Annotated in this window: 22 protein-coding genes (1 of these 22 running past the window's edge); all 22 read right to left on the bottom strand. The window is 50.6% G+C overall.

What is annotated here, in order from left to right; all coding sequences use genetic code 11:
* Positions 1-2,288, bottom strand: partial view of an RAP domain-containing protein gene (locus J7438_RS16360; RefSeq protein ID WP_209277401.1) — the 5' portion only. 727 nt of this gene lie to the left of the window's left edge; 2,288 of the gene's 3,015 nt are visible here — the first part of the coding sequence; the start codon lies at positions 2,286-2,288; the stop codon falls past the left edge of the window.
* A 144-nt stretch (positions 2,289-2,432) separates the two neighbouring features.
* The gene (locus J7438_RS16355; RefSeq protein WP_209277400.1) at positions 2,433-4,079 is read right to left on the bottom strand and encodes an RAP domain-containing protein; all 1,647 of its coding nucleotides are present in this window, start codon (positions 4,077-4,079) and stop codon (positions 2,433-2,435) included.
* A 76-nt stretch (positions 4,080-4,155) separates the two neighbouring features.
* On the bottom strand, positions 4,156-7,218 hold the full coding sequence (locus J7438_RS16350; RefSeq protein WP_209277399.1) for an RAP domain-containing protein: 3,063 nt from the start codon (positions 7,216-7,218) through the stop codon (positions 4,156-4,158).
* Between the two features lie 59 nt (positions 7,219-7,277).
* Entirely contained in the window at positions 7,278-7,907 is a 630-nt protein-coding gene (locus J7438_RS16345; RefSeq protein WP_209277398.1) for an RAP domain-containing protein, read from the bottom strand.
* Positions 7,908-7,913: 6 nt separating this feature from the next.
* Positions 7,914-9,524, bottom strand: coding sequence for a DUF1601 domain-containing protein (locus J7438_RS16340; RefSeq protein ID WP_209277397.1), 1,611 nt, complete (start codon positions 9,522-9,524; stop codon positions 7,914-7,916).
* A gap of 237 nt (positions 9,525-9,761) precedes the next feature.
* Positions 9,762-13,427, bottom strand: a complete 3,666-nt coding sequence (locus tag J7438_RS16335; RefSeq protein ID WP_209277396.1) for an RAP domain-containing protein — start codon at positions 13,425-13,427, stop codon at positions 9,762-9,764.
* Between the two features lie 237 nt (positions 13,428-13,664).
* Positions 13,665-16,415, bottom strand: a complete 2,751-nt coding sequence (locus J7438_RS16330) for an RAP domain-containing protein (RefSeq protein ID WP_209277395.1) — start codon at positions 16,413-16,415, stop codon at positions 13,665-13,667.
* 149 nt (positions 16,416-16,564) lie between these two features.
* Positions 16,565-19,576 (bottom strand): RAP domain-containing protein, encoded by a 3,012-nt coding sequence (locus J7438_RS16325; RefSeq protein ID WP_209277394.1) that lies wholly within the window; start codon positions 19,574-19,576, stop codon positions 16,565-16,567.
* Positions 19,577-19,681: 105 nt separating this feature from the next.
* Complete coding sequence (locus tag J7438_RS16320; RefSeq protein WP_209277393.1) at positions 19,682-22,390, bottom strand: DUF1601 domain-containing protein; 2,709 nt, start codon at positions 22,388-22,390, stop codon at positions 19,682-19,684.
* Positions 22,391-22,495: 105 nt separating this feature from the next.
* Positions 22,496-25,336, bottom strand: a complete 2,841-nt coding sequence (locus J7438_RS16315; protein ID WP_209277392.1) for an RAP domain-containing protein — start codon at positions 25,334-25,336, stop codon at positions 22,496-22,498.
* Positions 25,337-25,441: 105 nt separating this feature from the next.
* On the bottom strand, positions 25,442-28,285 hold the full coding sequence (locus J7438_RS16310; RefSeq protein WP_209277391.1) for a DUF1601 domain-containing protein: 2,844 nt from the start codon (positions 28,283-28,285) through the stop codon (positions 25,442-25,444).
* Between the two features lie 105 nt (positions 28,286-28,390).
* Complete coding sequence (locus J7438_RS16305) at positions 28,391-31,237, bottom strand: RAP domain-containing protein (RefSeq protein WP_209277390.1); 2,847 nt, start codon at positions 31,235-31,237, stop codon at positions 28,391-28,393.
* 147 nt (positions 31,238-31,384) lie between these two features.
* Positions 31,385-33,019, bottom strand: coding sequence for a DUF1601 domain-containing protein (locus J7438_RS16300; protein ID WP_209277389.1), 1,635 nt, complete (start codon positions 33,017-33,019; stop codon positions 31,385-31,387).
* Positions 33,020-33,082: 63 nt separating this feature from the next.
* Positions 33,083-33,520, bottom strand: coding sequence for a hypothetical protein (locus tag J7438_RS16295; protein WP_209277388.1), 438 nt, complete (start codon positions 33,518-33,520; stop codon positions 33,083-33,085).
* A gap of 105 nt (positions 33,521-33,625) precedes the next feature.
* Complete coding sequence (locus J7438_RS16290) at positions 33,626-37,129, bottom strand: RAP domain-containing protein (protein WP_209277387.1); 3,504 nt, start codon at positions 37,127-37,129, stop codon at positions 33,626-33,628.
* A 105-nt stretch (positions 37,130-37,234) separates the two neighbouring features.
* On the bottom strand, positions 37,235-40,603 hold the full coding sequence (locus J7438_RS16285; RefSeq protein WP_209277386.1) for an RAP domain-containing protein: 3,369 nt from the start codon (positions 40,601-40,603) through the stop codon (positions 37,235-37,237).
* Between the two features lie 105 nt (positions 40,604-40,708).
* Positions 40,709-43,951 carry an RAP domain-containing protein gene (locus tag J7438_RS16280; RefSeq protein WP_209277385.1) on the bottom strand — a complete coding sequence of 1,081 codons (3,243 nt, stop codon included), beginning with the start codon at positions 43,949-43,951 and terminating at the stop codon, positions 40,709-40,711.
* A 105-nt stretch (positions 43,952-44,056) separates the two neighbouring features.
* Complete coding sequence (locus J7438_RS16275; RefSeq protein ID WP_209277384.1) at positions 44,057-47,449, bottom strand: RAP domain-containing protein; 3,393 nt, start codon at positions 47,447-47,449, stop codon at positions 44,057-44,059.
* Between the two features lie 59 nt (positions 47,450-47,508).
* A complete protein-coding gene (locus J7438_RS16270) occupies positions 47,509-50,673 on the bottom strand; it encodes an RAP domain-containing protein (protein ID WP_209277383.1) in 3,165 nt (1,054 codons plus the stop codon).
* A 105-nt stretch (positions 50,674-50,778) separates the two neighbouring features.
* A complete protein-coding gene (locus J7438_RS16265; protein ID WP_209277382.1) occupies positions 50,779-54,153 on the bottom strand; it encodes a DUF1601 domain-containing protein in 3,375 nt (1,124 codons plus the stop codon).
* Positions 54,154-54,212: 59 nt separating this feature from the next.
* Positions 54,213-56,060 carry an RAP domain-containing protein gene (locus J7438_RS16260; protein WP_209277381.1) on the bottom strand — a complete coding sequence of 616 codons (1,848 nt, stop codon included), beginning with the start codon at positions 56,058-56,060 and terminating at the stop codon, positions 54,213-54,215.
* Between the two features lie 105 nt (positions 56,061-56,165).
* Positions 56,166-57,671, bottom strand: a 1,506-nt coding sequence (locus J7438_RS16255; RefSeq protein ID WP_209277380.1) for an RAP domain-containing protein, incomplete at its 5' end; no start/stop codon positions are given.

Genomic DNA, 57,671 nt, shown 5'->3' with positions numbered 1-57,671 from the left:
CGGTAAACAAGCGATTCGAACATAGAGGTCACCTGGTTCAGCTCAACGAACTCACCCAGTTTCGCCGTGGCCCACAGCAGATTGGCGATTTCCTTTGGCTTAAAGTCAGCTTTCTGTGTGTTCACTTGGCGCAACAGCGCGGTCACGGCCCCGTTAAAGTCTGGTGTTCGCTCCTGCCCGTTGTCCACCAGTTTCGCCATGGCCCACAGCAGGTTGGCGATTCCCTGTGGTTTAAAGTCAGCTTTCTCTGTGTTCACGTGAGGCAACAGCGCGGTCACGGCCTCGTTAAACTCTGGTGTTCGCTCCTGCCCGTTGTCCACCAGTTTGGCCATGGCCCACAGCAGGTTGACGATTCCCTGTGGTTTAAAGTTAGCTTTCGCTGCGTTCACGTAAGGCAACAGCGCAGCGACGGCCTCGTTAAACTCTGATGTCCGCTCCTGCCCGCTATCCACCAGTTTCGCCATGGCCCACAGCAGGTTGGCGATACCCTGTGGTTTAAAGTTATCTTTCTGTGCGTTCACGTGTGGTAACAGCGAGTGCACAGCCTCTTTAAGCTCTGGTGTCCTATCCTCACCGTTGTCCACCAGTTTCGCCATGGCCCATAGCAGGTTGGCGATTTCTTGTCGGTTAAAGTTAGCTTTCGCTGCATTCACGTGAGGCAACAGCACGGCCACGGCCTCGTTGAGTTGTGGTGTCCGATCCAGGCCGTTGCCCACCAGTTTCGCCGTGGCCCATAGCAGGTTGGCAATTTCTTGTGGATTAAAGTTAGCTTTCGCTTTGTTGACGAGTGGCAACAGCGCGGTCACGGACTCTTTGAGCAGCGGTGTCCGCTCCAGCCCGTTGTCCACCAGTTTCGCCATGGCCCATAGCAGGTTGGCGATTTCTTGTGGGTTAAAGTTAGCTTTTGCTGTGTTCACGAGTGGCAGCAGCGCGGCCGTGGCCTCTTTGAGCGGCGGTGTCCGCTCCTGCCCGTTGTCCACCAGTTTCGCCATGGCCCACAGCAGGTTGGTGATACCCTGGGCATTAAATTGGTCTTTCTGTGCGTTTACGCGGGTTAACAGCGCGGCCACGGCCTTGTTCAGTTCTGGTGTCCGCTCCTGCCCATTGTCCACCAGTTTCGCCATGGCCCACAGCAGGTTGGTGACACCCTGGGCATTAAATTGGTTTTTTTGTGCGTTCACGTGGGGCAACAGCGCCGCCACAGCCTCTTTGAGCACTGGTGTCTGCTCTTGCCCGTTGTCCACCAGTTTCGCCATGGCCCACAGCAGGTTGGTGATATGCTGCGGAATAAATTGGCCTTTCTGTATGTTCACATGGGGTAAAAGCGTGGCCAGGGCTTCCTTGAAGCCTCGCGCCTGCTCCTGTCCGTTGTCTACCAGCTTCGCCATGGCCCACAGCAGGTTGGCGATTCCCTGGGCGGTAAAGTTAGCTTTCTGCACATTTACGTGGGGCAATAGCGCGGCCACGGCTCCGTTGAATTCTGGTGTCCGCTCCTGTCCGTAGTCCGCCAGTTTCGCCATGGCCCACAGCAGGTTGACGATATGCTGAGGAATAAATTGTTTTTTCTGTGGGTTCACGTGGGGCAATAGCGCGGCCACGGCCCCGTTGAACTCTGGTGTCTGCTCCTGCCCGTTGTCCACCAGTTTCGCCAAGGCCCACAGCAGGTTGGCAACACCCTGGGCAGCAATATCCCTGGCGTGAGATGCTTGGTTGCACTTGAATATTATTGTATCAAGTAGCGTTGACAATAAGGCAGCCTGAGTACGCTTGACACGCCCATCCATGGGGTTATGAGGGGTAAAAACACCCGCTGAAGTAAATGAATGCAGTGTGGTCGCCAGACTTAGCCAATTCCAGCTTCGTGTTGCTTTAAAATTTTGCAGCAAACGTATCAGCTGGCTTTGTTCAGCTCGATTTAACGGTCTTTTAGCAGCTGATGTGTATTTTTTAATTGAACTGGCATATCGCCCGTGATGTCTCCCATCATAGCGTTGACCGATCCGATCAGATTGATTCACCAGATCATCCATTATTTCCTGTTTGATGAGGTTATTAAAATCCTGAGCGTGGTTTACTGAACGGCGTTGTAGATGTTGAAAAGAGCATGCGGCAGAAGAATAGTACAATTCATTACGCCCCGGGGCTGTGCAGGGGGGAGTATTCCATTGTCTGACTGTGGCATGCCTGTATCGGCCACGCCTTGAAGATGCCGCATGGTCATTCGGTTGGTGGTAAGCATTATCTGATCTTGCGTATTGACCACTGACACCAGCAGAGCTTCTATCCATAATTATATTTCATTAATTCATGAAAATATGAAAAGAAGACTGCTGTGTGGTTCAGAAGTTCATTTTGCTGAGATGTTTATGCAGTGCCCTACTTCTCATCTGCCTGCTTTTAAGTGGTAACTGCTCAAAATTTGGTGGGAAATTTTACACAGACACCTCTGCAGCCCAGTAAAATCGATAAAATTTTTCCAGAAAATGCATTTTTACCACCAAATTTTGAGCAGTTACTTTAAGTGATACAGAGGCATGGCCCTTTGGTGGGATGTCCACCCTGGTCTTTATTTGATCAATACGTCGTTTCGTTGAATCCTCGCGCCTGAGCTGGTTAATCGGGATTTCAATGACCTCAAATCCTGCTTTTTGCAGCAGTGCGATTTTCAGCAGAGTCGAACCATTCCTGGTGTTGAAATCACCACGCACGTAATGAGAGGGGCCCTGAACTTCAATAATAATATTGCGATCTGGCAGTAGCAGGTCAACCGGAGGTAAAAAGTTCAGACTCTTTTCTTCTTCAATCTGCAAAGATGGCATGCATAATTGGAGTTGCTCGCGAAAGAAGGTTTGAGGTTTTGAAATAATGGTCTGGTAACGGGGGATGAACGGGCACGGTCTACCAAGCCAGCTTGCGGCCATGGCAATGATGGATTGTTCTTCTTCATTGTCCGGGAAGGTCGTTTTCAGCCGGGTAAACAGGGCGTCGATATGCTTTTCAAGCTTATTATTTTTATTGGAGACCAAAGTCAGCCTGGCACAGCATACCATTACTCCCCAGAGAGACATCGATATCGCTTGCATAGAGACCTGAGGGTTGCCACTGATTCGGTAGACTAGCGATTTGAACGTCGATGTCACCATGTTCAGCTCAGCGAGCTCACCCAGTTTCGCCATGGCCCACAGCAGGTTGGCGATATGCTGAGAAGTAAATTGGTCTTTCATCGCGTTCACGTGGGGTAACAGCGCGGCTACGGCCTCTTTGAGTTCTGGTGTCTGCTCCTGGCCGTTCTCCGCCAGTTTTGCCATGGCCCAGAGCAGGTTGGCGATATGCTGAGGTATAAATTGGTCTTTCTGTGCATTCATGTGAGGCAGCAGAGCAGCCACGGCCTCCTGGAACTCTGGTGTGCGCTTCTGGCCGATGTCCACAAGTTTCGCGATGGCCCACAGCAGGCTGGCGACTCCCCGGGCATCAATATCCCATGCTTCAGCTTTGCGGTTGCACTTGAATATTATTGCATCCAGTAGCGTTGACAATAAGGCAGCTTGTGTACGCTTAACACGCTGATCCATGGGGTTATGGGGGGTAAAAGCACCCGCTGAAGTCAATGAATGAAGTGTTGTCGTCAGGCTTCGCCAATTCCAGCTCCGTGTTACTGTGAAATTTTGCAGAAAACGCATCAGCTGGCGTTGTTCCACTCGATTTAACGGTCTTTTAGCAGCCGTCGTGTATTTTTTAATTGAACTGGCATATTGACTGTGATTTCTCCCATCATAGCGATGACCGAAATGATCCGATTTACTTACCAGGTCATCCATTACTTCCTGTTTGATGAAGGCATTAAAATCTTGAGCGGGGTTCACTGAACGAGGCAGTAGATATTGAGAAGAGTGTGTGCCGGAAGAATGGTAAAATTCATCACGCCCCGGGGCAGCCGTGTGGGGGGGATTATCCCATTGTCTGACGGTGGCATGTCTATATCGCCCACGCCTTGAACGAGCGGCCTGGTTACCCGGTTGGTTGTAACCATTATCTGATCTTGCACATTGACCACTGATCCCGGCAGAGTTTTTATTCATAATTATATTTCATAAATTCATGAAAATATAAAAAGAAGACTGCTGTGCGATTCAGAAGTTCATTTTACTGAGATGTTTATATAGAAACAGTGTCGTATTTCTCATCTGCCCAGCCACTTTTAACTGATATAGAGCTGTGACCCTGTGGTGGGAGGTCTACCCTGGACTTTATTTGATCAATAAAGAGTTTCATTGAATCCTGGCTCCTGAGCAGGTTAATCGGGATTTCAATGACCTCAAATCCTGCTTTTCGTAGCAGGGCAATTTTAAGCAGAGTCGAACCATCCCTGGTGTTGAAATCACCACTCACGTAATGAGAGGGACCCTGAACTTCAATCACCATGTTGTGATCTGGCAGTAGCAGGTCAACCGGAGGCAGTGAGTTCAGACTCTTTTCTTCTTCAATCTGTAAAAATGGAATGCATGATTTGAGTTGATTGCGGAAGTCGGCGTGAGGTTTTGAAATAGTTGACCGGTAATGGGGGGCGACCGGACACGTTCTGCCAAGCCAAAAGGCGGCCATGGCAATAACGGATTGATCCTCTATATTATCGGGATATGTATTTTTCAGGCGGGTGAACAGTTTATCTATGTGCTTTTCAAGTACATTATTTTTATTGGCATGGGATTCCAGAGACAACCTGGCACAGCATACCATCACTCCCCAGAGAGACATCGATAGCTCTTGCTGAGAGAACTGAGGGTTGCCACTGATTCGGCAGACCAACGATTCAAACGTAGCGGTCACCACGTTCAGCTCAACGAACTCACCCAGTTTCGCCATGGCCCACAGCAGGTTGGCGGTAGCCTGTGGCTTAAAGTTGGCTTTCTGTGCGTTCACCTGGGCCAAAAGCGTGGCCACAGCCCCGTTGAGCTCTGGTGTTTGCACCAGTCCGTTGTTCATCAGTTTCGCCATGGCCCACAGCAAGTTGGCGATTTGCTGCGGAATAAAAGGGCCTTTCTGTGCGTTCACGTGAGGCAACAGCACGGCCACGGCCTCGTTAATGAGCCCTGGTGTCTGCTCCTGCCCGTTGTCCACCAGTTTTGCCATGGCCCACAGCAGGTTGGTGATTCCCCGGGCTTTAAATTGGTCTTTCTGTGCCTTCACCCGGGGCAACAGCTCAGCCATGGCTTCGTTGAGCCCTGGTATCTGCTCCTGCCCGCTGTCCACCAGTTTCGCCAAGGCCCAAAGCAGGCTGGCGATCTCCTGGGCATGAAATTGGTCTTTCTGTGCTTTCACCCGGTGCAACAGCGTGGCTAAGGCCTCGCGGAACTCTGGTGTTCGCTTGTACCCGTTGTCCACCAGTTTCGCCATGGCCCACAGCATGCTGTTGATTTCCTGTGGTTTGAAGTGAGCTTTCTGTGTGTTCACGCGGGGCAAGAGCGCGGCCACGGTCTCATTGAACTCTGGCGTCCGTTTCTGCCTGTTGTCCACCAGTTTTGCCATGGCCCACAGCAGATTAGCGATTTCCTGTGGTTGAAAGTGTGCTTTCTGTGTGTTCGCGACGGGCAACAGCGCGGCCACGGCCTTATTGAACTCTGGCGTCCGTTCCTGCCCGTAGTCCACCAGTTTTGCCATGGCCCATAGCAGGTTAGAGATTTCCTGTGGTTTTAAGTGAGCCTCCTGTGCGGTCACGTTGGGTAACAGAGCGGCCACGGCTTCGTTGATCTCGGGTGTCCGCTTTTGCCGGTTGTCCACCAGTTTCGCCATGGCCCACAGCAGGTTGGCAATACCCTGGGCATTACATTGGTTTTTCTGTGTCTTCACGTGAGGCAACAGCGCCGTCACGGCCTCATTGAACTCTGGTGTCTGCTCCTGCCCGCAGTCCACCAGTTTCGCCATGGCCCACAGGAGATTGGTAATTGCCTGGGCATTAAATTGGTCTTTATGTGCGCTCACGAGTGTCAACAGCACGGTTATGGCCCCCTTGAAAACTGATGTCTGCTCCTGCCCGTTGTTCACCAGTTTCGCCATGGCCCACAGCAGGTTGGCGATATGCTGAGGAATAAATTGGTATTTCTGCGCGTTCACGAGGGGCAACAGCGCGTTCATGGCCCCCTTGAAAACTGATGTCCGTTGATGCCCGTAGTCCACCAGTTTCGCCATGGCCCACAGCAGGTTGACGATATTCTGTGGTATCAATTGGTCTTTCTTTGCGTTCACGAGGGGCAGCAACGATGCCATGGCCTCGTTGAACTCAGGTGTCTGCTCCTGCCCGTTGTCCACCAGTTTCGCCATGGCCCACAGCAGGTTGCCGATTTCCTGTGGTTTAAAGTTGGCTTTCTGTGCGTTCACTTTGGACAACAGGCAGGCCACGGCCTCATTGAGCCCCGGTGTCCGCTCCTGCCCGTTGTTCACCAGTTTCGCCATGGCCCACAGCAGGTTGGCGATATGCTGAGGAATCAATTGGTTTTTCTTTGCGTTCACGTGGGGCAACAGTGCGGCCACCGCCTCGTTGAACCCTGGTGTTCGCTCCTGGCCGCTGTCTGCCAGTTTCGCCATAGCCCACAGCAGATTGGCAATTTCCTGGGCACCAATATAGCTGGCTTCAGGTTTTTGGTTGCACTTGAATATGATTGCATCAAGTAGTGTTGCCAATAAGGCAGCCTGAGTATGCTTGACACGCTCATCCAAGGGTCTGGGAGGGGTAAAAACACCCGCTGAAGTCAATGAGTGAAGTGTTGTCGTCAGGCTTCGCCAATTCCAGCTCCGCGTTGCTGTGAAATTTTGCAGCAAATGCATCAGCTGGCTTTGTTCCGCTCGATTTAAAGGTCTTTTAGACGCTGACGTGTATTTTTTAATTGAACTGGCATATAGGCCGTGATCTCTCCCATCATAGCGATCACCGAAACGATAAGATTTTCTCACCAGGCCATCCATTGTTTCCTGCCTGGTGAGAGCATTAAAATCTTGAGCAGGGTTTACTGAACGGTACTGTAGATGTTGAGAAGAGCGTGTGACAGAAGAATGGTAAAATTCATGACGCACCGGGGCAGTGCGGGAGGGGTTATTCCATTGTCTGACTGTGGCATATCTATATCGTCCACGCCGTGAAGAAGCGGCCTGGTCATCCGGTCGGTTGTAATCATTGCCTGACCTTGCGTATTGACCACTGATACCAGCAGAGCTTCTATCCATAATTATATTTCATTGATTCATGAAAATATGAAAAGCAGACTGCTGTTTTGTTCAAAAGTTCATTTTGCTGAAATGTCTAACTGGCTGTTTGTTTTCTTCCTCTTGGCGGGTTTACCGGTTTGCTCCCCTGAATGTTCTTCGGCGGTCAAGTAACCGTGATCTGTGGGTTGCCGACCTTTATCAGCAGTAACGTATGCCTCATCTGGCCACCTTCTTTTAAGTGATACAGAGCCATGCTCCGGTGGCGGGAAGCCTGTCCTGGTCTTTATTTGATCAATGTATGGTTTCATTAAATCCTGACTCAAGAGCCTGTTAACCGGAATTTCAATGACCTCAAATCCTGCTTTTTGCAACAGTGCGATTTTCAGCAGAGTCGAACCATTCCTGGTTGTGAAATCACCACTCACGTAATGAGAGGGGCCCTGAACTTCAATCACTATATTGTGATCTGGCAGTAGCAGGTCAACCGGAGGCAGTGAGTTCAGACTTTTTTCTTCTTCAATTCGCAAAGAGGGAATACATGATTGCAGTTGGTTGCGGACGATGGTTTGAGGCTTTGAAATGATTGTCTGGTAATGGGGGACCACCGGATACGCTCTGCCAAGCCAACTTGTGGCCATGGCAAGGATGGATTGTTCCTCTGCATTGTCTGGGGAGGTATTTTCCAGGCGAGAAAACAGGTCATCCATGTGTTTTTAAAGACAGTTATTTTTGTTGGAATTGGAGGCCAGAGACAACCTGGCACAGCATACCATTACTCCCCATAGAGACATCAATATTGCTTGTTGAGAGAACTGAGGGTTTTCACTGATTCGGTAGACAAGCGATTCGAAGGTAGAAGTAACCACGTTCAGCTCAACGAGCTCTCCCAGTTTTGCCACGGCCCACAGCAGGTTGGCGATTTCCTGTGGTTGAAAGTTAGCTTGCTGTGCGTTTACGTGGGGCAACAGCGCGGCCACGGCCTCGTTGAGCTCGGTTGTTCGCTCTTGGTTGTTGTCCGACAGTTTCGCGATGACCCACAACAGGTTGGTGATTTCCTGTGGCTGAAAGTTAGCTTTGTGTGCGTTCACGTAAGGTAACAGCGCGGCCACAGCCGCTTTGAGTTCGGCTGTCAGCTTCTGGCCGTTGTCCACCAGTTTCGCCATGGCCCACAGCAGGTTGCTGACTTCCTGTGGTTTAAAGCTGGCTTTCTGTGCGTTCACGCGGGGCAACAGCGCGGTCACTGCCTCTTTGAGCCCCGGTGTCCACTGCTGGCCGTTGTCCACCAGTTTGGCCATGGCCCACAGCAGGTTGGCACTGGCCTGTGCATTAAATCGGTCTTTATGTGCTTTTACACGGGGCAACAGCGCGACCACGGCCTCGTTGAACCCGGGTGTCCGTTCCTGGCCGTTGTCCACCAGTTTCGCCATGGCCCACAGCAGGTTGGCGATATGCTGAGGAATAAATTGGTTTTTCTGTGTGTTCAAGTGAGGCAACAGCGAAGTCACAGCTTCTTTGAGCCCCACTATCTGCTCCAGCCCATTGTCCACAAGTTTCGCCATGGCCCATACCAGGTTGGCGATATGCTGAGGCGCACATCGGTCTTTCTGTGGGTTCACATGGGGCAACAGCGCGGCCACGGCCTCTTTGAGCCCCGGTGCCCACTTCTGACCGTTGACCAGTTTCGCCATGGCCCACAGCAGGTTGACGACACCCCGGGGATCAATATTCATGGCTTGAGGTTTTTGGTTGCACTTGAATCTTATTGCATCAAGTAGCGTTGACAATAAGGCAGCCTGAGTACGCTTGACACGCTCATCCATGGGGTTATGAGGGGTAAAAACACCGGCTGAAGTAAATGAGTGAAATGTTGTCGTCAGGCTTCGCCAATTCCAGCCTGGCGTTGCGGTAAAATTTTGCAGGAAACATATCAGCTGGCTTTGTTCAGTTCGATTTAACGGTCTTTTAGCAGCTGACGTGTATTTTTTAATTGAGCTGGCATATTGACCATGATACTTCCCATCATAGCGATGACCGATCCGATTAGATCGATTCACCAGACTATCCATTATTTTCTGTTTGATGAGGTTATTAAAATCCGAAGTGCGGTTTACTGAACGGCGCTGTAGATGTTGAAAAGAGCAGGCGGCAGAAGAATAGTACAATTCATTACGCCCCGGGGCTGTGCGGGGGGGATGACACCATTGTCTGACTGGGGCATGTCTATATCGCCCACGCCTTGAAGAGGCGGCATGTTCCTTCGGTTGGTTGTTACCATTACCTGGTATTGTGTATTGACCACTGATACCCGCAGAGCTTCTGTCCATAATTATATTTCATTAATTCATGGAAATATAAAAAGCAGACTGCGGTTCTGCCCAGAAGTTCATTTTGCTGGAATGTTTGTAAACGCAAACGGTTGGGGAAGCACATCTACTCCTGATGCCACCAATCCATTATTTGCAAATCACCCGGGACGAGATGTATAGGCAACAGGTGCTCTACACCCGCATTCTTTCCCGGAATGTGAAATAGGTTATTGAGTCATGATGTGAGGAAGGCGATTATTGGATGTTTGTTTTCTTCCTCTTTGCCGGTTTGCCGGTTTTCTTCTCTGAATGTTCTTCCACAGTCAAGTAACCGTGATCTGAGGGTCGCCTGTCACCAGCAGTAACGTATGCCGCATCTGCCCATCTTCTTTTCAGTGATACAGAGCCATACCCCTGTGGCGGGCAGCCTATCCTGGTCTTTATTTGATTAATGTATGGTTTCATTGAATCCTGATTAGAAAGCTTGTTAGCCGGAATTTCAATGACCTCAAATCCTGCTTTTTGTAACAGTGCGATTTTCAGCAGAGTCGAACCCTTCCTGGTGTTGAAATCACCACCCACGTAATGAGAAGGCCCCTGAATTTCAATGACCATGTTGTGATCTGGCAGCAGCAGGTCAACCGGGGGTAATGAATTCAGACTCTTTTCTTCTTCAATCCTCAAAGATGGAATGCATGAATGGAGTTGATTGCGGAAGTGGGATTGACGTTTTGAAACGACTGTCTGGTAATGGGGGACGAACGGACATGCTCTGCCAAGCCAACTTGCGGCCTGGGCAATGGTGCGTTGATTCTCTTCATTGTGCAGGGATGTATTTTCCAGACGAGTAAACAGGTCATCCATGTGCTTTTCAAGCCAGTTATTGGAGTCCAGAGGCAATCTGGCACAGCAAACCATTACTCCCCAGAGAGACATCAATAGGTCTTGCTGTAAGAGCTGAGGGTTTTCACTGATTCGGTAAACAAGCGATGCAAACATAGAGGTAGCCACGTTCAGCTCAACGAGTTCACCCAGTTTCGCCGTGGCCCACAGCAGATTGGCGATTTCCTGTGGCTTAAAGTTCGCTTGCTGTGTGTTCACGTGGCGCAACAGCGTGGCCACGGCCCCGTTGAGCTCTGATGTCCACTCCCCGTTGGACATCAGTTTCGCCATGGCCCACATAAGGTTGGCGATTTCTTGTGGTTTAAAGTCAGCTTTCTGTGTGCTCACATGGCGCAACAGCGTGGTCACGGTCTCGTTAAACACTGGTGTTCGCTCCTGCCCGTTGTCCACCAGTTTCGTCACGACCCACAGCAGGTTGGCGATTCCCTGTGGTTTAAAGTTAGCTTTCGCTGCGTTCACGTGAGGCAACAGCGCAGCCACGGCCTCGTTAAACTCTGAGGTCCGCTCCTGCCCGCTATCCAACAGTTTCGCCATGGCCCACAGCAGGTTGGCGATACCCTGTGGTGTAAAGTTATCTTTCTGTGCTTTCACGTGTGGCAACAGCGAGGCCACGGCCTCTTTAAGCTCTGGTGTCCTATCCTGCCCGTTGTCCACCAGTTTCGCCATGGCCCAAAGCAGGTTGACGATTTCTTGTGGGTTAAAGTTAGCTTTCGCTGTGTTGACGAGTGGCAACAGCGCGGCCACGGCCTCGTTGAGTTGTGGTGTCCGATCCAGGCCGTTGCTCACCAGTTTCGCCATGGCCCAAAGCAGGTTGGCGATTTCTTGTGGATTAAAGTTAGCTTTCGCTGTGTTGACGAGTGGCAACAGCGCGGCCACGGCCTCTTCGAGCAGCGGTGTCCGCTTCTGCCCGTTGTCCACCATTTTCGCCATGGACCATAGCAGGTTGGCGATTTTTTGTGGGTTAAAGTCAGCTTTCGCTGTGTTCACGAGTGGCAGCAGCGCGGCCGTGGCCTCTTTGAGCGGCGGTGTCCGCTCCTGTCCGTTGTCCACCAGTTTCGGCGTGGCCCATAGCAGGCTGGAGATTTCCTGTGGTTTAAAGTTAGCTTTCTGTGCGTTCACTAAGGGCAACAGCGCGGCCACGGCGTTGTTGAACTCTGGTGTCTGCTCCTGCCCCTTGTCCACCAGTTTTGCCATGGCCCACAGCAGGTTGGCGATATGCTGAGGAATAAATTGGTTTTTCTTTGCGTTCACCTGGGGCAACAGTGTGGCCACAGCCTCTTTGAGCCCTGGTGTCCGCTCCTGCTCGTTGTCTAACAGTTTTGACATGGCCCACAGCAGGTTGGCGATACCCTGTGGTGTAAAGTTTGCCTTCTGTGCGCTCACGTGGGGCAACAGCGCAGTCAACGCTTCGTTGAACTCTGGTGTTCGCTTTTGCCCGTTGTCCACCAGTTTCGCCATGGCCCACAGCAGGTTGGCGATACCCTGTGGTGTAAAGTTAGCTTTCTGTGCGCTCACATGGGGCAACAGCGCGGCCACGGTTTCGTTAAACCCTGGCGTCCACTGGGGCTCGTTGTCCACCAGTTTCGCCATGGCCCACAGCAGGTTGGCGATGTCCCGTGGTTTGAAGTGAGCTTTCTGCCCGTTCACGTGGTGCACCAGCGCGGCCAGGGCATCGTTCAGTTCTGGTGTCCGCTCCTGCCCACTGTCCATCAGTTTCGCTATGGCCCACAGCAGGTTGGTGACACCCCGGGCATTAAATTGGTCTTTCTGTGCGTTTACCCGGGTCAACAGCGCGGCCACGGCCTCGTTCAGTTCTGGTGTCCGCTCCTGTCCATTGTCCACCAGTTTCGCCATGGCCCACAGCAGGTTGGTGACACCCTGGGCATTAAATTGGTTTTTTTGTTCGTTCACGTGGGGCAACAGCGCGGCGGTGGCCTCGTTGAACTCTGGTGTCCGCTCCAGTCCGTTGTCTAGCAATTTCGCCATGGCCCACAGCAGGTTGGCGATATGCTGCGAAATAAATTGGTCTTTCTGTATGTTCACATGGGGTAAAAGCGTGGCCAGTGCTTCCTTGAAGCCTGGTACCTGCTCCTGTCCGTTGTCTACCAGCTTCGCCATTGCCCAGAGCAGGTTGGCGATTTCCTGTGGTTTAAAGTTAGCTTTATGTGCGTTCACATCGGCCAATAACCTGGCCACGGCCTCATTGAGTTCTGGCGTCTGTTCCTGCCCGTTGTCCACCAGTTTCGCCATGGCCCATAGCAGGTTGGCAATATGTTGAGAAATAAATTGGTCCTGCTGTGCGTTCATGTGGGGCAACAGTGCGGCCACAGCCTCGTTGAGCCCTGATTTTCGCTCCTGCCCGCTGTCTGCCAGTTTGGCCATGGACCACAGCAGGTTAGCGACACCCTGGGCACCGATATCACTGGTTTCAGCTTTTTGGTTGCACTTGAATATTATGACATCAAGTAGCGTTGACAATAAGGCAGCCTGAGTATGCTTAACACGCTCATCCATGGGGTTATGAGGGGTAAAAACACCCGCTGAAGTAAATGAATGCAGTGTTGTCGTCAGGCTTCGCCAATTCCAGCCTGGCGTTACGGTAAAATTTTTCAGAAAACATATCAGGTGGCTTTGTTCCGCTCGATTTAACGGTCTTTTAGCAGCTAATGTGTATTTTTTAATTGAACTGGCATATCGCCCGTGATTTCTCCCATCATAGCGTTGACCGATCCAATCAGATTGATTCACCAGACCATCCATTATTTCCTGTTTGATGAGGTTATTAAAATCCTGAGCGTGGTTTACTGAACGGCGTTGTAGATCTTGAAAAGAGCATGCGGCAGAAGAATAGTAAAATTCATTACGCCCCGGCGCTGTGCGGGGGGGATGACCCCATTGCCTGACTGTGGCATGTCTATATTGCCCAAGCCTTGAAGAAGCGGCATGATCATTCGGTTGGTTGTCATAATTACCTGATCTTGAGTATTGACCACTGATACCAGCAGGGCTTCTATCCATAATTATATTTCATTAATTCACGAAAACATGAGAAGAAGACTGCTGTTTTGTTCAAAAGTTCATTTTGCTGGAATGTTTGTAAACGTAAACGGTTGGGGAAGCACATCTGCTCCTGATGCCACCAATCCATTATTTGTAAATCACCCGGGACGAGATGTATAGGCAACAGGTGTTCTACACCCGTATTCTTTCCCGGAATGTGAAAAAGGTTATTGAGTCATGATGTGAGGAAGGCGATTATTGGATGTTTGTTTTCTTCCTCTTTGCCGGTTTGCCGACTTTTTCCTCTGAATGTTCTTCCACAGTCAAGTAACCGTGATCTGAGGGTTGCCTGCCTTTATCAGCAGTAACGTATGCCTCATCTGCCCACCTTCTTTTCAGTGATACAGAGCCATGCACCTGTGGCGGGAAGCCTGTCCTGGTCTTTATTTGATCAATGTATGGTTTCATTAAATCCTGACTCAAGAGCCTGTTAACCGGAATTTCAATGACCTCAAATCCTTGTTTTTGCAACAGTGCGATTTTCAGCAGAGTCGAACCATTCCTGGTGTTGAAATCACCACACACGTAATGAAACGGTCCCTGAACTTCAATAACAATGTTGTGATCTGGCAGTAGCAGGTCAACCGGAGGCAGTGAGTTCAGGCATTTTTCTTCTTCAATCTTCAAAGAGGGAAAGCATGATTGGAGTTGATCGTGAAAGTCGGATTGATGTTTTGACCTGATTGTCTGGTAATGGGGGACGACAGGACACACTCTGCCAAGCCAACTTGCGGCCTGGGCAATGGTCCGTTGATCCTCTTCATTGTGCAGGAATGTAGTTTCCAAACGGATAAACAGGTCATCCATGTGCTTTTCAAGCCAGTTATTGTAACTGCAGTCCAGAGACAATCTGGCACAGCAAACCATTACTCCCCAGAGAGACATCAATATGTCTTTCTGTGAGAGCTGAGGGTTTTCACTGATTCGGTTAACAAGCGATTCGAACACAAAGGTCACCAGGTTCAGCTCAACGAACTCACCCAGTTTCGCCGTGGCCCACAGCAGATTGGCGATTTCCTGTGGTTTAAAGTTAGCTTTCTGTGTGATCACTTGACGCAACAGCGCGGCCACGACCTCGTTGAGCTCTGATGCCCACTCCCCGTTGTCCACCAGTTTCGCCATGGCCCACAGAAGATTAGCGATTTCCTGTGGTTTAAAGTTAGCTTTCTGTGTGTTCATGTGGCGCAACAGCGCGGCCACGACCTCGTTGAGTTCTGATGTCCACTCCCCGTTGTCCACCAGTTTCGCCATGGCCCACAGAAGGTTGGCGATTCCCTGTGGTTTAAAGTTAGCTTTCGCTGCGTGCACATGAGGCAACAGCGCAGCCACGGCCTCGTTAAACACTGATGCCTGCTCCTGCCCGCTATCCACCAGTTTCGCCATGGCCCACAGCAGGTTGGTGATACCCTGTGGTTCAAAGTTATCTTTCTGTGCGTTCACGTGAGGCAACAGCGCGGCCAAGGCCTCGTTGAGTTGTGATGTCCGAACCAGGCCGTTGTCCACCAGTTTCGCCGTGGCCCACAGCAGGTTGGCGATTTCTTGTGGATTAAAGTTAGCTTTCGCTGTGTTGACGAGTGGCAATAGCGCGGCCACGGGCTCTTTGAACAGCGGTGTCCGCTCCAGCCCGTTGTCCACCAGTTTCGCCATGGCCCATAGCAGGTTGGCGATTTCCTGTGGTTTAAAGTTAGCTTTCTGTGCGTTCACGAAGGGTAACAGCGCGGCCACGGCCTTGTTCAGCTCTGGTGTCTGCTCTTGCCCCTTGTCCACCAGTTTTGCCATGGCCCACAGCAGGCTGGCGATATGCTGAGGAATAAATTGTTTTTTCTTTGCGTTCACCTGGGGCAACAGTGCGGCCATAGCCTCTTTGAGCCCTGGTGTCCGCTCCAGCCCGTTGTCCATCAGTTTTGACATGGCCCACAGCAGGTTGGCAATACCCTGTGGTTTAAAGTTAGCTTTCGCTGCGCTCACGTGGGGCAACAGCGCAGCCAACGCCTCGTTGAACTCTGGTGTTCGCTTTTGCCCGTTGTCCACCAGTTTCGCCATGGCCCACAGAAGGTTGGCGATACCCTGTGGTGTAAAGTTAGCTTTCTGTGCGCTCACATGGGGCAACAGCGCGGCCACGGTTTCGTTAAACCCTGGCATCCACTGTGGCTCGTTGTCCACCAGTTTCGCCATGGCCCAAAGAAGGTTGGCGATACCCTGTGGTGTAAAGTTAGCTTTCTGTGCGCTCATATGGGGCAACAGCGCGGCCACGGTTTCGTTAAACCCTGGCATCCGCTGTGGCTCGTTGTCCACCAGTTTCGCCATGGCCCACAGCAGGTTGGCGACACCCTGGGCATCAATATCCATGACGTTATGTTTTTGGTTGCACTTGAATATGATTGCCTCAAGCAGCGTTGACAGTATGGCAGCCTGAGTTCGCTTAACACGCTCATCCATGGGGTGATGAGAAGTAAAAACACCGGCTGAAGTCAATGAATGAAGTGTTGTGGTCAGGCTTAGCCAATTCCAGCTCGGCGTTGCGGTAAAATTTTGCATCAAACGCATCAGCTGGCTTTGTTCCGCTCGATTTAACGGTCTTTTAGACGCTGACGTGTATTTTTTAATTGAACTGGCATATAGACCGTGATCTCTCCCATCATAGCGATGACCGAAACGATCCGATTTACTCACCAGACCATCCATGATCTCCTGTTTGATGAGACTATTAAAATCTCGAGCATTGTTTATTGAACGACACAGTAGATATTTAGAAGGGCGTGCAGCTGAAGAATGGTAAAAATCATTGCGCCCCGGGGTAGTGCGGAGGGGATTATCCCTCTGTCTGACTGGGCCATGTCTATATTGAACACACCTTGAAGGAGAAATGGGATGGCCATCCTGTCGGTTGTAGTAATTATCTGATCTTGTGTATTGACCACTGCTACCCGCAGAGCTTCTATCCATAATTATATTTCATTAATTCATGGAAATATAAAAAGCAGACTGCGGTTCTTTTCAGAAGTTCATTTTGCTGAAATATTTATAAACGTAAAAGTAACAGAGGTCTTACCATCCTTTATCGGCAGTAAAATATGGGAGATCTGCGCCGTGCTTTAAGTAAGTGATACAAAACCATGCCCCTGTGGCTGGATATCTACCCTGGTCTTTATTTGATCAATGCATCGTTTAATCGACTTCTGGCTACAAAGCTGGTTAACCGGAATTTCAACGACCTTAAATCCTGCTTTTTGCAGCAGTGCGATTTTCAGCAGAGTAGAACCATTCCTGGTTTTGAAATCACCACCCACGTAATGAGACGATCCCTGAACTTCAATCACCATCTTGTGATCTGGCAGTATCAGGTCCACCGGAGCTAATGAGTTCAGGCTCTTTTCTTCTTCAATTTTCAAAGAGGGAATGCATGATTGGAGTTGATTGCGGAAGTCGGATTGAGGTTTTGAAATGATGTTATGGTAATGGGGCACGACCGGACAGGCTTTGCCAAGCCAACTTGCGGCCATGGCAATGATGCGTTGATCCTCTACATTGTCCGGGGCTGTATTTTCCAGACGAGCAAACAGGTCATCCATGTACTTTTCCAGCCTGTTATTTTTATTGGCATGGGAGACCAGAGACAACCTGGCACAACATACCATTATTCCCCAGAGGGACATCAATATGTCTTTCTGGGAGAGCTGAGGATTTTCACTGATTCGGTAAACAAGCGATTCGAACGTAGAGGTAACCACCTTCAGCGCAACGAACTCTCCCAGTTTCGCCACGGCCCACAGCAGGTTAGCAATTTCCTGTGGTTTAAAGTTAGCTTTCTGTGTGTTGATGTGGGGCAACAGCGCGGCGACGGCCTCTTCGAATTCTGGTGTCCGCTCCTGCCCATTGTTCACCAGTTTTGCCATGACCCATAGCAGGTTGGCGATATGCTGAGGAGTAAACTGGTCTTTTTGTGTGTTCAAGTGTGGCAACAGGGCAGTCACGGCCTCATTGAACTCTGGTGTCCACTCTTGTCCATTGTCCACCAATTTTGCGATGGCCCACAGCAGGTTGGTGATTTCCTGTAGATTAAAGTTAGACTTTTGAGTGTTCAGGTGGGGCAATAGCACGGCTACGGCCTTGTTGAGCTTGGGTGTCCGCTCCTGCCCGTGGTCCACCAGTTTCGCCATGGCCCACAGCAAGTTGGCGATTTCCTGTGGTTTAAAGTTAGCTTTGTGTGCGTTCACCTGGGGCAACAGCATGGCCACGGTTTCTTTGATTTCTGGTGTCTGCGCCTGCCCGTTGTCCACCAGTTTAGCCACGGCCCACAACAGGTTGGCAATATGCTGAGGCATAAATTGGTCTTTCTGCGCGTTCACATGGGGCAACAGCACGACCACGGTTTTTTTGAGGCTTGGTGTCAAGTTCAGCTTGTTGTCCACCAGTTTTGCCATGGCCCAAATCAGGTTGGCGATTTCCTGTGGTTTAAAGCTAGTTTTCTGTGCGCTCACACGGGGCAAAAGCAGGGTCACGGCTTCGTTGAGCCCTGGTGTCCATTTCTGCCCGTTGTCCACCAGTTTCGCGATGGCCCACATCAGGTTGGTGATGCCCTGGGTAATAAATTGGTCTTTCTGTATGTTCACGCGGGGCAAAAGCGCGGCCAGGGTCTCTTTGAGCCCCGGTGTCAGTTTCTGTCCGTTGTCTATCAGTTTCGCCATGGCCCACAGCAGGTTGGCGATTTGTTGAGGAATAAATTGGTCTTTCTGTGCGATCACGTGAGGCAACAGTGCAGTCACGGTCTCCTTGAGCCCTGGTGTCCAATACTGCACGTTGTCTACCAGTTTTGCCATGGCCCACAACACGCAGGTGATACCCTGAGTATTAAATTGGTGTTTCTTTATCTTCACGTAGGGCAACAGCGTGGCGGTGGCCTCGTTGAACTCTGGTGTCCGCTCCAGTCCGTTGTCTAGCAATTTCGCCATGGCCCACAGCAGGTTGGCGATATGCTGAGGAATAAATTGGTCTTTCTTTGCATTAACATGGGGCAACAGCGCAGCCACTGCCGCTTTGAGCTTTGGCGTCAGTGCCTGCCCGTTGTCCACCAGTTTCGCCATGGCCCACATCAGGTTGGTGATGCCCTGTGGTCCAAAGTTGGCTTTCTGTTTGCTCACGAGCAGTAACAGTGCGGCCATGGTCTGTTTTAGCCTTTGTGTTCGCTGCAGTCCGTTGTCCACCATTTTTGCAATGGCCCACAGCTGGTTGGCAATTTCCTGCGGTTCTTTAGTTTTCTGTGCGTTTACGTGGGGTAACAGCGCGGCGATGGCCTCTTTAAGCACGGGTGTCCATTCCTGCCCTTTTTCCACCAGTTTGGCCATAGCCCACAGCTGGTTGGTAATATGCTGGGCATTGAATTGGTCTTTCTGTGCGTTCACGTGGTGTAACAAAGCGACCACGGCCTCGTTGAACTCCGGTGTCCGTTCCTGCCCGTTGTCCAACATTTTTGTCATGGCCCACAGCAGGTTGGCGACACCCTGGGCATCTATATCCCTGGCGTGAGGTTTTTGCTGGCACTTGAATATTATTGGATCAAGTAGTGTTGACAATAAGGCGGCTTGAGTACGCATAACAACTTCATCCATGGGTTTAAGAGGGGTAAAAATGCCCGCTGACGTCAATGAATGAAGTGTTGTCGTCAGGCTTCGCCAATTCCAGCTCCGTGTTGCAGTAAAATTCTGCAGCAAACGCAGCAACTGGCTTTGTTCCGTTCGATTTAACGGTCTTTTAGCCGCTGATGAGTATTTTTTAATTGAACTGGCATAGTGACCGTGATTTCTCCCATCATAGCGATGACCGAAACGATCCGATTTACTCACCAGGCCAGCCATTATTTCCTGTTTGGTGAGATCATTAAAATTTTGAGCAGGGTTTACTGAACGGCGCAGTAGATATTGAGAAGGGCGTGGGGCAGAAGAATGGTGAAATTTATTACGCCCCGGGGTTGTGCGTGGGGTATTATCTCGCTGTTTGACTGTGGCTTGTCTATATCGCCCACGCCTGGAAGCGGCATGGTCATTCGGTTGGTTATTATTACCTGATCTTGCGTATTGACCACTGATACCAGCAGAACTTCTATCCATAATTATATTTCATTAATTCATGAAAATATAAAAGGCAGACTGCTGTTCTGCCCAGAAGTTCATTGTGCAAAAAAGTTTACTTAAGTCATGATGGGAGGAAGGGGATTACTGGCTGCCTGTTTTCTTCTTTGCCGGGTTGGGTTGCTCTGCTAAATGTTCTTCACCAGTGACGTGTGCAGCGCCTGCCCACCTTCTTTTAAGTGCTACAGAGCCATGCTCCTGTGGCGTGATGCCTATCCTGGTCTTTATTTGATCAATGTATGGTTTCATTAAATCGTTGTTAAAAAGCTGGTTAGCCGGGATTTCAATGACCTCAAATCCTGCTTTTTGCAGCAGTGCGATTTTAAGCAGAGTCGAACCCTTCCAGGTTTTGAAATCACCACCTACGTAATGAGACGATCCCTGAACTTCAATCACCATGTTGTGATCTGGCAAAAGCAGGTCAACCGGAGGCAGTGAGTTCAGACTCTTTTCCTCTTCGATCTTCAAAGATGGAATAGATGATTTGAGTTGATCGCGGAAGTCGGCCTGGGTTTTTGAAATGGTCGTCTGGTAATCGAGAATGACCGAACAGGTTCTGCCAAGCCAACTTGCGGCCATGATCATGATGGATTGATGCTCTTTATTCTTTGGCGAGGTATTTTCCAGGCGAGTTAACAGGTCATCCATGTGCTTCTCAAGGATGTTATTTTTATTGGCATTGGAGTCTAGAGCCAACCTGGCACAGCATACCATTATTCCCCAGAGAGACATCGATATCTCTTTCTGAGAAAACTGAAGCTTCTCACTGATTCGATAGACAAGCGATTCGAACGTACAGGTAGCCAGGTTCAGCTCAATGAGTTCACCCATTTTGGCTGTGGCCCACAGAAGATTGGCAACACCCTGGGCATTAAATTGGTCTTTCTGTGCGTTCACAAGGGGCAACAGCGCGACCACAGCTTCGTTGAACTCTGGTGCCTGCACCTGCTCACTGTCCACCAGTTTTGCCATGGCCCACAGCAGGTTGGTGACACACTGAGCATTAAATTGGTCTTTCTGTGTATTTACGTTGGGCAACAGCGCAGCCACAGCTTTGTTGAACTCTGGTGTCTGTTCGTATCTGTTGTCCACCAGTTTTGCCATGGCCCACAGCAGGTTGGTGATATGCTGGGGAATAAATTGGTCTTTCAGTGCATTTACGTTGGGCAACAGCGCGGCCACAGCATCTTTAAGCCCTGGTGTTTTCTTCAGCCCGTTGTCCACCAGTTTCGCCATGGCCCACAGCAGATTGGCGATATGCTGAGGAATAAACTGGTCTTTCTGCGCGTTCACCTGGGGCAACAGCACGGCCACGGCTTTGTTAAGGTCTGGTGACCGCTCCAGTCCTTTGTCCACCAGTTTTGCCATGGCCCACAGCAGGTTGGCGATATGCTGAGGAATAAACTGGTCTTTCTGTGCATTCACGTGGGGCAACAACGCGGCCACGGTCTCGTTCAATTCTGGTGTCTGCTCCTGGCCGTTGTCCACCAGTTTCGCCATGGCCCACAGCAGGTTGGCAATAGCCAGGGCAGTAAATTGTTCTTTCTGTGCGTTCACGTGGGGCAACAGCGCGGCCACGGCCTCTTTGAGCTCTGGTGTCGGCTCCAGCCCGTTTTCCACCAGTTTCGCCATGGCCCACAGCAGGTTGGCGATACCCTGGGCATTAAACTGGTCTCTTTGTGCATTCACGCGGGGTAACAGCGCGGCTACGGTCGCTTTGAGTTCTGGTGTCCGCTCTTGGCCATTGTCCACCAGTTTCGCCATGGCCCACAGCAGATTGGCGATATGCTGAGGAATAAACTGGTCTTTCTCTGCGTTCACGTGGGGCAACATTACGGCCACAGCCTCTTTGAGGCCTGATGCCCACTTCTGGCCGTTGTCCACGAGTTTTGCCATGGCCCACAGCAGGTTATTGATTTCCTGTGGTTTAAAGTCAGTTTTCTGGGCGTTTACGCTGGGCAACAGCGTGGACACGGTCTTGTTGACCTCTGGTGTCTGCTCCTGCCCGATGTCCACCAGTTTCGCCATAGCCCACAGCAGGTTGGCGATTCCCTGAGGAATAAATTGTTTTTTCTGTACGTTCACATGGGGCAACAACACGGCCACGGCCTCTTTAAGCTCTGGTATCCGGTTCTGCCCGCTGTCCACCAGTTTCGCCATGGCCCACATCAGGTTGGCGATTCCATGGGCATCAATATCCTTGGCGGGAGGTTGTTGCTGGCACTTGAATATTATTGCATCCAGTAGCGTCGATAATAAGGCAGCTTGAGTACGCTTAACACGCTCATCCATGGGTTTATGAGGGGTAAAAACACCCGCTGAAGTCAATGAGTGCAGTGTTGTCGTCAGGCTTCGCCAATTCCAGCTCCGCGTTGCTGTGAAATTTTGCAGTAAACGCATTAGCTGGCTTTGTTCCGCTCGATTTAACGGTCTTTTAGACGCTGACGTGTATTTTTTTATTGAACTGGCATATAGGCCGTGATCTCTCCCGTCATAGCGATGACCGAAACTATCCGATTTCCTCACCAGATCATCCATTATTTCCTGTTTGATGAGGGCATGAAAATTTTGAGCAGGGGTTACTGAACGGCGCAGTAAATATTGAGAAGGGCCTGCGGCAGAAGAATGGTAAAATTTATTACGCCCCGGGGTTGTGCGTGGGGTATTATCCCGTTGTCTGACTGTGGCTTGTCTGCATCGCCCACGCCTGGAAGCGGCATGGTCATTCGTTTGGTTGTCATTATTACCTGATCTTGCGTATTGACCACTGATACCAGCAGAACTTCTATCCATAATTATATTTCATTAATGCATGAAAATATAAAAAGCAGACTGCTGTGCAGTTCAGAAGTTCATTTTGTGGAAAAGTTTACTTGAATCATGATTGGAGGAAGGCGATTACTGGCTGTTTGTTTTTTTCCTCTTTGCCGGGTTGGTTTGCTCTGCTAAATGTTCTTCGGCAGTAATGTATGTAGCACTTGCCCACCCTCTTTTAAGTGATACCGAGCTATGACCCTGTGGCGGGATGCTTACCCTGATCTTTATTTGATCAATACATGGTTTCATTAAATTTTTGTTCGAAAGCTGGTTAGCCGGTATTTCAATGACCTCAAATCCTGATTTTTGCAGCAGTGCGATTTTAAGCAGAGTCGAGCCTTTTCTGGTATTGAAATCACCACCCACGTAATGAGATGGTCCCTGAACTTCAATAACCATGTTGTGATCTGGTAGCAGCAGGTCAACCGGAGGTAATGAGTTCAGACTTTTTTCTTCTTCAATCCTCAAAGATGGAATTGATGATTGGAGTTGATCACGGAAGTCGACCTGGATTTTTGAAATGTTTGTGTGGTAAGGGCGAACGACCGGACAGGTTCTGCCAAGCCAACTTGCAGCCATGGTAATGATGGATTGTTCCTCTTCATTGTCTGACGATGTATTTTCCAGACGAGTGAACAGGTCATCCATGTGTTTTTCAAACACGTTACTTTTATTGGCCTTGGATTCCAGAGTCAACCTGGCACAGCATACCATTACTCCCCAGAGAGACATCAATATCGCTTGCTGAGAGAGTTGAGCGTTGTCACTGATTCGATAGACAAGCGATTCGAACGTAGAGGTAACCACGCTCAGCTCAACGAGTTCACCAAGTTTCGCCATGGCCCAAAGCAGGTTGGCGATACCCTGAGGATTAAATTGGTCTTTCTGTGCGTTCACGAGGGGCAACAGCACGTCCACGGCTTCTTTGAGCTCTGCTGACTGTTCCTGCCGGTTGTCCACCAGTTTCGCCATGGCCCACAGCAGGTTGGTGATAGCTTGAGGAATAAATTGGTCTTTCTGTGCGTTCACGTGGGGCAACAGCGCGGCCACGGCCTCTTTGAGTCCTGGTATCCGGTTCTGCCCGTTGTCTACCATTTTCGCCATGGCCCATAGCAGGTTGGTGATTTCCTGTGGTGTAAAGTTAGCTTTCTGTGCGTTCACGTAGGGCAACAGCGCGGCCACGGCCTCTTTGAGTTCTGGTATCCGGTCCTGCCCGCTGTCCACCAGTTTCGCCATGGCCCACAGCAGGTTGGCAATGTGCTGAGGAATAAACTGGTTTTTCTTTGCGTTCACTTGGGGCAACAGCACGGCCACGGCCTCGTTAAGATCTGGTATCCGCTCCAGCCCGTTGTTCACCAGTTTTGCCATGGCCCACAGCAGGTTAGCGATTTCCTGTGGTTTAAAGTGAGCTTTCTGTGCGTTCACGTGGGGCAACAGCGCGGCCATGGCTCTTTTGAACTCTGGTGTCAGCTTCTGCCCGTTGTCCACCAGTTTCGCCATGGCCCACATCAGGTTGGCGATTTCTTGGGCATTAAATTGGTTTTTCTGGGTGTTCACGCGGGGCAACAGCGCGGCCACGACCTCTTTGAACTCTGGTGTCCACTCTTGGCCGCTATCCACCAGTTTCGCCATGGCCCACAGCAGGTTGGCGATATGCTGAGGAATAAATTGGTCTTTTTGTGCATTAACGTGGGGCAACAACGCCGCCACGGCCTCTTTGAGTTCTGGTGTCCGCGCCTGCCCATTGTCCACCAGTTTAGCCATGGCCCACAGCAGGTTGGCGATATGCTGAGGAATAAATTGGTCTTTCTGTGCATTCACGCGGGGCAACAGCGCGGCCACGGTCTCGTTGAGCTCTGGTGTCCGCTCCTGCCCGATGTCCACCAGTTTCGCCACGGCCCATAGCAGGTTGGTGATAGCCTGAGGAATAAATTGGTCTTTCTGTGCGTTCACATGGGGCAACAGCGCGGCCACGGTCTCTTTGAGTCCTGGTATCCGGTACTGCCTGTTGTCTACCATTTTCGCCATGGCCCACAGCAGGTTGGCAATGCCCTGGGCATGTTGGTTTTTCTGTGCTTGCACGAGGGGCAACAGGGCGGCCACGGCCTCTTTAAGCTCTGCTGTAAGCTTCTGCCCGTTGTCCAGCAGTTTCGCCATGGCCCACACCAGGTTGGCGACTTCCTGTGGTTTAAAGTGAGCTTTCTGTGTGTTCACGTGGGGCAACAGCGCGGCCATGGCCTTGTTGAATTCTGGTGTCTTCTCCTGCCCGTTGTCCACCAGTTTCGCCATGGCCCACAGCAGGTTGGCGATTCCCTGGGCATCAATATCCCATGCTTCAGCTTTTTTGTTGCACTTGAATCTTATTGCATCCAGTAGCGTTGACAATATGGCAGCTTGAGTACGCTTGACACGCTCATCCATGGGTTTATGAGGGGTAAAAACACCTGCTGAAGTCAATGAGTGAAATGTTGTCGTCAGGCTTCGCCAATTCCAGCTCCGCGTTGCTGCGAAATTTTGCAGCAAACGCATCAGCTGTCTTTGTTCTGTTCGATTTAACGGTCTTTTAGCAGCTGATGAGTATTTTTTAATTAAACTGGCATACAGGCCGTGATCTCTCCCATCATAGCGATGACCTAAACGATCCGATTTACTCACCAGATCATCCATTATTTCCTGTTTGATGAGGGCATGGAAATTTTGAGCAGGGTTTACTGAACGGCGCAGTAAATATTGAGAAGGGCCTGTGGCAGAAGACTGGTAAAATTTATTACGCCCCGGGGTTGTGCGTGGGGTATTATCCCGCCGTCTGACTGTGGCTTGTCTATATCGCCCACGCCTGGAAGCGGCATGGTCATTCGGCTGGTTGTCATTATTACCTGATCTAGCGTATTGACCACTGATACCGGCAGAACTTCTATCCATAATTATATTTCATTAATGCATGAAAATATAAAAAGCAGACTGCTGTTCTGCTCAGAAGTTCATTTTGCAAAAAAGTTTACTTGAGTCATGATGGGAGGAAGGCGATTACTGACTGTTTGTTTTCTTCCTCTTTGCCGGGTTGGTTTGCTCTGCTAAATGTTCTTCACCAGTAATGTATGCAGCACCTGTCCACCTTCTTTTAAGTGATACAGAGCCATGCTCCTGTGGCGGGATGCCTATCCTGGTCTTTATTTGATCAATGTATGGTTTCATTAAATCGTTGCTCAAAAGCTGGTTAGCCGGGATTTCAATGACCTCAAATCCTGCTTTTTGCAGCAGTGCAATTTTAAGCAGAGTCGAACCGTTCCTGGTGTTGAAATCACCACCCACGTAATGAGACGGTCCCTGAGCTTCAATCACCACGTTGTGATCTGGCAGAAGCAGGTCAACCGGAGGTAATGAGTTCAGCCTCTTTTCTTCTTCGATCTTCAAAGCTGGAATAGATGATTTGAGTTGATCACGGAAGTCGGCTTGGTTTTTTGAAATGATTGTCTGGTATTGGAGGACGGCCGAACAGGTTCTGCCAAGCCAACTTGCAGCCATGATCATGATGGATTGATCCTCTTCATTATCTGGCGATGTATTTTCCAGACGAATGAACAGGTCATCCATGTGTTTTTCAAACACGTTATTTTTATTGGCATTGGAGTCTAGAAACAACCTGGCACAGCATACCATTACTGCCCAGAGAGACATCGATATCTCTTTCTGGGAAAACTGAGGGTTCTTAATGATTCGATAGACAAGCGACTCGAACGTAGAGGTAACCACGTTCAGCTCAACGAGTTCACCCAGTTTCGCAATGGCCCAAAGCAGGTTGGCGATTTCCTGTGGTTTAAAGTTAGCTTTTTGTGCGTTAACGAGGGGCAACAGCGCGACCACAGCCTCGTTGAACTCTGGTGTGTCCTGCCCGTTGTCTACCAGTTTCGCCATTGCCCAAAGCTGGTTGGCGATCCCCTGTGGTTTAAAGTTAGCTTTTTGTCCATTCACGAGGGGCATCAGTGCGGACACGGCCTCGTTGAGTCCTGGTGTCTGCCCCTGCCTGTTGTCTACCAGTTTCGCCATGCCCCAAAACAGGTTGGCGATTTCCTGTGGGTTAAAGTTAGCTTTTTGTATGTTCACGAGGGGCAACAGCGCCGCCAAGGCCTCGTTGAGTTCTGGTGTCTGCTCCTGCCCGTTGTCCACCAGTTTCGCCATGGCCCACAGCAGGTTGGCGATATGCTGAGGAATAAATTGGTCTTTCTGTGTGTTCACGCGGGGCAACAGCGCGACCACGGTCCTGTTGAGCTCTGGTGTCTGCTCCTGCCCGATGTCCACCAGTTTCGCCATGGCCTGTAGCAGGTTGGCGATGCCCTGGGCAGTAAATTGGTCTTTCTGTGCGGTCACGTGGGGCAACAGCGAGGCCACGGCCTTTTTGAACTCTGGTGTTTGCTCCTGCCCGTTATCTATCAGTTTCGCCATGGCCCACAGCAGGTTGGCGATTCCCTGTGGTTTAAAGTTAGCTTTCTGTACGTTCACGATGGGCAACAGCGCAGCTACGGCTTCGTTGAACTCTGGTGTCTGCTCGTACCCGTTGTCCACCAGTTTCGCCATGGCCCACAGCAGGTTGGCGATTTCCTGACGTTTAAAGTTAGCTTTCTGTGCGTTCACGTGGGGCAACAGCACGGCCACGGTCTCGTTGAGACCTGGTGTCCGCTCCTGCCCGTTGTCCTCGAGTTTTGCCATGGCCCACAGCAGGTTGGCGATATGCTGAGGAATAAACTGGTCTTTCTGTGCGTTTACGTGGGGCAACAGCGCGACCACAGCCTCGTTGAGATCTGGTGTCCGCTCCTGGCCGTTGTCCTCCAGTTTTGCCATGGCCCACAGCAGGTTGGCGATATGCTGAGGAATAAACCGGTCTTTCTTTGCGTTCACGAGGGGCAACAGCGCGCCCAGGGCCTTGTTGAACTCTGGTGTCCGCTCCTGCCCGTTGTCCACCAGTTTCGCCATGGCCCACAGCAGGTTGGCAATGCCCTGGGCATTAAGTTGGTTTTTCTGTGCTTGCACGAGGGGCAACAGGGCGGCCACGGCCTCTTTGAGCTCTGCTGTACGCTTCTGCCCGTTGTCCAGCAGTTTCGCCATGGCCCACACCAGATTGGCGACTTCTTGTGGGTTAAAGTGAGCTTTCTGTGCGTTCACGTGGGGCAACAGCGCGGCCATGGCCTTGTTGAATTCTGGTGTCTGCTCCTGCCCGTTGTCCACCAGTTTCGTCATGGCCCACAGCAGGTTGGCGATTCCCTGGGCATCAATATCCCATGCTTCAGCTTTTTTGTTGCACTTGAATCTTATTGCATCCAGTAGCGTTGACAATAAGGCACCTTGAGTACGCTGAACACGCTCATCCACGGGTTTATGAGAGGTAAAAACACCCGCTGAGGTCAATGAATGAAGTGTTGTCGTCAGGCTTCGCCAATTCCAGCTCCGCGTTGCTGTGAAATTTTGTAGCAAACGCATCAGCTGGCTTTGTTCTGTTCGATTTAACGGTCTTTTAGCAGCTGATGAGTATTTTTTAATTGAACTGGCATACCGACCGTGATTTCTCCCATCATAGCGATGACCGAAACGTTCCGATTTACTCACCAGGTCATCCATTATTTCCTGTTTGATGAGGGCATTAAAATCTTGAGCAGAGTTGACTGAACGGTGAATTAAATATTGAGAAGGGCGTGTGCCAGAAGAATGGTGAAATTCATTACATCCCGGGGTAGAGCGGGGGTGACTATCCCACTGTCTGACTGTGGCATGCCTATACCGCCCACGCCCTGAAGAAGGGGCGTGGCCAATCGGTTGGTTGTAACCGTTATCTTGTCTTGTGTATTGATCACTGATACCAGCAGAACTTCTATCCATAATTATATTTCATTAATTCATGAAAATATAAAAAGAAGACTGCTGTTCTGTTCAGAAGTTCATTTTGTAGAAAAGTTTACTTGAGTAATGATGGGAGGAAGGCGTTTACTGGCTGTTTGTTTTCTTCCTCTTTGCCGGGTTGGTTTGCTCTGCTAAATGTTCTTCACCAGTAATGTATGCAGCAACTGCCCACCTTCTTTTAAGTGATACAGAGCCATACTCCTGTGGCGGGATGCCTATCCTGGTCTTTATTTGATCAATGTATGGTTTCATTAAATCCTGACTTAAGAGCCTGTTAACTGGAATTTCAATGACCTCAAAACCGGATTTTTGCAACAGTGCGATTTTAAGCAGAGTCGAACCGTTCCTGGTATTGAAATCTCCACCCACGTAATGAGAGGGACCCTGAACTTCGATCACTATGTTGTGATCTGGCAGTAGCAGGTCAACCGGAGGTAATGAGTTCAGACTCTTTTCTTCTTCGATCTGCAAAGATGGAATAGATGATTGGAGTTGATCGCGAAAGTCGGCTTGGGTTTTTGAAATGTTTGTCTGGTAATGGCGAACGAACGGACAGGCTCTGCCAAGCCAACTTGCAGCCATGGTAATGATGGATTTTTCCTCTTCATTGTTTGGCGATGTATTTTCCAGGTGAGTGAACAGGTCATCCATGTGCTTTTCAAGCACGTTATTTTTATGGGCATTGGAGTATAGAGCCAACCTGGCACAGCATACCATTACGGCCCAGAGAGACATCGATATATCATGCTGAGATAACTGAGGGTTCTCACTGATTCGATAGACAAGCGATTCGAACGTAGAGGTAACCACGTTCAGCTCAACGAGCTCACCCAGTTTCGCCATAGTCCAAAGCAGGTTAGCGATTTCCTGTGGTTTAAAGTTAGCTTTTTGTGCCTTCACGAGCGGCAACAGCGCGACCACAGCCTCGTTGAGCTCTGGAGTCCACTCCTGCGCGTTATCCACCAGTTTCGCCACTGCCCATAGCAGGTTGGTGATTGCCTGTGGTGTAAAGTTCGCTTTCTGTGCGTTCACGTGGGGCAACAGCGCGGCCGCGGCTTCCATGAGCCCTGGTATCTTCTCCTGCCCGTTGTTCACCAGTTTCGCCATGGCCCACAGCAGGTTGGCAATGCCCTGGGCATTAAGTTGGTTTTTCTGTGCGTTAACAAGGGGCAACAGGGCAGCCACGGCCTCGTTGAGCCCTGGTGTCTGCTCTTGCCCGCTGTCCACCAGTTTCGCCATGGCCCACAGCAGGTTGGCGATGTGCTGAGGAATCAATTGGTCTTTCTGTGCGTTCACGTGGGGCAGCAGCGCGGCCAAGGCCTCGTTGAACTCTGGTGTCTGCTCATGACCATTGTCCACCAGTTTCGCCATGGCCCACAGCAGGTTGGCAATGCCCTGGGCATTAAGTCGGTTTTTCTGTGCGTTCAGGAGGGGCAGCAAGGCGGCCACGGCCTCTTTAAACTCCGGTGTTCGCTCCAGCCCGTTGTCCACCAGTTTTGCCATGCCCCACAGCAGACTGACGATACCCTGTGGTTTAAAGTTAGCTTTTTGTACGTTCACGAGGGGCAATAGTGCGGCCACGGCCTCGTTGAGCTCTGGTGTCTGCTCCTGTCCGTTGTCCACCAGTTTCGCCATGGCCCACAGCAGGTTGGCAATGCCCTGGGCATTAAGTTGGTTTTGCTGTGCTTGCACGAGAGGCAAAAGGGCGGCCAAGGCCTCTTTGAGATCTGCTTTACGCACATGCCCGTTGTCCAGCAGTTTCGCCACGGCCCACACCAGGTTGGTGACTTCCTGTGGTTTAAAGTGAGCTTTCTGTGTGTTCACTTGAGGCAATAGGGCGGCCACGGTCTCGTTCGGTTCTGGTGTCTGCTCCTGCCCGTTGTCCACCAGTTTCGCCATGGCCCACAGCAGGTTGACGATACCCTGTGGTTTAAAGTTAGCTTTTTGTACGTTCACGAGGGGCAGTAGTGCGGCCAGGGCCTCGTTGAGCTCTGGCGTCTGCTCCTGCCCGTTGTCCACCAGTTTCGCCATGGCCCACAGAAGGTTGGCAATGCCCTGGGCATTAAGTTGGTTTTTCTGTGCTTGCACGAGGGGCAACAGGGCGGCCACGGCCTCTTTAAGCTCTGCTGTACGCTCCTGCCCGTTGTCCAGCAGTTTCGCCATGGCCCACACCAGGTTGGCAACTTCCTGTGGTTTAAAGTGAGCTTTCTGTGCGTTCACGTGGGGCAACAACGCGGCCATGGCCATGTTGAATTCTGGTGTCTGCTCCTGCCCGTTGTCCACCAGTTTCGTCATGGCCCACAGCAGGTTGGCGATTCCCTGGGCATCAATATCCCATGCTTCAGCTTTTTTGTTGCACTTGAATCCTATTGCATCCAGTAGCGTTGACAATAAGGCAGCTTGAGTACGCTTAACACGCTCATCCATGGGTTTATGAGGAGTAAAAACACCCGCTGAAGTCAATGAGTGAAATGTTGTCGTCAGGCTTCGCCAATTCCAGCTCCGTGTTGCAGTAAAATTTTGCAGCAAATGCATCAGCTTGCTTTGTTCTGTTCGATTTAACGGTCTTTTAACAGCTGATGAGTATTTTTTAATTGAACTGGCATACTGACCGTGATTTCTCCCATCATAGCGATCACCGAAACGTTCCGATTTACTCACCAGGTCATCCACTATTTCCTGTTTGATGAGGGCATTAAAATCTTGAGCAGAGTTGACTGAACGGCGCTGTAGATGTTGAGAGGAGCGTGTGCCGGGAGAATGGTAAAATTCATTGCGACCTGGTGCAGTGTGGGGGGAATTATCCCATTGTCTGACTGTGGTATGCCTGTATCGCCCACACCTTGAAGAAGGGGCATGGCCATTCGGTTGGTTGTAACCGTTATCTGATCTTGTGTATTGACCACTGATGCCAGCAGAGCTTTTATCCATAACTATATTTCATTGATTCATGAAAATATAAAAAGCAGACTGCTGTTCTGTTCAGAAGTTCATTTTGCAAAAAAGTTTACTTGAGTCATGATGGGAGGAAGGCGATGACTGGCTGCTTGTTTTCTTCCTGTTTGCTGGGTTGGTTTGCTATTTTGAATGTTCTTCACCAGTCACGTATGCAGCATCTGCCCACCCTCTTTTAAGTGATACACCGTCATGAGCCTGTGGCGCGATGCTTGCCCTGATCTTTATTTGATCAATATAGGGTTTCATTAAATCTTTCTTCAAAAGCTGGTTAGCCGGGATTTCAATGACCTCAAATCCTGCTTTTTGCAAAAGTGCGATTTTCAGCAGAGTCGAACCATTCCTGGTTTTGAAATCACCACCTACGTAATGACGCGGTCCCTGAACTTCAATCACCATGTTGTGATCGGGCAGTAGCAGGTCAACCGGAGGTAATGAGTTCAGACTCTTTTCTTCTTCAATCCTCAAAGATGGAATAGATGATTTGAGTTGATCGCGGAAGTCGACCTGGTTTTTTGAAATGTTTGTGTGGTAATGGCGAACGACCGGACAGGCTCTGCCAAGCCAACTGGCAGCCAGGGTAATGATGGATTGTTCCTCTTCATTGTCTGGCGATGTATTTTTCAGGCGAGTGAACAGGTCATCCATGTGCTTTTCAAACACGTTGCTTTGATTAGCATTGGAATCCAGAAACAACCTGGCACAGCATACCATGACTCCCCACAGAGACAACGGTATCTCTTGCTGAGAAAACTGAGGGTTCTCACCGATTCGATAGACAAGCGATTCGAACGTATAGGTAACCACGTTCAGCTCAAGGAGTTCACCCAGTTTTGCCATGGACCAAAGCAGGTTAGCGATTTCCTGTGGTTTAAAGTTAGCTTGTTGTGCGATCACGAGAGGCAACAGGGCGACCACAGCCCCGTTGAGCTCTGGCTCCTGCGCGTTGTCCACCAGTTTCGCCATGGCCCAAAGCAGATTGGCGATACCCTGGGCATTAAATTGGTCTTTCTGTGCGTGCACACGGGGCAACAGCGCGGCCACGGCCTCCATGAGCCCTGGTATCTTCTTCTGCCCGTTGTCCACCAGTTTTGCCATAGCCCAGAGCAGGTTGGCGATACCTTGTGGTTTAAAGTTAGCTTTCTGTACGTTCACAAGGGGCATCAGCGCGGTCATGGCCTCGCTGAACCCCGGAGTCTGCTCCTGCCCGCTGTCCACCAGTTTTGCCATGGCCCACAGCAGGTTGGCGATTTGCTGAGGAATCAATTGGTCTTTCAGTGCCTTCACGTGGGGCAACAGCGCGGCCACGGCCTCGTTGAGCTCTGATGTCTGCTCCTGCCCGCTGCCCACCAGTTTTGCTATGACCCACAGCAGGTTGGCAATGCCCTGGGCATTAAGTTGGTTTTTCTGTGCTTGCACGAGGGGCAACAGGGCGGCCACGGCCTCTTTGAGCTCTGCTGTACGCTTCTGCCCGTTGTCCAGCAGTTTCGCCATGGCCCACACCAGATTGGCGACTTCTTGTGGGTTAAAGTGAGCTTTCTGTGCGTTCACGTGGGGCAACAGCGCGGCCATGGCCTTGTTGAATTCTGGTGTCTGCTCCTGCCCGTTGTCCACCAGTTTCGTCATGGCCCACAGCAGGTTGGCGATTTCCTGGGCACCAACATAGCTGGCTTCATGTTTTTGGTTGCACTTGAATATTATTGCATCAAGCAGTGTTGACAATAAGGCAGCTTGAGTAAGCCTGACACGCTCATCCAAGGGTTTATGAGGGGTAAAAACACCCGCTGAAGTAAATGAGTGCAGTGTCGTCGTCAGGCTTCGCTAATTCCAGCTCCGCGTTGCTGTGAAATTTTGCAGCAAACGCATCAGCTGGCTTTGTTCCACTCGATTTAAAGGCCTTTTAGACGCTGACGTGTATTTTTTAATGGAACTGGCATATAGGCCGTGATCTCTCCCATCATAGCGATGACCGAAACGTTCCGACTTACTCACCAGACTATCCATTATTTCTGGTTTGATGAGGGCATGAAAATTTTGAGCAGGGTTTACTGAACGGCGCAGTAGATATTGAGAAGGGCATGCGGCAGAAGAATGGTAAAATTCATTACACTCCGGGGTTGTGCGTGGGGTATTATCCCACTGTCTGACTGTAGCTTGTCTATATCTCCCACACCTGGAAGCGACACGGCCATTCGGTTGGTTGTCATCATTACCTGATCTTGCGTATTGACCACTGATACCAGCAGAACTTCTATCCATAATTATATTTCATTAATTCATGAAAATATAAAAAGCAGAATGCTGTCCTGCTCAGAAGTTCATTGTGCGGAAAAGTTTACTTGAGTCATGATGAGAGGAAGGCGATTAGTGGCTGTTTGTTTTCTTCCACTTTGCCGGGTTGGTTTGCTCTGCTAAATGTTCTTCGACAGTCACGTATGCAGCGTCTTTCCACCCTCTTTTAGGTGATACAGCGTCATGACCCTGTGGCGGGATGCTTATCCTGGTCTTTATTTGGTCAATATAGGGTTTCATTAAATCGTTGTTCAAAAGCTGGTTAGTCGGGATTTCAATGACCTCAAATCCTGCTTTTTGCAACAGTGCGATTTTAAGCAGAGTCGAACCATTCCTGGTTTTGAAATCACCACCTACGTAATGAGAGGGGCCCTGAACTTCAATCACCATGTTGTGATCTGGCAGAAGCAGGTCAACCGGAGGTAATGAGTTCAGACTCTTTTCTTCTTCGATCGTCAAAGCTGGAATAGATGATTTGAGTTGATCACGGAAGTCGGCTTGGTTTTTTGAAATGATTGTCTGGTAATGGTGGACGACCGAACAGGTTCTGCCAAGCCAACTTGCAGCCATGGTAATGATGGATTGATCCTCTCCATTATCTGGCGATGTATTTTCCAGACGAATGAACAGGTCATCCATGTGTTTTTCAAATAGGTTATTTTTATTGGCATTAGAGTCCAGAAACAACCTGGCACAGCATACCATTAATGCCCAGAGAGACATCGATATCTCTTTCTGAGAAAACTGAAGGTTCTTACTGATTCGATAGAGAAGCGATTCGAACGTAGAGGTAACCACGTTCAGCTCAACGAGTTCACCCAGTTTCGCCATGGCCCAAAGCAGGTTAGCGATTTCCTGTGGTTTAAAGTTAGCTTTTTGTGCGTTCACGAGGGGCAACAGGGTGGCCACTGCCTCTTTGAGACCTGGTGACCGCTCCAGCCCGTTGTCCACCAGTTTTGCCATGGCCCAAAGCAGGTTGGCGATACCCTGCGGCTTAAAGTTAGCTTTTTGTCCATTCACGAGGGGCGTCAGCGCGGTCACGGCCTCGTTGAACCCTGGTGTCTGCTCCTGCCCGTTGTCTACCAGTTTCGCCATGGCCCACAGCAGGCTGGCAATATGCTGAGGAATAAATTGGTCTTTCTGTGCGTTCACATGGGGCAACAGCACGGCCACGGCCTTGTTAAGATCTGGTGTCCGCTTCTGCCCTTTGTCCACCAGTTTCGCCATGGCCCACAGCAGGTTGGCAATAGCCAGGGCATTAAACTGGTCTTTCTGTGTGTTCACGCAGGGCAACAACGCGGCCACAGCCTCTTTGAGCTCTGGTGTCTGCTCCTGCTCGTTGTCCACCAGTTTCGCCATGGCCCACAGCAGGTTGGCGATATGCTGAGGAATAAATTGGTTTTGCTGTGCGTTCACATGGGGCAACAGCGCGGCCACGGCCTCGTTGAGCACTGGTGTCTGCTCCTGCCCGTTGTCCACCAGTTTCGCCATGGACCACAGCAGGTTAACGATTCCCTGGGCATTAAATTGGTTTTTCTGTGCATTCACGTGGGGTAACAGCGTGACCACCGCCTCTTTGAGCCCTGGTATTTGCTCCTGCCCGTTGTCCACCAGTTTCGCCATAGCCCACAGCAGGTTGGCAATGCCCTGGGCATCAAGTTGGTTTTTCTGTGCGTTCACGAGGGGCAACAGGGCAGCCACGGCCTCGTTGAGCTCTGGTGTCTGCTCCTGCCCGTTGTCCACCAGTTTCGCCATGGCCCACAGCAGGTTGGTGATTGCCTGTGGTGTAAAGTTAGCTTTCTGTGCGTTCACGTGGGGCAACAGCACGGCCACGGCCTTGTTGAGATCTGGTGTCTGCTCGTGCCCTTTGTCCACCAGTTTCGCCATGGCCCACAGCAGGATGGCGATATCCTGGGGATTAAATTGGTCTTTCGGTGTGTTCACGCAGTGCAACAGCGCGGCCACAGCCTCTTTGAGCTCTGGTGTCTGCTCCTGCCCGTTGTCCACCAGTTTCGCCATGGCCCACAGCAGGTTGGAGATATGCTGAGGAATAAATTGGTTTTGCTGTGCGTTCACATGGGGCAGCAGCGCGGCCACGGCCTCGTTGAGCTCTGGTGTCTGCTCCTGCCCGTTGTCCACCAGTTTCGCCATGGCCCACAGCAGGTTGGTGATTCCCTGGGGATTAAATTGGTCTTTCTGTGCGCTCACGTGGGGTAACAGCGTGACCACCGCCTCTTTGAGCCCTGGTGTCCGCTCCAGCCCGTTGTTCGCCAGTTTCGCCATGGACCACATCAGGTTGGCAATGCCCTGGGCATTAAGTTGGTTTTTCTGTGCGTTTATGAGGGGCAACAGGGCGGCCACGGCCTCGTTGAGCTCTGGTGTCCGCTCCAGCCCGCTGTCCACCAGTTTCGCCATGGCCCACAGCAGGTTGGCGATACCCTGGGCATTAAACTGGTCTTTCTGTGCGTTCACTTGGGGCAACAGCGCGGCCACGGCCTCGTTGAGCCCAGGTGTCCGCTCCAGCCCATTGTCCACCAGTTTCGCCATGGCCCACAGCAGGTTGGTGATATGCTGAGGAGTAAATTGATTTTTCTGTGCGTTCACGAGGGGCAACAGGGCGGCCACGGCCTCGTTGAGCCCAGGTGTCCGCTCCAGCCCGTTGTCCACCAGTTTCGCCATGGCCCACAACAGGTTAGCGATAGCCTGAGGAATAAATTGGTCTTTCTGTACGTTTACGTGGGGCAACAACACGACCACAGCCTCATTGAGCTCTGCTGTGCGCTCCAGCCCGTTGTCCACCAGTTTCGCCATGGCCCACAGCAGGTTGGCAATATGCTGAGGAATAAATTGGTCTTTGTGTGCGTTCACGTGGGGCAACAACACGACTACGGCCTCGTTGAGCCCTGGTGTTAGTTCCTGCCCGTTGTCCATCAGTTTCGCCATGGCCCACAGCAGATTGGCGATTTCCTGAGCTCCAATATCACTGGCTTCAGGTTTTTGGTTGCAATTGAATATTATTGCATCCAGTAGCGTCGATAGTAAGGCAGCTTGAGTGAACTGAACACGCTCATCAATGGGTTTATGAAGGGTAAAAACACCCGCTGAAGTAAATGAGTGCAGTGTTGTCGTCAGGCTTCGCCAATTCCAGCTCCGGGTTGCGGTAAAATTTTGCAGCAAACGCATCAGCTGGCTTTGTTCCGCTCGATTTAAAGGTCTTTTAGACGCTGACGTGTATTTTTTAATTGAACTGGCATATAGGCCGTGATCTCTCCCATCATAGCGATGACCGAAACGATCCGATTTACTCACCAGACCATCCATTATTTCTGGTTTGATGAGGGCATGAAAATTTTGAGCAGGGTTTACTGAACGGCGTAGTAGATATTGAGAAGGGCCAGCGGCAGAAGAATGGTAAAATTTATTACGCCCCGGGGTTGTGCGTGGGGTATTATCCCACTGTCTGACTGTGGCTTGTCTATATCGCCCACGCCTGGAGGCGGCATGGCCATTCGGTTGGTTGTAATCATTACCTGATCTTGCGTATTTATCACTGATACCAGCAGAACGTCTATCCATAATTATATTTCATTAATTCATGAAAATATAAAAAGCAGACTGCTGTTCTGCCCAGAAGTTCATTTTGCAGAAAAGTTTACTTGAGTCATGATGGGAGGAAGGCGATTACTGGCTGCTTGTTTTCTTCCTCTTTGCCGGGTTGGTTTGCTCTTCTAAATGTTCTTCACCAGTCACGTATGCAGCATCTGTCCACCCTCTTTTAAGTGAAACAGAGTCATGCCCCTGTGGCGGGATGCCTATTCTGATCTTTATTTGATCAATATATGGTTTCATTAAATCTTTGTTCAAAAGCTGGTTAGCCGGGATTTCAATGACCTCAAATCCTGCTTTTTGCAGCAGTGCGATTTTAAGCAGAGTCGAACCCTTCCTGGTTTTGAAATCACCACCTACGTAATGAGACGGTCCCTGAACTTCAATCACCATGTTGTGATCTGGCAAAAGCAGGTCAACCGGAGGTAATGAGTTTAGACTCTTTTCTTCTTCGATCTTCAAAGCTGGAATAGATGATTTGAGTTGATCACGGAAGTCGGCTTGGTTTTTTGAAATGATTGCCTGGTAATGGCGGACGACCGAACAGGTTCTGCCAAGCCAACTTGCAGCCATAGTAATGATGGATTGATCCTCTTCATTATCTGGCGATGTATTTTTCAGGCGAGTCAACAGGTAATCCATGTGCTTTTTAAGCACGTTATTTTTATGGGCATTGGAGTCTAGAGCCAACCTGGCACAGCATACCATGACTCCCCAGAGAGACATCGATATCTCTTCCTGAGAAAACTGCAGGTTCTTATTGATTCGATAGACAAGCGATTCGAACGTAGAGATAGCCGGGTTCAGCTCAATGAGTTCACCCAGTTTTGCCATGGCCCACAGCAGGTTGGCGATGTGCTGGGGAATAAATTGGTCTTTCTGTGCATTCACGTGGGGCAACAGTGCGGCCACAGCATCTTTGAGCTCTGGTGTCTGCTCCTGCCCGTTATCCACCAGTTTTGCCATGGCCCACAGCAGGTTGGCGATATGCTGGGGAATAAATTGGTCTTTCTGTGCATGCAGGTGGGGCAACAGCGCGGCCACAGCATCTTTGAGCTCCGGTGTCTGCTCCTGCCCGTTATCCACCAGTTTGGCCGTGGCCCACAGCAGGTTGGTGATTTCCTGCGGGTTAAAGTTAGCTTTTTGTACGTTCACGCAGGTCAACAGCGTAGCCACCGCTTCGTTGAACTCTGGTGTCTGTTCGTACCCGTTGTCCACCAGTTTTGCCATGGCCCACAGCAGGTTGGCGATATGTTGGGGAATAAATTGGTCTTTCTGTGCGTTCACGCTAGGCAACAGCGCGGCCACGGCCTCTTTGAGTCCTGGTGTCTGCTCCTGCCCGTTGTCCACCAGTTTCGCCATGGCCCACAGCAGGTTGGCGATTTCCTGTGGTATAAAGTTAGCTTTCTTTGCGTTTACGTGGAACAACAGCGCAGCTACAGCCTCTTTAAGCTCTGGTGTCCACTCATGCCCGTTGTCCACCAGTTTCGCCATGGCCCACATCAGGGTGGTGATTTCCTGTGGTTTAAAGTTCGCTTTCTGTGCGCTCACGTGGGGCAACAGCGCAGCCACGGCCTCGTTGAGCTCTGCTTTCCGCTCCTGCCCGTTGTCCTCCAGTTTTGCCATGGCCCACAGCAGGCTGGTGATTTCCTGTGGTTTAAAGTTCGCTTTCTGTGCGTTCACTTGCGGTAACAACGCGGTCACGGTCTCGTTGAACTCTGGGGTCGATTCCAGCCCGTTGTCCACCAGTTTCGCCATGGCCCACAGCAGGTTGGTGATATGCTGAGGAATAAATTGGTCTGTCTGTGCGTTCATGTGTGGCAACAGCGCGGCCACGGCCTCTTTGAGACTTGGTGTCTGCTCCTGCCCGTTGTCCACCAGTTTCGCCATGGCCCATAGCAGGATGGCGATTTCCTGTGGTGTAAAGTTAGCTTTCTGTACGTTCACCAATAGTGGGTCCACAGCTTCTTTGAGCTCTGGTAACCGCGCCTGCCCGTTGTTCACCAGTTTTGCCATGGCCCACAGCAGGTTGGCGATTTCCTGTGGTTTAAAGTTAGCTTGCTGTGCGTTCACTTGGGGCAACAGTGCGGCTACAGCATCTTTGAGCTCTGCTGTTTGCCTGTAGCCGTTGTCTACCAGTTTTGCCATGGCCCACAGCAGGTTGGCGATATGCTGAGGAATAAATTGGTCTTTGTGGACGTTCACGTGGGGTAATAGCGCCGCCACGGCCTCTTTGAGTTCTGGTGTTCGCTCATGCCCATTGTCTATCAGTTTCGCCATGGCCCACAGCAGGTTGGCGATAGCCTGAGGAATAAATTGATCTTTGTGTACATTCACGTGGGGCAACAGTGCGGCCACAGCATCTTTGAGCTCTGGTGTTTGCTCCAGCCCGCTGTCCACCAGTTTCGCCATGGCCCACAGCAGGTTGGAGATTTCCTGTGGTTTATAGTTAGCTTTCTGTGCGTTCACCTGGGGCAACAGCACGGCCACTGCCTTGTTGAGACCTGGTGTCCGCTCCAGCCCTTTGTCCACCAGTTTCGCCATGGCCCATAGCAGGTTGGCGATATGCTGAGGAATAAATTGGTCTTTCTGTGCGTTCACGTGGGGCAACAGCGCAGCCACGGCCTCGTTGAACTCTGGCGTCTGCTCCTGAGCGTTGTCCAACAGTTTCGCCATGGCCCACAGCAGGTTGGCGATTTCCTGTGGTTTAAAGTCAGCTTGTTGTGTGCTCACGCGGTGTAACAAAGCGACCACGGTCTCGTTGAACTCTGATGTCCTTTCCTGCCCGTTGTTCACCAGTTTTGCCATGGCCCACAAAAGGTTGGCGATAGCCTGGGTGGCAATATCCCTGGCTGGAAGTTTTTGTTTGCAGTTAAATATTATTGCATCAAGTAGCGTTGACAATAAGTTAGCCTGAGTAAGTTTAACTCGCTCATCCATGGGTTTATGAAGGGTAAAAACACCCGCTGAAGTAAATGAGTGCAGTGTTGTCGTCAGGCTTCGCCAATTCCAGCTCCGGGTTGCGGTAAAATTTTGCAGCAACCGCACCAGCTGGCTTTGTTCCGCTCGATTTAACGGTCTTTTAGCCGCTGACGTGTATTTTTTAATTGAACTGGCATATTGCCCGTGATTTCTCCCATCATAGCGATGACCGAAACGATTCGATTTACTCACCAGATCATCCATTATTTCCTGTTTGATGAGGGCATTAAAATCTTGAGCAAAATTTACTGAACGGCACTGTAGATGTTGATAAGAGCGTGTGCCAGAAGACTGATAATATTCATTGCGACCCGGTGCAGTGCGGGGGGGATTATCCCATTGTCTGACTGTGGCATGTCTGTACCGCCCGGGGCTTGAAGAAGGACTATGGCCATTCGGCTGGTTGTAACCGTTATCAGATCTTGTGTATTGATCACTGATACCAGTAGAACTTCTATCCATAATTATATTTCATTAATTCATGAAAATATAAAAAGCAGACTGCTGTTCTGCTCAGAAGTTCATTTTGCGGCAAAGTTTTCTTGAGTCATGATGGGAGGAAGGCGATTACTGGCTACTTGTTTTCTTCCTCTTTGCCAGGTTGCTTTGCTCTACTAAATGTTCTTCGCCAGTCACGTATGCAGCACCTGCCCGCCTTCTTTTAAGTGGTACAGAGCCATGACCCTGTGGCGGGATGCCTGTCCTGGTCTTTATTTGATCAATATAGGGTTTCATTAAATCGTTGCTCAAAAGCTGGTTAGCCGGGATTTCAATGACCTCAAATCCTGCTTTTTGAAGCAGTGCGATTTTCAGCAGAGTCGAACTATTCCTGGTGTTGAAATCACCACCTACGTAATGATAGGGGCCCTGAACTTCAATCACCATGTTGTGATCTGGCAGTAGCAGGTCAACCGGAGGTAATGAGTTCAGACTCTTTTCTTCTTCAATCTTCAAAGATGGAATAGATGATTGGAGTTGATCACGGAAGTCGGCTTGGGTTTTTGAAATGGTGGTCTGGTAATGGGGGACCACCGGACACGCTCTCCCAAGCCAACTTGCGGCCATGGCAATGATGGATTGAACCTCTGCATTTTCTGGGGATGTATTTTCCAGGCGAGTAAACAGGTCATCCATGTGCTTTTCAAGCACGTTATTTTTATTGGCATTGGGAACCAGAGACAACCTGGCGCACCATACCATGACTCCCCAGAGAGACATCAATATATCTTGCTGAGAGAGCTGAGGGTTTTCACTGATTAGGTAGACAAGCGATTCAAATGTGGATGTAACCATGTTCAGCTCAACGAGCTCACCCAGTTTCGCAGTGGCCCACAGCAGGTTGGCAATTTCCTGTGGTTTAAAATTAGCTTTCTGTGCGTTCACGTGGGGCAACAGCGCAGCCACGGCCTCGTTGAACTCTGGCGTCTGCACCTGCCCGTTGTCCACCAGTTTCGCCATGGCCCACAGCAGGTTGGCGATTTCCTGTGGCTTAAAGTGAGCTTTTTGTGCGTACACGTGGGGCAACAGTGCGGCCACAGCCTCTTTGAGCGCTGGTGACCACTCCTGCCTGCTGTCCACCAGTTTCGCCATGGCCCACAGCAGGTTAGCGATTTCCTGTGGCTTAAAGTGAGCTTTTTGTGCGTACATGTGGGGCAACAGTGTGGCCACAGCCCCTTTGAACGCTGGTGACCACTCCTGCCTGCTGTCCACCAGTTTCGCCATGGCCCACAGCAGGTTAGCGATTTCCTGTGGTTTAAAGTTAGCTTTCTGTGCAATCACGTGGGGCAACAGCGCGACCAGAGCCTCTTTGAGTTCTGGTTTCCTGTCCTGCCCGTTGTCCACCAGTTTCGCCATGGCCCACAGCAGGTTGGCGATTTCCTGTGGTTTAAGGTGAGCTTTCTGTGCGTTCACTTGGGGCAACAGCGCGGCCACGTTCTTTTTGAGCCCTGGTGTCCGCTCCAGCCCGTTATCCACCAGTTTCGCCATGGCCCACAGCAGGTTGGCGATTTCCTGGGCATTAAATTGGTCTTTCTGTGCAATCACGTGGGGCAACAGCGCGACCAGAGCCTCTTTGAGTTCTGGTTTCCTGTCCTGCCCGTTGTCCACCAGTTTCGCCATGGCCCACAGCAGGTTGGCGATTTCCTGTGGGTTAAAATTGGCTTTCTGTGCGTTCACGTAGGGTAACAGCACGACCACGGGCTCTTGGAACTCTGTTGTTTGCAACTGCCCGTCGTCCACCAGTTTCGCCATGGCCCACAGCAGGTTGGTGATAGCCTGTGGTTTAAAGTGAGCTTTCTGTGCGTTTACCTGGGGCAACAGCGCGGCCACAGTCTCTTTGAGTACTGGTGTTTGCTCCTGCCCGTTGTCCACCAGTTTCGCTATGGCCCAAAGCAGGTTGGTGATCCCCTGGGCAGTAAATTGGTCTTTCTGTGCGTTCACGTAGGGCAGCAGCGCGGCCACGGCCTCGTTGAGCTCTGGTGTCCGCTCCTGCCCGTTGTCCACCAGTTTCGCCATAGCCCACAGCAGGTTGGCGATATGCTGAGGACTAAACTGGTCATTCTGTGCGTTCACGTGGGGCAACAGCGCGGCTACTGTCTCGTTGAGCTCAGGTGTCTGCTTCTGCCCATTGTCCACCAGTTTCGCCATGGCCCACAGTAGGTTGGCGATACCCTGGACTTTAAACTGGGCTTTCTGTGCGTTCACGCGGGGTAACAGCGCGGCTACGGTCTCTTTAAGTTCTGGTGTCCGCTCCTGACCGTTGTCCACCAGTTTCGCCATGGCCCACAGCAGGTTGGCGATATGCTGAGGAATAAATTGGTCTTTCTGTGCGTTCACGTGGGGCAACAGCGCAGCCACGGCCTCATTGAACTCTGGTGTCTGTTCCTGCTTGTTGTCCACCAGTTTCGCCATGGCCCACAGCAGGTTGGCGATATGCTGAGGAATAAATTGGTCTTTCTGTGCGTTCACGTGGGGCAACAGCGCAGCCACGGCCTCGTTGAACTCTGGTGTTTGCTCCTGCTTGTTGTCCACCAGTTTCGCCATGGCCCACAGCAGGTTGGCGATTTCCTGTGGTTTAAAGTGAGCTTTTTGTGCGTTCACGTGGGGCAACAAGGCGGCCACGGCCTCGTTGAACTCTGGTGTTCGTTCCTGCCCGTTGTTCACCAGTTTTGCCATGGCCCACAGAAGATTGGCGACAGCCTGGGGGGCAATATCCTTGGCTGGATGTTTTTGGTTGCAGTTAAATATTATTGCATCAAGTAACGTTGACAATAAGGCCGCTTGAGTACGCTTAACTCGCGCATCCATGGGTTTATGAAGGGTAAACACACCCGCTGAAGTCAATGAGTGCATTGTTGTCGTCAGGCTTCGCCAATTCCAGCTCCGGGTTGCTGTGAAATTTTGCAGCAAACCCATCAGCTGGCTTTGTTCCCCTCGATTTAACGGTCTTTTAGCCGCTAACGTGTATTTTTTAACTGAACTGGCATATAGGCCGTGATCTCTCCCATCATAGCGATGACCAAAACGATGCGATTTACTCACCAGATCATCCATTATTACTGGTTTGATGAGGACATTAAAATCTTGAGCAGAGTTGACTGAACGGTGAATTAAATATTGAGAAGGGCGTGTGCCGGAAGAATGGTGAAATTCATTACATTCCAGGGTAGAGCGGGGGTGGCTATCCCATTGTCTGACTGTGGCATGTCTATATTGCCCACGCCCTGAAGAAGGGGCATGGCCATTCGGTTGGTTGTAACCGTTACCTGATCTTGCGTATTGACCACTGATACCAGCAGAACTTCTATCCATAATTATATTTCATTAATTAATGAAAATATAAAAAGCAGACTGCTGTTCTGCCCGGAAGTTCATTTTGCAGAAAAGTTTACTTGAGTCATGATGGGAGGAAGGCGATTACTGGCTGCCTGTTTTCTTCCTCTTTGCCGGGTTGGTTTGCTCTGCTAAATGTTCTTCACCAGTCACGTATGCAGCATCTGTCCAACCTCTTTTAAGTGATACAGAGTCATGACCCTGTGGCGGGATGCCTGTCCTGGTCTTTATTTGATCAATGTATGGTTTCATTAAATCGTTGTTCAAAAGCTGGTTAGTCGGGATTTCAATGACCTCAAATCCTGCTTTTTGCAGCAGTGCGATTTTCAGCAGAGTCGAACCATTCCTGGTGTTGAAATCACCACCCACGTAATGAGAGGGGCCCTGGACTTCAATCACTATGTTGTGATCTGGCAGTAGCAGGTCAACCGGAGGTAATGAGTTCAGACTCTTTTCTTCTTCAATCTTCAAAGAGGGGATACATGATTGGAGTTGATCGCGGAAGTCGGCCTGGGTTTTTGAAGTGTCTGTCTGGTAGTGGAGGACGACCGGACACGCTTTGCCAAGCCAACTGGCGGCCATGGCAATGGTGGTTTGATCCTTTTCATTATCCGGTGATGTATTTTCCAGGCGAGTCAACAGGTCACCCATTTTCTTTTCAAGCACGTTATTTTTATTGGCATTGGAGACCAGAGACAACCTGGCACAGCATACCGTTACGCCCCAGAGAGACATCGATATCCCTTCCGGAGAAAACTGAAGGTTCTTACTGATTCGACCGACGAGCGATTCGAACACAGAGGTAGCCTCGTTCAGCTTAACGAGTTCACCCAGTTTTGCCATGGCCCACAGCAGGTTAGCGATTTCCTGTGATTTAAAGTCAGCTTTTTGTTCGATCACGAAAGGCAACAGCGCGACCACAGCCTCGTTGAGCTTTGGTGTGTGCTCCTGTGCTTTGTCCACCAGTTTCGCCATAGCCCACAGAAGGTTGCTGATTGCCTGGGGTGTAAAGTCAGCTTTCTTTGCGTTCACGTGGGGCAACAGCACGGTAACGGCCTCCATGAGCCCCGGTATCTTATCCTGCACGTTGTCCGCCAGTTTCGCCATGGCCCACAGCAGGTTGGCGATACCCTGGGTATTAAATTGTTTTTTCTGTGTGTTCACGAGGGGCAACAGTACGGTCACGGTCTCTTTGAGACCTGGTGTCCAATCCTGCTTGTTGTCCACCAGTTTTGCCACAACCCACAGCAGGCTGGTGATATGCTGGGGAATAAATTGGTCTTTTTGTGCTTTCACCTGGGGCAACAACGCGGGCACAGCATCTTTGAACTCCGGTGTTCGCTTCAGCCCGCTGTTAACCAGTTTTGTCATGGCCCACAGCAGGTTGGCGATTTCCTGTGGTTTAAAGTCAGCTTTTTGTTTGTTCACATGGGGCAACAGCGTAGCCACTGTTTCGTTGAACTTTGGTGTCTGTCCGTACCCGTTGTCCCCCAGTTTTGCCATGGCCCACAGCAGGTTGGCGATTTCCTGTGGTTTAAAGTTAGCTTTCTGTTTGTTCACGAGGGGCAACAATGCGGCCACGGTCGCTTCGATCTTTGGCGTCCGTTTCTGCCCGTTGTCCACCAGTTTCGCCAAGGCCCACAGCAGGTTGGCGATTTCCTGTGGTTTAAAGTTAGCTTCTTGTACGTTCACGTGGGGCAACAGCGCAATCACCGTTTCGTTGAACTCTGGTGTCTGTTTGTACCCGTTGTCCACCAGTTTCGCCATGGCCCAGAGCAGGTTGGCGATACCCTGGTGATTAAATGGGTCTTTCTGTTCGTTCACGCAGTGCAACAGCGCGGCCACAGCCTTTTTGAGCTCTGGTGTCTGTTTGTACCCGTTGTCCACCAGTTTCGCCATGGCCCAGAGCAGGTTGGCGATACCCTGGTGATTAAATGGGTCTTTTTGTTCGTTCACGTGGGGCAACAGCGCGGCCACGGCCACTTTGAGCTCTGGTGTATGCTCCTGCCCGATGTCCACCAGTTTCGCCATGGCCCATAGCAGGTTAACGATGGCCTGGGCATTAAATCGGTCTTTCTGTGCGTTCACGTGGGGCAACAGCGCGGCCACGGCCTCTTTAAGCTCTGGTGTGTGCACCTGCCCGTTGTCCACCATTTTCGCCATGGCCCACAGCAGGTTGGTGATGTGCTGAGGAATAAAGTGGCCTTTCTCTTCTTTTGATTCGGCTTTGGTTTTCACATTGGCCAGCAGCGCGGCCACGGCCTCGTTGAACTCTGGTGTCTGCTCCTGCCCGTTGTCCACCAGTTTTGCCATGGCCCACAGCAGGTTGGCGATAGCCTGAGGAATAAATTGGTCTTTCTGTGCGTTCACGCTGGGCAATAGCGCGGCCACGGCCTCTTTGAGATCTGATGTCTGCTCCTGGCCGTTGTCCACCAGTTTGGCCGTGGCCCATAGCAGGTTGGCGATAGCCTGAGGAATAAATTGGTCTTTCCGTGCGTTCACGCTGGGCAACAGCGCGGCCACGGCCTTTTTGAGATCTGGTGTCTGCTCCTGGCCGTTGTCCACCAGTTTCGCCATGGCCCATAGCAGGTTGGCGATGGCCTGGGCATTAAATTGGTCTTTCTGTGCGTTGACGAGGTGCAACAGAGCGGCCACAGCCTCTTCGAACTCTGCTGTATGCTTCTGGCCGTTGTCCAGCAGTTTTGCCATGGCCCACACCAGGTTGGTGACGTCCTGTGGTTGAAAGTGAGCTTTCTGTGCGTTCACGTGGGGCAACAGCGCAACCACGGCCTCTTTGAACTCTGGAGTAAGCCCCAGCCCGTTGTCCAGTAGTTTTGCCATGGCCCACAGCAGGTTGGTGATTCCCAGGGCATCAATATCCCAGGCTGGAGGTTTTTGGTTGCACTTGAATCTTATTACATCCAGTAGCGTTGACAATAAGGCAGCTTGAGTACTCTTAACACGCTCATCCATGGGTTGATGAGGGGTAAAAACACCCGCTGAAGTCAATGAGTGCATTGTTGTCGTCAGGCTTCGCCAATTCCAGCTCCGGGTTGCTGTGAAATTTTGCAGCAAACCCATCAGCTGGCTTTGTTCCCCTCGATTTAACGGTCTTTTAGCCGCTAACGTGTATTTTTTAACTGAACTGGCATATAGGCCGTGATCTCTCCCATCATAGCGATGACCGAAACGTTCCGATTTACTCACCAGATCATCCATTATTTCCTGTTTGATGAGGGCATTAAAATCTTGAGCAGAGTTGACTGAACGGTGAATTAAATATTGAGAAGGGCGTGTGCCAGAAGAATGGTGAAATTCATTACATCCCGGGGTAGAGCGGGGGTGACTATCCCACTGTCTGACTGTGGCATGCCTATACCGCCCACGCCCTGAAGAAGGGGCGTGGCCAATCGGTTGGTTGTAACCGTTATCTTGTCTTGTGTATTGATCACTGATACCAGCAGAACTTCTATCCATAATTATATTTCATTAATTCATGAAAATATAAAAAGCAGACCGCTGTTCTGCTCAGAAGTTCATTTTGCAAAAAAGTTTACTTGAGTCATGATGGGAGGTAGGCGATTACTGGCTGCTTGTTTTCTTCTTCTCTTCTTCTTTTTTGCTGGACTGGTTTGCTCTTCTAAATGTTCTTCACCAGCCACGCATGCAGCATCTGCCCACCCTCTATTAAATGATACAGAGCCATGCTCCTGTGGGGGGATGCCTATCCTGGTCTTTATTTGATCAATATAGGGTTTCATTAAGTCCTGATTCCAAAGCATGTTGACCGGGATTTCAATGACCTCAAATCCTGATTTTTTCAGCAGTGCGATTTTCAGCAGAGTCGAACCATTCCTGGTTTTGAAATCACCATTCACGTAATGAAATGGTCCCTGAATTTCAATCGCAATGTTGTGATCTGGCAGAAACAGGTCAACCGGAGGTAATAAGTTCAAACTCTTTTCTTCTTCAATCTTCAAAGAGGGAATGCATGATTGGAGTTGATCGCGGAAGAAAGTTTGAGGTTCTGAAATGGTCGCCTGGTAATGGGGGACGAACGGAAACGGTCTGCCAAGCCAACTGGCGGCCATGGCAATGACGCGTTGATCCTTTTCATTGTCCGGGGGGAGATTTTCCAGGCCAGTAAACAGGTCCTTCATGTGCTTTTCAAGCACGTTATTTTTATTAGCATTGGGGACCAGAGACAACCTGGCACCGCATGTCATTAGGCCCCAGAGAGACATTGATAGCTCTTGCTGACAGATCTGAGGGTTTTCACTGATCAGGTAGACAAGCGATTCGAACATAGAGGTAAGCACGTCCAGCTCAACGAGCTCACCCAGTTTCGCAGTGGCCCACAGCATGTTGGCGATTTCCTGTGGTGTAAAGTTAGCTTTTTGTGCGTTCACCCGGGGCAACAACGGGGCCACGGCCTCGTTGAGACCAGGTATCTGCTCTTGCCCGTTGTCCAGCAGTTTTGCCATGGTCCACAGCAGGTTGGCGATATTCTGAGGGCTAAACTGGTCTTTCTGTGCGTTCACGCAGGGCAACAACGCCGCCACAGCGTCGTTGAGCGCTGGTGTCCGTTCATGCCCGTTGTCCATCAGTTTCGTCATGGCCCACAGCAGGTTGGCGATATGCTGAGGAATAAATTGGTCTTTCTGTGCGTTCACCCGGGGCAACAACGCGGCGACGGCTTCTTTGAACTCTGGTGTCAACTCCCCGTTGTCCACCAGTTTTGCCATGGCCCACAGCAGGTTGGCGATATGCTGAGGAATAAATTGGTTTTTCCGGGCATTCACGCGGGGCAACAGGGCGGCCAACGCCTCATTGAGCGCTGGTATCTTTTCCTGCCCGTTGTCCACCAGTTTCGCCAGGGCCCACAGCAGGTTGGCGATGTGCTGAGGAATAAATTGGTCTTTATGTGCATTTACTTGGGGCAACAGCGCGTCCACGGCCTTGTTGATTTCTGGTGTCTGCTCCTGCCCGTTGTCCACCAGTTTCGCCATGGCCCACAGCAGGTTGGCGATGTGCTGAGGAATAAATTGGTCTTTCCGTGCGTTCACGAGGGGCAACAGCGCGGCCACGGCCTCGTTGAGCTCTGGTGTCTTCTCCTGCCCGTTGTCCACCAGTTTCGCCATGGCCCACAGCAGATTGGCGATATGCTGAGGAATAAACTGGTCTTTCTTTGCGTTCACTTGGGGCAACAGCACGGTCATGGCCTCGTTGAGCTCTGGTGTCGGCTCCTGCCCGTTGTCCACCAGTTTCGCCATGGCCCACAGCAGATTGGCGATATGCTGAGGAATAAACTGATCTTTCTGTGCGTTCACCTGGGGCAACAGCACGGCCACGGCCTCGTTGAGCTCTGGTGTCGGCTCCAGCCCGTTGTCCACCAGTTTCGCCATGGCCCATATCAGGCTGGCGATTTCCTGTGGTTTAGAGCAAGCTTTTTGTTTGTTTACGTGTGTCAACAGCGCAGACACAGCCTCTTTGAGTTCTGTTGTCTGCTCCTGCCCGTTGTCCACCAGTTTCGCCAGGGCCCACAGCAGGTTAGCGATACCCTGAGGAATAAATTGGTCTTTCTGTGCGTTTACGTGGGGCAACAGGGCGGCCACGGCCTCGTTGAGCCCTGGTGTCCACTCCTGGCGGTTGTCGACCAGTTTCGCTATGGCCCACAGCAGGTTGGCGATACCCAGTGGTTTAAAGTTTGCTTTTTGTACGTTCACGTGGTGCAGCAGCACGGCTACGGCCTCATTGAACTCCGGTACCCACTTCTGGCCGTTGTCCGACAGTTTCGCGATGGCCCACAGCAGGTTGGCAATACTCTGGGTATTGAATTGGTCTTTCTGTGCGTTCACATGGGGCAACAGCGAAGCCACGGCCTCCTTGAACTCTGGCGTCCGCTCCTGCCCGATGTCCACCAGTTTGGCCATGGCCCACAGCAGGTTGGCGATTCCCTGAGGAATAAATTGTTTTTCCTGTGCGTTCACATGGGGCAACAACACGGCCACGGCTTCTTTGAGCTCTGGTGTACGCTCCTGCCCATTGTCCAACAGTTTCGCCATGGCCCACAACAGGTTGGCGACACCCTGAGCATCAATATCCCTGGCTGGAGGTTTTTGGTTGCACTTGAATATTATTGCATCAAGAAGTGTTGACAATAAGGTAGTCTGAGTAAGTTTAACTTGCTCATCCATGGGTTTATGAAGGGTAAAAACGCCCGCTGAAGTCAATGAGTGAAGTGTTGTCGTCAGGCTTCGCCAATTCCAGCTCCGTGTTGCTGCGAAATTTTGCAGCAAACGCATCAGCTGGCTTTGTTCTGCTCGATTTAACGGTCTTTTCGCAGCGGATGTGTATTGTTTAATTGAATTGGCATACAGGCCGTGATTTCTCCCATCATAGCGATGACCGAAACGGTTCGATTTACGCACCAGATCATCCATTATTTCTGGTTTGATGAGCGCGCTAAAATCTTGAGCAGGGTTTACTGAACGGCGCTGTAGATGTTGAGAAGGGCGTGCGTCAGAAGAACGGTAAAATTTATTACGCCCCGGGTTTGTGCGTGGGGTATTATCCCACTGCCTGACCGTGGCATGTCTGTATCGTCCACGCCTTGAAGAAGTAGCATGGCCACCTGGTCGGTTATAATCATTATCGGATCTTGCGTATTGACCACTGATACCGGCAGAGCTTCTGTCCATAATTATATTTCATTAATTCATGAAAATATAAAAAGCAGACTGCTGTTCAGTTCAGAAGTTCATTGTGCGGAAAAGTTTACTTGAGTCATGATGGGAAGAAGGCGATTAATGGCTGCTTGTTTTCTTCCTCTTTGCCGGGTTGGTTTTTTCTTCTAAATGTTCTTCGGCAGTCACGTATGCAGCACCTGCCCAACCTCTTTTAAGTGATACAGAGCCATGCTCCTGTGGCGGAATGCCTATTCTGGTCTTTATTTGATCAATGTATGGTTTCATTAAATCCTGACTCAAGAGCCTGTTAACCGGAATTTCAATGACCTCAAATCCTGCTTTTTGCAACAGTGCAATTTTCAGCAGAGTCGAACCATTCCTGGTTTTGAAATCACCACCTACGTAATGACCCGGTCCCTGAACTTCAAGAACCATGTTGTGATCTGTCAGCAGCAGGTCAACCGGAGGTAATGAGTTCAGACTCTTTTCTTCTTCAATCTTCAAAGATGGAATAGATGATTGGAGTTGATCGCGGAAGTCGGCTTGGGTATTTGAAATGGTTGTCTGGTAATGGGGGACGACTGGACACGCTCTGCCAAGCCAACTTGCGGCCAGGACAATGGTGCGTTGATCCTCTTCATTGTGCAGGAATGTATTTTCCAGACGGGTAAACAGGTCGTCCATGTGTTTTTCAAGCACGTTATTTTTATTGGCATTGGAGTCTAGAGACAACCTGGCACAGCATACCATGACTCCCCAGAGAGACATCGATATCTCTTCCTGAGAAAACTGAAGCTTCTCACTGATTCGATAGACAAGCGATTCGAACGTAGAGGTAGCCAGGTTCAGCTCAATGAGTTCACCCAGTTTGGCCGTGGCCCACAGCAGGTTGGCAATACCCTGGGCATTAAATTGGTCTTTCTGTCCGCTCACGCAGGTCAACAGCGCAGCCACCGCTTCGTTGAACACTGGTGTCTGTTCGTACCCGTTGCCCACAAGTTTTGCCATGGCCCACAGCAGGTTGGTGATATGCTGGGGAATAAATTGTTCTTTCTGTGCATTTACGTGGGGCAACAGGGCAGCCACGGCCTCGTTGAGCTCTGGTGTTTTCTCCAGCCCTTTGTCCACCAGTTTCGCCATGGCCCACAGCAGGTTGGCAGTTTGCTGAGGAAAAAATTGGTCTTTCTGTGCGTTCACGTGGGGCAACAGCGCGGCCACGGCCTCTTTGAGTTCTGGTGTCTGCTTCTGCCCGCTGTCCACCAGTTTCGCCATGGCCCACAGCAGGTTAGCGATACCCTGTGGTTTAAAGTGAGCTTTCTGTGCGTTCACGTGGGGCAACAGCGCGGCCACGGTCTCTTTGAGTTCTGGTGTCTGTGCCTGCCCGTTGTCCACCAGTTTTGCCAGGGCCCACAGCAGGTTGGCGATGCCCTGGGCCTTAAATTGGTCTTTCTGTGCGCTCACGAGGGGCAACAGCACGGCCACGGCCATTTTGAGCCCTGGTGTCTGCTCCTGCCCGTTGTCCACCAGTTTCGCCATGGCCCACAGCAGGTTGGCGATATGCTGAGGAATAAATTGGTCTTTCTGCGCGTTCACGAGAGGCAGCAGGGCGGCCACTGCTTCGTTGAGCCCTGGTGTCTGCTGCTGCGTATTTTCCACCAGTTTCGCCATGGTCCATAGCAGGTTGGCGATATGCTGAGGAATAAATTGGTCTTTCTGTGCGTTCACGTGGGGCAACAGCGCGGCCAAGGCCCTTTTGAGCTCTGGTGTCGGCTCCTGCCCGTTGTCCACCAGTTTCGCCATGGCCCACAGCAGGTTGGCGATTTCCTGAGGTTTAAAGTTAGCTTTCTGTGCGTTCACGTGGGGCAACAGCACGGCCACGGCCTTGTTGAACTCTGGTGTCCACTCCTGCCCGTTGTTCACCAGTTTCGCCATGGCCCACAGCAGGTTGGCGATATGCTGAGGAATAAATTGGTCTTTCTGTGTGTTCACGTGGTGCAACAGCGAGGCAACGGCCTCGTTGAGCTCTGGCGTCCGCTCCTGCCCGTTGTCCACCAGTTTCGCCATGGCCCACAGCAGGTTGGCGATTCCCTGAGGAATAAATTGTTCTTTCTGTGCGTTCACATGGGGCAACAACACGGCCACGGCCTCGTTGAGCTCTGGTATCCGCTCCTGCCCGTTATCCACCAGTTTCGCCATGGCCCACAGCAGGTTGGTCATTTCCTGTGGTTTAAAGTGCGCTTTCTGTGCGTTCACCCAGGGCAACAGCGCAACCACAGCCTCGTTGAGTTCTGGCGTCTGCTCCTGCCCGTTATCCACCAGTTTCGCCATGGCCCACAGCAGGTTGGCGATATGCTGAGGAATAAATTGGTCTTTCTGTGTGTTCACGTGGTGCAACAGCGAGGCAACGGCCTCGTTGAGCTCTGGCGTCCGTTCCTGCCCGTTGTCCACCAGTTTTGCCATGGCCCATAGGAGGTTGGTGATACCCTGTTGTGTAAAGTTAGTTTTCTGAGCGATCACTTGGGGCAACAAGGCGGCCACGGCCTCGTTGAGCCCTGGTGTCCGCTCCTGCCCGTTGTCTACCAGTTTTGCCATGGCCCATAGCAGGTTGGCGATTTCTTGTGGTGTAAAGTCAGCTTTCTGAGCGATCACCTGGGGCAACAAGGCGGCCACGGCCTCGTTGAGCCCTGGTGTCCGCTCCTGTCCGTTGTCCACCAGTTTTGCCATGGCCCATAGCAGGTTGGCGATTCCCTGAGGAATAAATTGTTTTTTCTGTGCGTTCACATGGGGCAACAACACGGCCACGGCCTCTTTGAACTCTGGTATCCGCTCCGGCCCGTTGTCCACCAGTTTCGCCATGGCCCACAGCAGGTTGGCGATTCCCGGGGCATCAATATCCCTGGCTTCAGGTTTTTGGTTGCAGTTAAATATTATTGCATCAAGTAGCGTTGACAATAAGGCAGCTTGAGTGAGCTTAACATGCCCATCCATGGGTTTATGAAGGGTAAAAACACCCGCTGAAGTAAATGAATGAAATGTTGTCGTCAGGCTTCGCCAATTCCAGCTCCGGGTTGCTGTGAAATTTTGCAGCAAATGCATCAGCTGGCTTTGTTCTGTTCGATTTAACGGTCTTTGAACAGCTAACGTGTATTTTTTAATTGAACTGGCATAGTGCCCGTGATTTCTCCCATCATAGCGATGACCGAAACGATTCGATTTACTCACCAGATCATCCATTATTTCCTGTTTGATGAGGGCATTAAAATCTTGAGCAGAGTTTACTGAACGGCACTGTAGATGTTGATAAGAGCGTGTGCCAGAAGACTGATAAAATTCATTGCGACCCGGTGCAGTGCGGGGAAGGGTTTCCCATTGTCTGACTGTGGCATGTCTGTATCGCCCACGCCCTGAAGAAGGGGTATGGCCATTCGGTTGGTTGCAACTGTTTTTTGATCTTGTGTATTGACCACTGATACCAGCAGAATTTTTATCCATAATTATATTTCATTAATTCATGAAAATATAAAATGCAGACTGCTGTTCTGCCCAGAAGTTCATTGTGCGGCAAAGTTTACTTGAGTCATGAAGGGGGGAAGGCGATTACTGGCTGTTCTTTTTCTTCTTCTCTTCTTCTTTTTTGCTGGATTGGTTTGTTCTTCTAAATGTTCTTCACCAGTCACGTATGCAGCATCTGCCCACCCTCTATTAAATGATACAGAGCCATGCTCCTGTGGGGGGATGCCTATCCTGGTCTTTATTTGATCAATATAGGGTTTCATTAAATCGTTGTTCAAAAGCTGATTAGCCGGGATTTCAATGACCTCAAATCCTGCTTTTTGCAACAGTGCGATTTTCAGCAAAGTCGAACCATTCCTGGTGTTGAAATCACCACCCACGTAATGAGACGGTCCCTGAACTTCAATCACCATGTTGTGATCTGGCAGAAGCAGGTCAACCGGAGGTAATGAGTTCAGGCTCTTTTCTTCTTCAATCCGCAAAGATGGAATGCATGATTGGAGTTGATAGCGGAAGTCGGCCTGGGTTTTTGAAATGGCTTTGTGGTAATGGCGGACGACCGGACACGTTCTGCCAAGCCAACTTGCGGCCATGATCATGATGGATCGATCCTCTTTATTATCTGGCGAGGTATTTTCCAGGCGAGTCAACAGGTCATCCATATGCTTTTCAAGCACGTTATTTTTATTGGCATTGGAGTCTAGAGCCAACCTGGCACAGCATACCATGACTCCCCAGAGAGACATCGATATCTCTTCCTGAGAAAACTGAAGGTTCTTACGCATTCGATAGACAAGCGATTCGAACGTAGAGGTAGCCACGTTCAGTTCAACGAGTTCACCCAGTTTGGCCGTGGCCCACAGCAGGTTGGCAATACCCTGGGCATTAAATTGGTCTTTCTGTGCGTTCACGAGGGGCAACAGCGCGACCACAGCCTCGTTGAGCCCTGGTGTTGGCTCCTGCCCGTTGTCCACCAGTTTCGCCATGGCCCACAGCAGGTTGGGGATACCCTGGGCATTAAATTGGCCTTTCTGAGCGTTGACGCAAGGCAACAGCGCGGCCATGGCCTCTTTGAATTCTGGTGTCTGCTCGTGCCCGTTGTCCAACAGTTTCGCCATGGCCCACAGCAAGTTGACGTTTTCCTGTGGTGTAAAGTTCGCTTTCTGTGCCTTTATACGGGGCAATAGGGTGGCCACGGACTCTTTGAGCCCTGGTGTCTGCTCCTGCCCGTTGTCCACCAGTTTCGCCATGGCCCACAGCTGGTTAGCGATACCCTGAGCACTAATATCACTGGCTTCAGGTTTTTGGTTGCACTTGAATATTATTGCATCCAGTAGCGTCGATAATAAGGCAGCTTGAGTGAGCTGAACACGCTCATCCATGGGTTTATGAAGGGTAAAAACACCTGCTGAAGTCAATGAATGGAGTGTTGTCGTCAGGCTTCGCCAGTCCCAACGCCGTGTTATGGTAAAATTTTCCAGCAGACCTATCAGCTGGCTTTGTTCCGCTCGATTTAACGGTCTTTTCGCAGCGGATGTGTATTGTTTAATTGAATTGGCATACAGGCCGTGATTTCTCCCATCATAGCGATGACCGAAACGGTCCGATTTACGCACCAGATCATCCATTATTTCTGGTTTGATGAGCGCGTTAAAATCTTGAGCAGGGTTTACTGAACGGCGCTGTAGATGTTGAGAATGGCGTGTGTCAGCAGAACGGTAAAATTTATTACGCCCCGGGTTTGTGCGTGGGGTATCATCCCACTGCCTGACCGTGCTATGTCTGTATCGACCACGCCTGGAAGAAGTAGCATGGCCACCTGGTCGGTTATAATCATTATCTGATCTTGCGTATTGACCACTGATACCGGCAGAACTTCTATCCATAATTATATTTCATTAATTCATGAAAATATAAAAAGCAGACTGCTGTTCTGCTCAGAAGTTCATTTTGCGGAAAAGTTTACTTGAGTCATGGTGGGAGGAAGGCGATTACTGACTGTTTGTTTTCTTCCTCTTTGCCGGGTTGGTTTGCTCTGCGAAATGTTCTTCACCAGTAACCCATGCAGCACCTGTCCACCTTCTTTTAAGTGATACAGAGTCATGACCCTGTGGCGGGATGCCTATTCTGATCTTTATTTGATCAATATAGGGTTTCATTAAATCGTTGCTCAAAAGCTGGTTAGCCGGGATTTCAATCACCTCAAATCCTGCTTTTTGCAACAGTGCGATTTTAAGCAGAGTCGAACCATTCCTGGTGTTGAAATCACCACCCACGTAATGAGAGGGGCCCTGAACTTCAATCACTATGTTGTGATCTGGCAGAAGCAGGTCAACCGGAGGTAATGAGTTCATACTCTTTTCTTCTTCAATCTTCAAAGAGGGTATGCATGATTGGAGTTGATCGCGGAAGTCGGATTGAGGTTTTGAAATGGTTGTCTGGTAATGGGGGACGATCAGACATGGTCTGCCAAGCCAACTGGCGGCCATGGCAATGATGTGTTGATCCTTTTCATTGTCCGGGCATGTATTTTCCAGGCGAGTAAACAGGTCATCCATGTGCTTTTCAAGCACGTTATTTTTATTGGCATTGGAGACCATAGACAACCTGGCACAGCATACCATTACGCCCCAGAGAGACATCGATATATCTTGCTTAGAGAGCTGAGGGCTTTCTCTGATTCGGTAGACAAGAGATTCGAATGTAGAGGTAACCACATTCAGCTCAGCGAGTTCACCCAGTTTCGCCATGGCCCACAGCAGGTTGGCGATTTCCTGTGGGTTAAAGTTAGCTTTCTGTGCGTTCACGTGGGGCAACAGCACGGCCACGGTCTCGTTGAGACCTGGTGTTCGCTCCTGCCCGTTATCTACCAGTTTCGCCATGGCCCACAGCAGGTTGGCGATATTCTGAGGATTAAATTGGTCTTTCTGTGAATTCACGTGGGGCAACAGTGCGGCCACGGCCTCGTTGAGATCTGGTGTCCGCTCCTGCCCGTTGTCCACCAGTTTCGTGATGGCCCACAGCAGGTTGGCGATATGCTTAGGAATAAATTGGTCTTTCTGTGCGTTCACGCGAGGCAACAGCGCAGTCACGGCCTCCTTGAACTCTGTTGTCTGCTCCTGCCCGGTGTCCACCAGTTTCGCCATGGCCCATAGGAGGTTGGTGATGCCCTGGGCATTAAACTGCTCTTTCTGTGCGTTCACGCGGGGCAACAGCGCAGCTACGGTCTCTTTGAGTTCTGGTGTCCGCTCCTGACCGTTGTCCACCAATTTCGTCATGGCCCACAGCAGGTTGGCGATATGCTGAGGAATAAATTGGTACTTCTGTGTGTTTACGTAGGGCAGCAGCTCAGCCACGGCCTCGTTGAGCTCTGGTGTCCGCTCCTGACCGTTGTCCACCAATTTCGCCATGGCCCACAGCAGGTTGCCGATTTCCTGTGGTTTAAAGTTAGCTTTCTGTGCGTTAACGTGGGGCAACAGCGCGGCTACAGCCTTTTT

This window comes from Thalassotalea sp. G20_0 (assembly GCF_017744175.1).
Lineage (GTDB): Bacteria > Pseudomonadota > Gammaproteobacteria > Pseudomonadales > Endozoicomonadaceae > Endozoicomonas.
This window is presented reverse-complemented; position numbering and strand designations above follow the sequence as displayed.

Bases quoted from the DNA above. Each gene is read 5' to 3' on its own strand.
- J7438_RS16355 (WP_209277400.1), bottom strand. From the start codon at position 4,079: ATGAATAAAAACTCTGCCGGGATCAGTGGTCAATGTGCAAGATCAGAT.
- J7438_RS16350 (WP_209277399.1), bottom strand. From the start codon at position 7,218: ATGGATAGAAGCTCTGCTGGTATCAGTGGTCAATACGCAAGGTCAGGC.
- J7438_RS16345 (WP_209277398.1), bottom strand. From the start codon at position 7,907: ATGGATGACCTGTTTTCTCGCCTGGAAAATACCTCCCCAGACAATGCA.
- J7438_RS16340 (WP_209277397.1), bottom strand. From the start codon at position 9,524: ATGGACAGAAGCTCTGCGGGTATCAGTGGTCAATACACAATACCAGGT.
- J7438_RS16335 (WP_209277396.1), bottom strand. From the start codon at position 13,427: ATGGATAGAAGCCCTGCTGGTATCAGTGGTCAATACTCAAGATCAGGT.
- J7438_RS16330 (WP_209277395.1), bottom strand. From the start codon at position 16,415: ATGGATAGAAGCTCTGCGGGTAGCAGTGGTCAATACACAAGATCAGAT.
- J7438_RS16325 (WP_209277394.1), bottom strand. From the start codon at position 19,576: ATGGATAGAAGTTCTGCTGGTATCAGTGGTCAATACGCAAGATCAGGT.
- J7438_RS16320 (WP_209277393.1), bottom strand. From the start codon at position 22,390: ATGGATAGAAGTTCTGCTGGTATCAGTGGTCAATACGCAAGATCAGGT.
- J7438_RS16315 (WP_209277392.1), bottom strand. From the start codon at position 25,336: ATGGATAGAAGTTCTGCCGGTATCAGTGGTCAATACGCTAGATCAGGT.
- J7438_RS16310 (WP_209277391.1), bottom strand. From the start codon at position 28,285: ATGGATAGAAGTTCTGCTGGTATCAGTGATCAATACACAAGACAAGAT.
- J7438_RS16305 (WP_209277390.1), bottom strand. From the start codon at position 31,237: ATGGATAAAAGCTCTGCTGGCATCAGTGGTCAATACACAAGATCAGAT.
- J7438_RS16295 (WP_209277388.1), bottom strand. From the start codon at position 33,520: ATGGATAGAAGTTCTGCTGGTATCAGTGGTCAATACGCAAGATCAGGT.
- J7438_RS16290 (WP_209277387.1), bottom strand. From the start codon at position 37,129: ATGGATAGACGTTCTGCTGGTATCAGTGATAAATACGCAAGATCAGGT.
- J7438_RS16285 (WP_209277386.1), bottom strand. From the start codon at position 40,603: ATGGATAGAAGTTCTACTGGTATCAGTGATCAATACACAAGATCTGAT.
- J7438_RS16280 (WP_209277385.1), bottom strand. From the start codon at position 43,951: ATGGATAGAAGTTCTGCTGGTATCAGTGGTCAATACGCAAGATCAGGT.
- J7438_RS16275 (WP_209277384.1), bottom strand. From the start codon at position 47,449: ATGGATAGAAGTTCTGCTGGTATCAGTGATCAATACACAAGACAAGAT.
- J7438_RS16270 (WP_209277383.1), bottom strand. From the start codon at position 50,673: ATGGACAGAAGCTCTGCCGGTATCAGTGGTCAATACGCAAGATCCGAT.
- J7438_RS16265 (WP_209277382.1), bottom strand. From the start codon at position 54,153: ATGGATAAAAATTCTGCTGGTATCAGTGGTCAATACACAAGATCAAAA.
- J7438_RS16260 (WP_209277381.1), bottom strand. From the start codon at position 56,060: ATGGATAGAAGTTCTGCCGGTATCAGTGGTCAATACGCAAGATCAGAT.